General features: G+C 68.9%; 59 protein-coding genes and 2 tRNA genes (2 of these 61 cut by a window edge). 32 read left to right on the plus strand and 29 right to left on the minus strand.

From position 1 onward, the window contains the following. Nucleotides 1-212, minus strand: the 5' portion of a protein-coding gene (locus tag A5773_RS00405; protein ID WP_067262731.1) for an ABC transporter substrate-binding protein. Its footprint begins 1,420 nt before the window's first position; the window shows 212 of its 1,632 coding nt (coding positions 1-212); it begins with the start codon at nt 210-212; the stop codon falls past the left edge of the window. A 75-nt stretch (nt 213-287) separates the two neighbouring features. Here A5773_RS00405 and A5773_RS00410 point away from each other — a divergent pair, with 75 nt between their 5' ends. Beyond that, nucleotides 288-1,115, plus strand: coding sequence for a hypothetical protein (locus A5773_RS00410; RefSeq protein ID WP_067262735.1), 828 nt, complete (start codon nt 288-290; stop codon nt 1,113-1,115). Nucleotides 1,116-1,121: 6 nt separating this feature from the next. Here A5773_RS00410 and A5773_RS00415 read toward each other — a convergent pair whose 3' ends face one another. Next, nucleotides 1,122-1,664, minus strand: coding sequence for a DUF4232 domain-containing protein (locus A5773_RS00415; protein ID WP_197505409.1), 543 nt, complete (start codon nt 1,662-1,664; stop codon nt 1,122-1,124). A gap of 115 nt (nt 1,665-1,779) precedes the next feature. Here A5773_RS00415 and acs point away from each other — a divergent pair, with 115 nt between their 5' ends. Beyond that, the gene (gene acs, locus A5773_RS00420) at nt 1,780-3,738 is read left to right on the plus strand and encodes an acetate--CoA ligase (RefSeq protein WP_067788854.1); all 1,959 of its coding nucleotides are present in this window, start codon (nt 1,780-1,782) and stop codon (nt 3,736-3,738) included. A gap of 12 nt (nt 3,739-3,750) precedes the next feature. Here the strand turns inward: acs and A5773_RS00425 are convergent, their stop codons facing one another. Beyond that, nucleotides 3,751-4,449 carry a peptidase gene (locus A5773_RS00425; RefSeq protein ID WP_066955665.1) on the minus strand — a complete coding sequence of 233 codons (699 nt, stop codon included), beginning with the start codon at nt 4,447-4,449 and terminating at the stop codon, nt 3,751-3,753. Nucleotides 4,450-4,800: 351 nt separating this feature from the next. Between A5773_RS00425 and A5773_RS00430 the strand changes: the two genes are divergently transcribed. Next, on the plus strand, nt 4,801-5,328 hold the full coding sequence (locus A5773_RS00430; protein ID WP_066955668.1) for a phage holin family protein: 528 nt from the start codon (nt 4,801-4,803) through the stop codon (nt 5,326-5,328). After that, nucleotides 5,329-6,282 (plus strand): alpha/beta fold hydrolase, encoded by a 954-nt coding sequence (locus A5773_RS00435; RefSeq protein ID WP_067262739.1) that lies wholly within the window; start codon nt 5,329-5,331, stop codon nt 6,280-6,282. On the opposite strand, the gene marP is transcribed toward A5773_RS00435, so the two are convergent. The 4 genes from marP to nth are packed head-to-tail and all read right to left on the minus strand — an operon-like array spanning nt 6,275 to nt 9,674. Further along, nucleotides 6,275-7,468: an acid resistance serine protease MarP gene (gene marP / locus A5773_RS00440; RefSeq protein ID WP_156664312.1), complete on the minus strand. Its 1,194-nt coding sequence runs from the start codon at nt 7,466-7,468 to the stop codon at nt 6,275-6,277. The genes A5773_RS00435 and marP overlap by 8 nt on opposite strands. An 11-nt stretch (nt 7,469-7,479) precedes the next feature. After that, nucleotides 7,480-8,304 (minus strand): CoA pyrophosphatase, encoded by an 825-nt coding sequence (locus A5773_RS00445; protein WP_066955677.1) that lies wholly within the window; start codon nt 8,302-8,304, stop codon nt 7,480-7,482. A 29-nt stretch (nt 8,305-8,333) separates the two neighbouring features. Beyond that, nucleotides 8,334-8,981, minus strand: a complete 648-nt coding sequence (locus A5773_RS00450; protein WP_066955680.1) for a TlpA disulfide reductase family protein — start codon at nt 8,979-8,981, stop codon at nt 8,334-8,336. Between the two features lie 12 nt (nt 8,982-8,993). Further along, nucleotides 8,994-9,674, minus strand: a complete 681-nt coding sequence (nth, locus tag A5773_RS00455; RefSeq protein ID WP_067262746.1) for an endonuclease III — start codon at nt 9,672-9,674, stop codon at nt 8,994-8,996. A gap of 173 nt (nt 9,675-9,847) precedes the next feature. Between nth and A5773_RS00460 the strand changes: the two genes are divergently transcribed. Together A5773_RS00460 and crp are read left to right on the plus strand one after the other, a co-directional pair. Continuing rightward, a complete protein-coding gene (locus A5773_RS00460) occupies nt 9,848-10,243 on the plus strand; it encodes a hypothetical protein (protein ID WP_066955686.1) in 396 nt (131 codons plus the stop codon). 98 nt (nt 10,244-10,341) lie between these two features. Then, nucleotides 10,342-11,016 (plus strand): cAMP-activated global transcriptional regulator CRP, encoded by a 675-nt coding sequence (gene crp, locus A5773_RS00465; protein ID WP_044508824.1) that lies wholly within the window; start codon nt 10,342-10,344, stop codon nt 11,014-11,016. A gap of 80 nt (nt 11,017-11,096) precedes the next feature. On the opposite strand, the gene A5773_RS00470 is transcribed toward crp, so the two are convergent. From A5773_RS00470 to A5773_RS25870, 3 genes are read right to left on the minus strand one after another with little or no spacing between them, the layout of a single operon-like run. After that, on the minus strand, nt 11,097-11,888 hold the full coding sequence (locus tag A5773_RS00470) for an MBL fold metallo-hydrolase (protein ID WP_067262750.1): 792 nt from the start codon (nt 11,886-11,888) through the stop codon (nt 11,097-11,099). Next, entirely contained in the window at nt 11,885-12,349 is a 465-nt protein-coding gene (locus A5773_RS00475) for a RidA family protein (protein WP_067262753.1), read from the minus strand. Before A5773_RS00475 ends, A5773_RS00470 begins: the two co-directional genes overlap by 4 nt. Further along, nucleotides 12,350-12,511: a DUF4177 domain-containing protein gene (locus tag A5773_RS25870; RefSeq protein ID WP_073871548.1), complete on the minus strand. Its 162-nt coding sequence runs from the start codon at nt 12,509-12,511 to the stop codon at nt 12,350-12,352. It abuts the gene before it with no gap. Nucleotides 12,512-12,588: 77 nt separating this feature from the next. On the opposite strand from A5773_RS25870, the gene A5773_RS00480 reads away from it, so the two are divergent. Then, entirely contained in the window at nt 12,589-13,611 is a 1,023-nt protein-coding gene (locus tag A5773_RS00480) for an ArsA-related P-loop ATPase (RefSeq protein WP_067262756.1), read from the plus strand. Continuing rightward, nucleotides 13,608-14,777: an ArsA family ATPase gene (locus tag A5773_RS00485; RefSeq protein ID WP_067262760.1), complete on the plus strand. Its 1,170-nt coding sequence runs from the start codon at nt 13,608-13,610 to the stop codon at nt 14,775-14,777. Before A5773_RS00480 ends, A5773_RS00485 begins: the two co-directional genes overlap by 4 nt. Before the next feature lie 18 nt (nt 14,778-14,795). Here the strand turns inward: A5773_RS00485 and A5773_RS00490 are convergent, their stop codons facing one another. Then, nucleotides 14,796-15,146, minus strand: a complete 351-nt coding sequence (locus tag A5773_RS00490; RefSeq protein ID WP_067262763.1) for a WhiB family transcriptional regulator — start codon at nt 15,144-15,146, stop codon at nt 14,796-14,798. A gap of 363 nt (nt 15,147-15,509) precedes the next feature. Between A5773_RS00490 and ponA2 the strand changes: the two genes are divergently transcribed. The 5 genes from ponA2 to A5773_RS00515 all read left to right on the plus strand — a co-directional run bounded on the left by ponA2 (nt 15,510) and on the right by A5773_RS00515 (nt 20,872). Continuing rightward, complete coding sequence (gene ponA2, locus A5773_RS00495) at nt 15,510-17,939, plus strand: transglycosylase/D,D-transpeptidase PonA2 (RefSeq protein ID WP_067262766.1); 2,430 nt, start codon at nt 15,510-15,512, stop codon at nt 17,937-17,939. A gap of 68 nt (nt 17,940-18,007) precedes the next feature. Then, nucleotides 18,008-18,967, plus strand: coding sequence for a metallophosphoesterase (locus tag A5773_RS00500; RefSeq protein ID WP_066955708.1), 960 nt, complete (start codon nt 18,008-18,010; stop codon nt 18,965-18,967). After that, nucleotides 18,964-20,079 (plus strand): PLP-dependent cysteine synthase family protein, encoded by a 1,116-nt coding sequence (locus A5773_RS00505; RefSeq protein ID WP_066955712.1) that lies wholly within the window; start codon nt 18,964-18,966, stop codon nt 20,077-20,079. Before A5773_RS00500 ends, A5773_RS00505 begins: the two co-directional genes overlap by 4 nt. A 61-nt stretch (nt 20,080-20,140) precedes the next feature. After that, nucleotides 20,141-20,214: transfer RNA gene (locus A5773_RS00510), tRNA-Pro, on the plus strand. Nucleotides 20,215-20,296: 82 nt separating this feature from the next. Further along, on the plus strand, nt 20,297-20,872 hold the full coding sequence (locus tag A5773_RS00515; RefSeq protein WP_067788856.1) for a hypothetical protein: 576 nt from the start codon (nt 20,297-20,299) through the stop codon (nt 20,870-20,872). A 41-nt stretch (nt 20,873-20,913) separates the two neighbouring features. Here the strand turns inward: A5773_RS00515 and A5773_RS00520 are convergent, their stop codons facing one another. Both A5773_RS00520 and A5773_RS00525 read right to left on the minus strand, forming a co-directional pair. Next, nucleotides 20,914-21,216 carry a DUF4193 domain-containing protein gene (locus A5773_RS00520; protein ID WP_066955718.1) on the minus strand — a complete coding sequence of 101 codons (303 nt, stop codon included), beginning with the start codon at nt 21,214-21,216 and terminating at the stop codon, nt 20,914-20,916. 75 nt (nt 21,217-21,291) lie between these two features. Further along, complete coding sequence (locus A5773_RS00525; RefSeq protein ID WP_067788859.1) at nt 21,292-21,582, minus strand: hypothetical protein; 291 nt, start codon at nt 21,580-21,582, stop codon at nt 21,292-21,294. A 369-nt stretch (nt 21,583-21,951) separates the two neighbouring features. Between A5773_RS00525 and A5773_RS00530 the strand changes: the two genes are divergently transcribed. Next, nucleotides 21,952-22,644 (plus strand): HAD family hydrolase, encoded by a 693-nt coding sequence (locus tag A5773_RS00530; protein ID WP_067788862.1) that lies wholly within the window; start codon nt 21,952-21,954, stop codon nt 22,642-22,644. Here A5773_RS00530 and A5773_RS00535 read toward each other — a convergent pair. Both A5773_RS00535 and A5773_RS00540 read right to left on the minus strand, forming a co-directional pair. Continuing rightward, nucleotides 22,612-23,112 carry a DUF6328 family protein gene (locus tag A5773_RS00535; protein ID WP_066956023.1) on the minus strand — a complete coding sequence of 167 codons (501 nt, stop codon included), beginning with the start codon at nt 23,110-23,112 and terminating at the stop codon, nt 22,612-22,614. The two genes, A5773_RS00530 and A5773_RS00535, sit on opposite strands and share 33 nt — an antisense overlap. 181 nt (nt 23,113-23,293) lie before the next feature. After that, entirely contained in the window at nt 23,294-23,662 is a 369-nt protein-coding gene (locus A5773_RS00540; RefSeq protein ID WP_156659645.1) for an STAS domain-containing protein, read from the minus strand. Nucleotides 23,663-23,824: 162 nt separating this feature from the next. Here A5773_RS00540 and A5773_RS00545 point away from each other — a divergent pair, with 162 nt between their 5' ends. Genes A5773_RS00545 through A5773_RS00570 form a run of 6 tightly spaced genes read left to right on the plus strand, consistent with a single transcriptional unit; the run spans nt 23,825 to nt 29,437 of the window. Next, the gene (locus tag A5773_RS00545; RefSeq protein ID WP_066955729.1) at nt 23,825-24,724 is read left to right on the plus strand and encodes an STAS domain-containing protein; all 900 of its coding nucleotides are present in this window, start codon (nt 23,825-23,827) and stop codon (nt 24,722-24,724) included. A gap of 22 nt (nt 24,725-24,746) precedes the next feature. After that, nucleotides 24,747-25,136, plus strand: coding sequence for an STAS domain-containing protein (locus A5773_RS00550; RefSeq protein ID WP_066955731.1), 390 nt, complete (start codon nt 24,747-24,749; stop codon nt 25,134-25,136). Then, nucleotides 25,126-25,536, plus strand: coding sequence for an anti-sigma regulatory factor (locus A5773_RS00555; protein ID WP_066956026.1), 411 nt, complete (start codon nt 25,126-25,128; stop codon nt 25,534-25,536). Before A5773_RS00550 ends, A5773_RS00555 begins: the two co-directional genes overlap by 11 nt. After that, nucleotides 25,529-26,155, plus strand: coding sequence for a SpoIIE family protein phosphatase (locus tag A5773_RS00560; protein WP_067788865.1), 627 nt, complete (start codon nt 25,529-25,531; stop codon nt 26,153-26,155). The genes A5773_RS00555 and A5773_RS00560 overlap by 8 nt, the downstream gene beginning before the upstream one ends. Further along, the gene (locus A5773_RS00565) at nt 26,152-28,368 is read left to right on the plus strand and encodes a SpoIIE family protein phosphatase (protein ID WP_067788868.1); all 2,217 of its coding nucleotides are present in this window, start codon (nt 26,152-26,154) and stop codon (nt 28,366-28,368) included. The genes A5773_RS00560 and A5773_RS00565 overlap by 4 nt, the downstream gene beginning before the upstream one ends. A 49-nt stretch (nt 28,369-28,417) precedes the next feature. Next, a complete protein-coding gene (locus A5773_RS00570) occupies nt 28,418-29,437 on the plus strand; it encodes an iron-containing redox enzyme family protein (protein WP_067788936.1) in 1,020 nt (339 codons plus the stop codon). Here A5773_RS00570 and A5773_RS25275 read toward each other — a convergent pair. From A5773_RS25275 to selD, 10 genes are all read right to left on the minus strand, one after another. Further along, on the minus strand, nt 29,385-29,633 hold the full coding sequence (locus A5773_RS25275; RefSeq protein ID WP_082939325.1) for a CDGSH iron-sulfur domain-containing protein: 249 nt from the start codon (nt 29,631-29,633) through the stop codon (nt 29,385-29,387). The two genes, A5773_RS00570 and A5773_RS25275, sit on opposite strands and share 53 nt — an antisense overlap. Further along, nucleotides 29,630-30,319, minus strand: a complete 690-nt coding sequence (locus tag A5773_RS00575) for a HemK2/MTQ2 family protein methyltransferase (RefSeq protein ID WP_066955740.1) — start codon at nt 30,317-30,319, stop codon at nt 29,630-29,632. Before A5773_RS00575 ends, A5773_RS25275 begins: the two co-directional genes overlap by 4 nt. A gap of 99 nt (nt 30,320-30,418) precedes the next feature. Continuing rightward, nucleotides 30,419-30,973, minus strand: a complete 555-nt coding sequence (locus A5773_RS00580; protein ID WP_067262784.1) for a type 1 glutamine amidotransferase domain-containing protein — start codon at nt 30,971-30,973, stop codon at nt 30,419-30,421. Between the two features lie 25 nt (nt 30,974-30,998). Continuing rightward, the gene (locus A5773_RS00585; protein ID WP_066955749.1) at nt 30,999-32,171 is read right to left on the minus strand and encodes a zinc-dependent alcohol dehydrogenase; all 1,173 of its coding nucleotides are present in this window, start codon (nt 32,169-32,171) and stop codon (nt 30,999-31,001) included. Beyond that, complete coding sequence (locus tag A5773_RS00590; protein ID WP_067788871.1) at nt 32,168-33,097, minus strand: SRPBCC family protein; 930 nt, start codon at nt 33,095-33,097, stop codon at nt 32,168-32,170. Before A5773_RS00590 ends, A5773_RS00585 begins: the two co-directional genes overlap by 4 nt. A gap of 178 nt (nt 33,098-33,275) precedes the next feature. After that, nucleotides 33,276-34,262, minus strand: a complete 987-nt coding sequence (locus tag A5773_RS00595) for an LLM class F420-dependent oxidoreductase (protein ID WP_067788875.1) — start codon at nt 34,260-34,262, stop codon at nt 33,276-33,278. 46 nt (nt 34,263-34,308) lie between these two features. Next, the gene (nrfD, locus tag A5773_RS00600; RefSeq protein WP_067788878.1) at nt 34,309-35,394 is read right to left on the minus strand and encodes an NrfD/PsrC family molybdoenzyme membrane anchor subunit; all 1,086 of its coding nucleotides are present in this window, start codon (nt 35,392-35,394) and stop codon (nt 34,309-34,311) included. Nucleotides 35,395-35,401: 7 nt separating this feature from the next. Beyond that, nucleotides 35,402-36,373, minus strand: a complete 972-nt coding sequence (locus A5773_RS00605) for a 4Fe-4S dicluster domain-containing protein (RefSeq protein WP_067788880.1) — start codon at nt 36,371-36,373, stop codon at nt 35,402-35,404. Next, complete coding sequence (fdh, locus tag A5773_RS00610) at nt 36,336-39,659, minus strand: formate dehydrogenase (RefSeq protein WP_197507834.1); 3,324 nt, start codon at nt 39,657-39,659, stop codon at nt 36,336-36,338. The genes A5773_RS00605 and fdh overlap by 38 nt, the downstream gene beginning before the upstream one ends. Before the next feature lie 40 nt (nt 39,660-39,699). Then, the gene (gene selD / locus A5773_RS00620) at nt 39,700-40,692 is read right to left on the minus strand and encodes a selenide, water dikinase SelD (protein WP_067788887.1); all 993 of its coding nucleotides are present in this window, start codon (nt 40,690-40,692) and stop codon (nt 39,700-39,702) included. Between the two features lie 27 nt (nt 40,693-40,719). Here selD and A5773_RS00625 point away from each other — a divergent pair. From A5773_RS00625 to A5773_RS00635, 3 genes are all read left to right on the plus strand, one after another. Next, nucleotides 40,720-40,814 (plus strand) — tRNA-Sec (locus A5773_RS00625). A gap of 18 nt (nt 40,815-40,832) precedes the next feature. Next, complete coding sequence (selA, locus tag A5773_RS00630; RefSeq protein WP_067788888.1) at nt 40,833-42,113, plus strand: L-seryl-tRNA(Sec) selenium transferase; 1,281 nt, start codon at nt 40,833-40,835, stop codon at nt 42,111-42,113. Beyond that, nucleotides 42,101-43,810, plus strand: a complete 1,710-nt coding sequence (locus tag A5773_RS00635; RefSeq protein ID WP_067788890.1) for a selenocysteine-specific translation elongation factor — start codon at nt 42,101-42,103, stop codon at nt 43,808-43,810. Before selA ends, A5773_RS00635 begins: the two co-directional genes overlap by 13 nt. Here the strand turns inward: A5773_RS00635 and A5773_RS00640 are convergent. Continuing rightward, entirely contained in the window at nt 43,794-44,258 is a 465-nt protein-coding gene (locus A5773_RS00640; protein WP_066955779.1) for a GatB/YqeY domain-containing protein, read from the minus strand. The two genes, A5773_RS00635 and A5773_RS00640, sit on opposite strands and share 17 nt — an antisense overlap. Here A5773_RS00640 and A5773_RS00645 point away from each other — a divergent pair. From A5773_RS00645 to A5773_RS00665, 5 genes are read left to right on the plus strand one after another with little or no spacing between them, the layout of a single operon-like run. After that, nucleotides 44,257-45,507: a hypothetical protein gene (locus tag A5773_RS00645; RefSeq protein ID WP_067788893.1), complete on the plus strand. Its 1,251-nt coding sequence runs from the start codon at nt 44,257-44,259 to the stop codon at nt 45,505-45,507. The genes A5773_RS00640 and A5773_RS00645 overlap by 2 nt on opposite strands. Nucleotides 45,508-45,521: 14 nt before the next feature. Next, on the plus strand, nt 45,522-46,175 hold the full coding sequence (locus tag A5773_RS00650; RefSeq protein ID WP_066955782.1) for a DUF4129 domain-containing protein: 654 nt from the start codon (nt 45,522-45,524) through the stop codon (nt 46,173-46,175). Then, a complete protein-coding gene (locus tag A5773_RS00655; protein ID WP_067788939.1) occupies nt 46,175-47,320 on the plus strand; it encodes a DUF4350 domain-containing protein in 1,146 nt (381 codons plus the stop codon). Before A5773_RS00650 ends, A5773_RS00655 begins: the two co-directional genes overlap by 1 nt. Continuing rightward, nucleotides 47,215-48,294, plus strand: coding sequence for an AAA family ATPase (locus tag A5773_RS00660; RefSeq protein WP_369817296.1), 1,080 nt, complete (start codon nt 47,215-47,217; stop codon nt 48,292-48,294). Before A5773_RS00655 ends, A5773_RS00660 begins: the two co-directional genes overlap by 106 nt. Then, nucleotides 48,294-49,616: a DUF58 domain-containing protein gene (locus tag A5773_RS00665; RefSeq protein ID WP_067788898.1), complete on the plus strand. Its 1,323-nt coding sequence runs from the start codon at nt 48,294-48,296 to the stop codon at nt 49,614-49,616. Before A5773_RS00660 ends, A5773_RS00665 begins: the two co-directional genes overlap by 1 nt. A 132-nt stretch (nt 49,617-49,748) precedes the next feature. Here A5773_RS00665 and A5773_RS00670 read toward each other — a convergent pair whose 3' ends face one another. After that, nucleotides 49,749-50,741 carry a stage II sporulation protein M gene (locus A5773_RS00670; protein ID WP_067788901.1) on the minus strand — a complete coding sequence of 331 codons (993 nt, stop codon included), beginning with the start codon at nt 50,739-50,741 and terminating at the stop codon, nt 49,749-49,751. Between the two features lie 36 nt (nt 50,742-50,777). Here A5773_RS00670 and A5773_RS00675 point away from each other — a divergent pair, with 36 nt between their 5' ends. After that, a complete protein-coding gene (locus tag A5773_RS00675) occupies nt 50,778-51,656 on the plus strand; it encodes an RDD family protein (RefSeq protein WP_066955793.1) in 879 nt (292 codons plus the stop codon). On the opposite strand, the gene A5773_RS00680 is transcribed toward A5773_RS00675, so the two are convergent. Continuing rightward, nucleotides 51,653-52,045, minus strand: coding sequence for a hypothetical protein (locus A5773_RS00680; RefSeq protein ID WP_067788903.1), 393 nt, complete (start codon nt 52,043-52,045; stop codon nt 51,653-51,655). The genes A5773_RS00675 and A5773_RS00680 overlap by 4 nt on opposite strands. 209 nt (nt 52,046-52,254) lie before the next feature. Here A5773_RS00680 and A5773_RS00685 point away from each other — a divergent pair, with 209 nt between their 5' ends. Beyond that, entirely contained in the window at nt 52,255-52,971 is a 717-nt protein-coding gene (locus A5773_RS00685) for a PadR family transcriptional regulator (RefSeq protein WP_066955799.1), read from the plus strand. 27 nt (nt 52,972-52,998) lie between these two features. On the opposite strand, the gene glpK is transcribed toward A5773_RS00685, so the two are convergent. Further along, nucleotides 52,999-54,519, minus strand: coding sequence for a glycerol kinase GlpK (glpK, locus tag A5773_RS00690; protein WP_082948014.1), 1,521 nt, complete (start codon nt 54,517-54,519; stop codon nt 52,999-53,001). Nucleotides 54,520-54,603: 84 nt separating this feature from the next. Here glpK and A5773_RS00695 point away from each other — a divergent pair, with 84 nt between their 5' ends. Further along, complete coding sequence (locus A5773_RS00695) at nt 54,604-56,076, plus strand: glutamate--cysteine ligase (protein WP_066955802.1); 1,473 nt, start codon at nt 54,604-54,606, stop codon at nt 56,074-56,076. Nucleotides 56,077-56,096: 20 nt separating this feature from the next. Then, nucleotides 56,097-56,217: the 5' portion of a class I SAM-dependent methyltransferase gene (locus A5773_RS00700; protein ID WP_067262829.1), read on the plus strand. Its footprint extends 560 nt past the window's final position; the window shows 121 of its 681 coding nt (coding positions 1-121); the start codon lies at nt 56,097-56,099; its stop codon lies off the right edge, out of view.

The following is a 56,217-nucleotide window of genomic DNA, read 5'->3' on the forward strand; positions in this document are numbered from 1 at the left end:
TCGTAGGACACCAAACCGGCGAACAGCCGATCCAGGATCCGCCCGCCGAGGCTGTCGTTCGTGCCGGTCGGAATCAGCGGGTTCGGCGGTTCACCGCCGTTCACCACCACCGACTCAGGGGTCAACGCGCCGCCGCCGCACGCGGCCAGCGACGCGACCGCCAGGAAGCCGGCGGCCGCCATCCCGGCGGAAAGGGCCCGCATGCGACGCATGACACCCGACCCTAGGGCCTGCCACCCGCGGTCGGTGAAGTGCCCGCGCCCACTTCATCAACCTAGAATCCCGTCGTGACCGTCGCGTATCTGGCCTCGGACGAATCGGCTGAGCTAGCCGGCCGATTGATCTTCGCGGTCGGCCTTCCCGCAGTCGGCTTGGTCTGTCTGATCATTGGCCTTCTAGAGCGCTCGCGCAGGCGTCGGCAGTCCCCGCCGCCGTACCACCCCGGCTACCCGTATCGGCCGCCGCCTCCGGCCATCGAGTATCCGGGCCCGTATCCCGCTCCACCGCCCTATCCCGGTTACCCTCCCGCGGTACCGCCACCGCGGCCGGCGAGCAAGTCGGCCATCGCGCTGATCACCATCGGTATCGTGCTGTTGACGTTGGGCGGGCTGAACGTCCTCGTCCACGTTGCGCGCGCCGTGTCGCGCGACGATCGTGGCTCGCACACGACCGCCCAGCCAACCCCATCGGCCAGAGCCGCGATGCCCGAAATCGGTCAGTGCTTCACCGAATTCGAGGTCCAAATGGGTTCGCTCAACCAACCGACCGACTGCGGTGATCCTGTGGCGACCTATGAGCTCGCCTCCATAGGCGGGCCGACGGCGACGTGCCCCGACAACAAGCGCGGCGGCTCTGTTTACGCGCGCCTCACCAACGAATCCCACACGCTGTGTTTTGTCCCGAACCTCAAACAAGGACTCTGCTACCTGAGGACGGGCCAGCGTGAGACGACGACGTTGACACCGGCCGATTGCGGTGAAGCACGCTACGCAAGATTAAGGGTCGACAAGCGCATCGACGGCAGCGCCGACGAAACGCAGTGTCCGCCGGGGACAAAGGCCAACGCGTATCCCACGCCGCCGCGGGTCTACTGCTTGGTGCAAGCCGAGTCGTGACGTCGATCAGACGGGCGTTACCGGATGCACCTGCAACGCGCAGGCATCGATGGCGGCCGGCACAGTCAGCACCACGGTCGTGTCCGGCGGGTTGACCAGCAGCTCGGTATAGGTGGGGCAGGGCTCGCCGTTGACGTCGATGGCGGTGCCCTCAACGATGGCCTGCGCCTGGGTGGACAGGGACAGGATGACGGTGGGCGGCACCTCGGCGCCCCCCGGCAGGCCCCCCATGTAGCCGCGCAGCGTGGGCTGGGCGTGTATGGGCGGCCCGCCCGCGCCCGAGTCGACCCCGGGGTACCCGGTCAGCGTGCAGGGCTCCGCGCCCCCGGCGAGGCTGAACACCAGGGTCGCCGCGCGGTGGCCGACCGCGGCCTGCGTCGACGAGGCGGTGACCGCGATCTGGTCCGACCAGCATGGGGTGGGCGCGTCGGCGGTGTCGGTCGGCATGGCCCACGCCGGGGATCCCAGCATGGCGGTGGCCGCGTAACCCGTTGCGGCCGCGGCGAAGCTGGGAGCTAGTCGGCGGTTGCGCCGCCCGTGACCGGGCACACCGGTGATTATCCGCTACGGGGCCGGCTTTGACCTTCGATTTGCAGCTTCGCTTTTCACCTTGTGGGGCTAGGCTCTCTGACGATTGACGAGCCTCGACACCAGGAGGAAGCCAGTGACCGCCACAGACGCCGTAGGCCCGTCGTCGTATCCGCCGCCGCCGGCGTTCGCCGAACAGGCCAACGCGGGTGAGGAGCTCTACCGCGAGGCCGACGAGGACCGGCTGGCCTTCTGGGCCAAGCAGGCCAATCGGCTCTCCTGGTCGACGCCGTTCACCGAGGTGCTCGACTGGTCGCAGGCGCCCTTCGCCAAGTGGTTCGCCGACGGCAAGCTCAACGTCGCCTACAACTGCGTGGACCGTCACGTGGAGGCCGGCCACGGCGACCGCGTGGCCATCCACTGGGAGGGCGAGCCCGGCGACAGCCGCAGCCTGACCTACGCCGACCTGCAGGCACAGGTGTGCAAGGCGGCCAACGCGCTGACCGGCCTGGGCCTGGTCGCCGGTGATCGGGTCGCGATCTACATGCCGCTGATTCCCGAGGCGGTGATCGCGATGCTGGCCTGCGCCCGGCTCGGCGTCATGCACAGCGTCGTGTTCGCCGGTTTCACCGCAAAGGCGCTGCGGGCCCGGATCGCCGACGCGCAGGCCAAGGTGCTGATCACCAGCGACGGGCAGTTCCGCCGCGGCAAACCGGCACCGCTGAAGGACGCGGCCGACGAGGCGGTCGCGTCGGGCACAGACGGTGACAGTCCCGTCGAGCGCGTTCTGGTGGTGCGGCGCACCGGGATCGACGTGTCGTGGAACGACGATCGGGACCTGTGGTGGCACGACGCCGTCGACGCCGCGTCGCCCGATCACACGCCGGAGCCCTTCGATGCCGAGCAGCCGTTGTTCCTGCTGTACACCTCCGGCACCACCGGAAAGCCCAAAGGCATCGTGCACACCAGCGGCGGCTACCTGGCCCAGACCTCCTACACGCACTACTACGTCTTCGATCTCAAGCCAGAGACGGACGTGTTCTGGTGCACCGCCGACATCGGCTGGGTAACCGGGCACACCTACGGTGTCTACGGCCCGCTTTCCAACGGCGCCACCGAGGTTCTCTACGAGGGCACGCCCGACTCACCCACCCAGCACCGCCATTTCGAGATCATCGAAAAGTACGGTGTGACAATCTATTACACCGCACCGACGCTGATCCGGACGTTCATGAAGTGGGGTCGCGAGATCCCTGACGCCCATGACCGGTCCAGCCTGCGGCTGCTGGGCACGGTGGGCGAGCCGATCAACCCCGAGGCGTGGCGCTGGTACCGCAAAGTGATCGGCGCCGAGCGCCTTCCGATCGTGGACACCTGGTGGCAGACCGAGACGGGCGCGGCGATGATCTCCCCGCTGCCCGGGGTGGCCGCGGCCAAACCGGGCTCGGCGATGCGGCCGCTGCCGGGCATTTCGGCGAAGATCGTCGACGACCACGGCGTCGAGCTGGTGCCGGGCATCCACAAGGGCGAGCACGTCACCGGCTACCTGGTCCTGGATCAACCGTGGCCGTCCATGCTGCGCGGCATCTGGGGTGATCCCGACCGATACGTCGAGACGTACTGGTCCCGGTTCGCCGAGCAGGGCTGGTACTTCGCGGGCGACAGCGCCTATTACGACCGCGACGGCGCCATCTGGGTGGTGGGCCGCATCGACGACGTGATGAACGTTTCGGGGCATCGGCTCTCGAGCGCCGAACTGGAGTCGGCGCTGGTCGGTCACCACGGGGTGGCCGAGGCCGCGGTGGTCGCGAAGACCGACGAGACCACGGGCCAAGCCGTCTGCGCGTTCGTCGTCTTGTGCGCCGAGTACGAGGTGCACGACGGGGTCGTCGACGAACTGCGCGCCGAGGTGGCCCGGGAGATCTCCCCCATCGCCAAGCCACGTGAGATTCACGTGGTGCCAGAGCTGCCCAAGACCCGCAGCGGCAAGATCATGCGCAGGCTACTGCGCGACATCGCCGAAAACCGCGAGCTGGGTGACACATCGACGCTGCTCGACGCCAGCGTCTTCGACGCGATCCAAGCCGCCAAGTAGCACTCAGGCCGGCTAGGCCGGTAGCGGCGTGAACCCGGCACCGGGCCGGTGCTTGGCATTGATGTCGGCCAGGACCGCGTTGAACGACTGGACGACCGCAGGCGTGTGCAGCGGAATGTACTTGATGACGCAGGTCGGCAGGTTGTCGCTGAACGCCCCGTGGATCATGCCGACCAGCAGGTTGTTCACGGTCACCGGCGCCCCGGAGTCCCCCGGCTGGCCACAGACCTGCATGACGATGGTCCCCGGGTCCTGGCCCGGTCCCCAGGTGACCCCGCACGAGTTTCCGGTGGTTCGGCCCTGCTTGCAGGCGATCTCACCGAAGGCCGGATCCGGGCCGAGGCCATTGATCGCGAAGCCGTTGTAGTTGGCCGTCGGCGTCACCTTGGCGGGATCGAATTTGATGACGGCGTAGTCGAGGTTGTCGTTGCCGGCCACCATGGTGCCCAGCACGCCGGCGTTCTCGGCGCCCTCGGCGGCCACCTGCGCGCCCGGACCACCGCAGTGCGCGGAGGTGAAACCGATCAGCTCACCGGCGGCATCGCCCCCGATGGTCGTCAGGGTGCACATCGTGTCCCCGTTGATCACGATGCCGGCGCCACCGCCCATCGGGATCCGGACATCGGCGGCCGCGGCGCGAGCGGGGCAGCCCACCAGGACCAGGAGCACCGCCGCGATTGCCGCCGCGAAGCACCGGTGCGCCGTCTGCACAGCACCACTCCCATCGACAGGCCGGACCCGGACCGGCGTGACCATTCTAGTCGGCCGGGCGTCCCGTTCGCCGTGCCCAGCGCGGCCGAAGGCCCGCACCGACCGCTCCCGTTGTGCCCGTTGCGCATCTGAGCGGAATGAAACCCCACGGCACGGCGGCTCGCTGACCCCATAGAGGTTTGGAAACTGTCCGCGTGGGCATCTGGTTGAACGCCCTCGCGACGCCGCCGGTCGACCTCCGACAGGCGCCGGGCCGGCCGCCGCCTTCGGCTGGCCTCGTCTGGCATCACGCCGCATGGCAACATGAACCGCGACGACAGCGCCGGGCAGTGACGAAAGAGGGGACCGTCTGTGAGCAAACCCGATGGCAAGAACGGTGTGCCCAGCACCCTGACCACGATCCCCCTGACCGACCCGCACGCCCGGCCCGCCGAGCCCTCGATCGGTGACCTGATCAAGGACGCCACCACGCAGGTCTCCACGCTGGTGCGCGCCGAGGTCGAATTGGCGCGGGCGGAGATCACCCGGGACGTGAAAAAGGGCTTGACCGGCAGCGTCTTCTTCATCGCCGCGCTGGTGGTGCTGTTCTACTCCACGTTCTTTTTCTTCTTCTTCGTCGCCGAACTGCTCGACACCTGGCTCTGGCGCTGGGTGGCGTTCCTGATCGTGTTCGCGGTCCAGGTGGTGGTCGGGGCGCTGCTGGCCCTGCTGGGCTTCCTCAAGGTGCGCCGGATCCGGGGACCGCGGGAGACGATCGAATCGGTCAAGGAGACGCGCACCGCGCTCACCCCGGGCCACGACAAGGCGCAGGGCGCCCCCAAGCAGCTCGCCGACCGTGGCAGGCACGAAAAGCCCGAAACCGATCCATCGGGTTGGTAAATGGCACCGCCGGATCCGTCGGTAACCCGCATCGACGGGCCGTGGCGCCATTTCGACGTGCACGCCAACGGCATCCGGTTCCACGTGGTCGAGGCCCTACCCACCGGCGCTGACACGACCGCACCGCCCACGGCCGGGCCGCTGGTGATGCTGCTGCACGGTTTCGGTTCGTTCTGGTGGTCGTGGCGTCATCAATTGCGGGGACTGACCGGGGCGCGGGTGGTAGCAGTCGACCTGCGCGGCTACGGCGGCAGCGATAAGCCGCCCCGCGGCTACGACGGCTGGACGCTGGCCGGCGACACGGCCGGCCTCATTCGGGCGCTGGGACACTCGTCGGCGATGCTCGTCGGTCACGCCGACGGCGGGCTGGCCTGCTGGGCCACCGCGCTGCTGCACGCGCGATTGGTGTCGGCCATCGCGCTGATCAGCTCGCCGCACCCGGCGGCGCTGCGCCGGTCCACGCTGACCCGGCGCGACCAGGGGTATGCACTGCTGCCGACGTTACTGCGCTATCAAGTGCCGATCTGGCCGGAGCGCCTGCTGACCCGCGACAACGCGGCGGAGATCGAGCGCCTGGTCCGCAGCCGTAGCTGCCCCAAATGGGTTGCCTCCGAGGACTTTTCCGAATCCATCGGTTACCTGCGGATGGCCATCCAGATTCCGTCGGCGGCGCACTGCGCTCTGGAGTACCAGCGCTGGGCGGTGCGCAGTCAGCTGCGTGACGAAGGCCGCCGCTTCATGAAATCGATGGGCCGGCAACTCAGCGTGCCGCTGCTGCACCTGCGCGGCGACGCCGATCCCTACGTGCTGGCCGACCCGGTCAACCGCACGCGGCGCTATGCTCCGCAGGGGCGTTACGTATCCATCGACGGTGCAGGGCATTTCAGCCACGAAGAGGTGCCTGAGGAAATCAACAGACACTTGATGAAATTCATCGACTACGTGGTCAGCTGACGCAGGCCCCGGTGGTCACCTGCTGAGTGTCACCGATTTTGGCGAGCTGACTGGCCACCTCGTCGGCCGTCAACACGAAGCCGGTGTCGGGATCGTCGACGGCCGCGCCGAACACCACGCCGAGCACCTGACCGCTGAGGTCGATCAACGGCCCACCCGAATTGCCTTGTTCCACATTGGCTCTGATGGTGTAGACGTCGCGGGTTACCGGCGCGGGGTCGCGGTAGATGTCGGGTCCGCTGAGCTTGATGACCTCGCGGATGCGGGCCGGGGTCGCGGTGAAGTTACCGCCGCCCGGATACCCCAGCACCACAACGCTTGTGCCCGTTTTCGCCTCGGCCGACGCGAAGGCCAGCGGCTGCGGCGGCAGGTTGGGGACGGCAAGGATAGCGATGTCGACCGACGGATCGTAGGAAACCACGGTGGCGTCCAGGGGACTGCCGCTGGCGTAGATCTGCACGCTGTTGGAACCGGCCACCACGTGCGCGTTGGTCATCACACGGTCGGGAGCGATCACAAATCCGCTGCCCTCCAACACTTTCTGACAGCTCGGCGCCAGGCTGCGAACCTTGACGACGCTGGCCGCGGTGGCCTGCACCACCGGATTGCTGGCCAGCGCGGGATCGGGCGAGGCGACCGGAATCACCGGAGTCCGGCTGAACGGCTCCAGCACCGCCGGCAGGCCGGAGGTGTTCAGCAATGCCGACAACCGCTTGGGCACCGTCTTCAGCCACGGCGGGGCGACCTCGTTGACCTGGGCCAGCACCCGCGAGCCGCGGACCGCGGCGGCCAGCTCGGGCTGGTCCTTGGACTGGGTCAGCGGCGTCGCCAACAACCACGCCGCGGTCAACACCACCACGAGCTGGACGCCCACCCCGATGAACGAGTCGACCGTCCGGATCGTGCGGCTGCGGATCGCGCCGCGAACCGCCCGCCCCAGCACCACTCCCGCGACCTCGCCGACGACGACCAGCGCCAGGATCAGGAAGAGGGCGGCGAACAACTTGGCCCGCGGCGCGGCGATGTGGCTGACGAGGTGGGGCGCCAGCAGCACGCCCGCGATCGCGCCCAGCAACACACCCACGAACGAGAACAGCGACCCCACCGCGCCGGAACGCCAGCCCGATACGGCCGCGATGAAGGCGACCGACAGCACGGCCACGTCAAGCCACTGTGACGGGGTCATCGAGTTCATGTTCATCGGGTGGGGCCGCCCTGCTCGCCGACCAGCGCCATCGCCGCGTCCAGCTCGCGGACGTCGGTGATGTCCCAGGGCTGGGCCCAGCCGGCGACGTCGAGCATCGCACAGATCACCTGGCCAGTGAATCCCCAGACCAGCATCTCGTTCAGCAGAAACGCCGGGCCGGCCCACCGGCGGCCGAGGTCACCCCGGTAGACCATCAGCCGGTTGGCCGGGTTTATGAAGGCGCGCAACGGAACTCGCGCCACGATCGCGGTTTCGGCCTCGTTGACGACGGCCACCGGCCCGGGATCCGGCGAGTAGGCCAGCACCGGGACGACGTGAAACCGCGACGGCGCAATGAACGTGCGCTCCATGGTGACCAAGGGACGCAACCGCGAAACGTCGATCCCGGTTTCCTCCTGGGCTTCGCGCAAGGCGGTGGTGACCGGGCCGTCATCGGTGGGATCGGAGGCGCCGCCGGGAAACGCCGCCTGGCCGGCGTGGTGGCGCAAGGTCGAGGCCCGCACGGTGACCAGGAGGTCGGCGTCGTCGGGGACTCCGCCGTCGGCCGGCGCGGTCTCCGGGCCCGAGAACAGCACCAAGACTGCGGCTTCGCGACCGCTGCCGCGCATCGCCGACAAAGACGACGCGGCCTTGCCGGTGATCATCGCCAGCACGTCGGCCGGCAGCCGGCGCCGGTACGCGTCCGGCATCCGCTCGACGTTGTCGACCAGGGGGCGCAGCCACGGCGGGGAGGCGTCGGGGCTCAGCGCCACCGTCCCGCGCGCGTGGGTGCGGTTACCACCTCCCGCGGGCGGGGGGGTACCCCCAACACTCACGGGGCGCTCCAGTCGGTCCAATTTTCGGCTTATCCCTTGTCATTTCCGACCGCGGCGGCGATCTCGTCGGCGCTGTCGAAGGCCCGCGGCAGCATCTGGGCAACGCTACCGTCCGGCCGCAGAACCACCGTCGCGGGCATCACGTTTACCACGCCCAGCGCCGCCGCGACCCGCCGGCGACCGTCCTGCAGGGTTGGCAGCCGAACGCCCAGTTCGGCCAGCCGCAGCAACGCGGCCGTCTCGTTCTCGTCCTGATGCACCGTCACCACCATCACGTCAGACCCGACTCGCCGTTGATACTCGGCCATCGCGGGCAGTTCGGCCGCACACGGCGCGCACCAATACGCCCATAAGTTGAGGACCACCCGCCGCCCGGCCAGCGCGCGGGCGACGTCGACAACCGAACCGTCGGCGGCACACTCGGCCGTGACACCGCGCAGCGCGGGGGGGCCCGGGCCATCACCGGCGGCGGGACAGGGCGCCAGGTCGGCCCGTTGCCGCGGACCCGCCAGCGCGGCCGCCGTGTCGGCGTCGCGGTGTTCGCGGTCGGGTGGGCTCACGGCCGTGCCGGGCTTCGGGGCCGGCGCGGACTCGTCGCGCAGCTGGGCGACGAGGGCCGCCGCCAGCGCCGCCACCACCGCGAGGATCGCGATGGTCCAGCGCGTGGTCCGCGTCAAGGTGGTAGGCGCCTACAGGCCGGCCAGGGCCAGCAGGTGCTCGGTTTCCGGGCCCCGCACCAGGGGCGCGGCCAGTAGCGGTTCGGTGGGGCCGAGGCCGAAGGAGGGGCAGTCCTTGGCCACCACGCACACACCGCAGGCCGGCTTGCGCGCGTGGCACACCCGGCGGCCGTGGAAGATCACGCGGTGGCTCAACATGGTCCACTCGCTGCGTTCGATCAGTTCGCCGGCCGCGCGCTCGATCTTCACCGGGTCCTTGTCGCTGGTCCAGCGCCACCTGTGCAGCAGCCGCGCGAAGTGGGTGTCGACCGTGATGCCGGGGACGCCAAAGGCGTTGCCCAGGATGACGTTGGCGGTCTTGCGGCCCACCCCGGGCAGCGTGACCAGTTCCTCCATGGTGGAAGGCACCTCGCCGTCAAACCGTTCGACCAGCGCCTGCCCGAGGCCGATGAGGGAGGTCGCCTTATTGCGGAAAAACCCCGTCGGACGGATCAGGGCTTCCAGTTCGTCGCGATCCGCCTGCGCATAGTCCAGCGCCGACGGGTACCGCTTGAACAACGCCGGCGTGGTCAGGTTCACCCGTTTGTCCGTGCTCTGCGCGGAAAGGATCGTGGCGACGGTCAGCTCCAGCGGCGTGGTGAAGTCCAGCTCGCAGTGCGCGTCCGGAAACGCCTGCGCCAGCGCCCGATTCATCCGGCGGGCCCGCCGCACCAAGCCGGCCCGCGTCTCCTCAGACCAGCGCCGTGCACCGTTGCCACCCGGTGGGACCGAGGTGGACTTCGAGCGCCCGGACGACTTTGCCGCTGTCACCTACGACAGAGTACTGATTTCGTGATCTCGCCGAGACCACGTGTTGATTGAAGTCCATGTTTACTCTCCTTGTGTCGTGGTTGCTGGTGGCCTGCGTTCCGGCGTTGCTGATGCTGGCGGCGCTCGGATTGGGGCGGCTCGAACGGGGGCTCGCCCGCGAAGACGTCACCATGCTCGCGGTCACCGAGCTTTTCGAGTACGCCGAACTTGTCGACGTGCGCACCCTGGCCCGGGAGGGCATGCCGGAGGCGGTGGAATTTCTGCACCGGCGCGAGGCCCGGGAACTTTCCGAGGCCGCGCTGGCCGGGCTGACGGCCGGGCCGCGGCATGCGGCGCCGTCGTTTGCCGCCAGCTTCATTGACCCTGCCGAGCTGACATTGCCGACGCGAATACAAGCGCATTCGCAGATCAATCCGCAGTTTAAGGCCACTCGACACGTCAATCGTGTGTAGCGTTGCACGTTGGACAAAATGTCCTACCGCTAGACTCATCACGCGAGCAAGGGATTAACCTGCCCGTACACAAATCATTGGAAAGCTGAAGAGGCAACGTGGACGAGATCCTGGCAAGGGCAGGAATCTTCCAAGGGGTTGAGCCCGGCGCGGTCGCCGCGCTGACCAAGCAACTGCAACCCGTCGACTTTCCCCGTGGGCACACGGTCTTCGCCGAAGGCGAGCCGGGTGATCGGCTGTACATCATCGTCTCGGGGAAGGTCAAGATCGGCCGTCGCTCACCCGATGGCCGGGAGAACCTGCTGACGATCATGGGCCCGTCGGACATGTTCGGCGAGTTGTCTATTTTCGACCCCGGCCCACGGACTTCCAGCGCCACCACCATCACCGAAGTGCGCGCCGTGTCGATGGACCGCGACGCGTTGCGGGCGTGGATCGCCGACCGTCCCGAGATCGCCGAGCAGCTGCTGCGGGTGCTGGCCCGCCGGCTGCGCCGCACCAACAACAATCTGGCCGACCTCATCTTCACCGATGTGCCCGGCCGGGTGGCCAAGCAGCTGCTGCAGCTCGCCCAGCGGTTCGGCACCCAGGAGGGTGGCGCCATGCGCGTCACCCACGACCTGACCCAGGAGGAGATCGCCCAGCTGGTGGGGGCGTCCCGGGAGACGGTGAACAAGGCGCTGGCCGATTTCGCCCACCGCGGCTGGATCCGTCTGGAAGGCAAGAGTGTGCTGATTTCGGACTCCGAAAGGCTCGCGAGGCGCGCGAGGTAAGCGCGCGAATTGCGTCGAGATCGACGTTTTCGACACGTTCACTCGAACTTTTCCGCGATAGCGGCGATTTCGGCGCGAGTTCAGCGCTGCAAATAGTCCAGCTGCGCCTGAACGGACCATTCGGCCGCGTCCCAGAGTTTCTCGTCGACGTCTACATAGACGTGTTCGACGACTTGGCGCGCGGTGGCGTCGTCGCCGATGTCCCGCAACGCGGCGCGCACCTGTTCCAGCCGTTCCTGCCGGTGCACCAGGTAGCCGGACGCGACGGCCTGCAGGTCGGGCAGGTCGGGCCCGTGGCCCGGCAGCACCGTACGTCGCCCCAGACCACGCAAGCGCCGCAACGATTCCAGGTAGTCGGCCAGGCTGCCGTCTTCGGAATCAATGACGGCGGTGCCGCGGCCCAGCACGCTGTCGGCGGTGAGGACGGCGTCGTCGAGCACGAACGAGAACGAGTCGGCGGTGTGGCCGGGGGTGGCCATCACCCGGATCTTGAGGCCGGCCGCGTCGATCACCTCACCATCGGTGAGGTGACCGCCGAGGCCGCGCAGAAACCCGCTGCCCGCCGACCGCACGGTCGCGCCGGTCCGCTCGACCAGCTTGTCGATGCCGTCGGTGTGATCGCCGTGCCGGTGGCTGATGAGCACCAGCGTGATACGGCCCAACTCGGCGACCCGGGCGATGTGGTCGTCGTCGTCGGGCCCGGGGTCCACCACGACCAACTCGTCGCTGCCCTTGCCGCGCAGCACCCACGTGTTGGTGCCCTCGAGCGTCATCAACCCGGGGTTGTCGGCCAACAGAACCGAGGCAGTGTCGGTGACCGCCCGCAGGGTGCCGTATGCGGGATGACTCGGCGACTCCGGCGCATCGGTCACGATCGCGAGCCGACCTCCACGATCAGCTCCACTTCGACCGGCGCATCCAGCGGCAGCTCGGAAACGCCGACGGCCGACCGTGCGTGTGCGCCGTCCTCGCCGAACACCTCGGCGAGCAGCTCCGAAGCGCCGTTGATGACGCTCGGCTGGCCGTTGAAACCCGGAGCGGAGGCGACGAAGCCGACGACCTTGACCACTCGGGTCACCGCGTCGATGCCCACCAGCGAATCGACGGCCGCGAGGGCGTTGAGCGCGCAGATCCGCGCCATCGCCTTGCCTTCTTCCAAGCTGACCTGCGCCCCGACCTTGCCGGTCCCGGCCAGCTGTCCCGCCTGCAGCGGCAGCTGACCGGCGGTGTACACCAGGTTGCCCGTCCGCACGGCGGGCACATAGGCGGCCAGCGGCGCCACCACCTCCGGAAGCGCGACCCCGAGTTCGGCGAGCCGGGCGGAAGCAGTCATCTACTTGGGGCGCTTCAAATACGCGACGTGTTGCTCACCGGTTGGCCCGGGCAGTACGGACACCAACTCCCAGCCGTCGGCACCCCACTGGTCGAGAATCTGTTTGGTGGCGTGCGTGAGCAGCGGGACGGTGACGTATTCCCATGCGATCGGTTGGCTCATGGCGCGAGCTTATCGGTCGGATGTGAACGGCTCTGGCCTGCCCGGGGGCCGGACGCCGGTCGGGCTAGCATGCGAAGGTGGCAAACACATCGAGCGGCGGTAGCGCCGTCGGCTGGCCGGCGCGGCTCTCAAAGGCCCGCCTGCATTTCGTCACCGGTAAAGGCGGCACGGGCAAGTCGACGATAGCGGCCGCACTGGCACTGACCCTGGCAGCCGGGGGCCGCAAGGTCCTTCTGGTGGAAGTCGAAGGGCGGCAAGGCATTGCGCAACTCTTCGACGTCCCGCCGCTGCCCTACCAGGAGGTCAAGATCGCGACCGCCGAACGCGGCGGTCAGGTCAACGCGCTGGCAATCGACATCGAGGCCGCGTTCCTGGAATACCTGGACATGTTCTACAACCTCGGCATCGCCGGGCGGGCGATGCGGCGCATCGGCGCCATCGAGTTCGCGACGACGATCGCGCCCGGCCTGCGCGACGTGCTGCTCACCGGAAAGATCAAGGAATCGGTGGTGCGGCTGAACAAGGGGACCAAGAACCCCGTCTACGACGCGGTCGTCGTAGACGCACCACCGACGGGACGGATCGCCCGCTTCCTGGATGTCACCAAGGCTGTGTCGGATCTGGCCAAGGGCGGCCCGGTGCACTCGCAGAGCGAGGGGGTGGTGAAGCTGTTGCACTCCGAGCAGACGGTCATCCACCTGGTCACCCTGCTGGAGGCGTTGCCGGTGCAGGAAACCCTGGAAGCCATCGAGGAACTCGCCGAGATGGAGCTCCCGATCGGTAGCGTGATCGTGAATCGCAACATCGCGTCTTATCTGCAGCCCGCCGACCTGGCGAAGGCCGCCGAGGGGCACGTCGACGCAGACTCGGTGCGGGCGGGGCTGGAAATGGCGGGAATCAAGCTGAACGACACCGAGTTCGCGGGACTGCTGACCGAGACCATCGAGCACGCGACCGTCATCGCCGCGCGGGCCGAGATCGCACAGCAACTCGACGCGCTGCAGGTGCCGCGGCTGGAACTGCCGGCGATCTCCGACGGCGTCGACCTCGGAAGCCTCTATGAGCTTTCGGAATCGCTTGCACAGCAGGGGGTTCGATGAGCACCACGCCGAATAGGCTTGACATGGCCTCGATCTTGGCCGACACGACCAACCGGGTCGTGGTGTGCTGCGGCGCCGGCGGGGTGGGCAAGACCACCACCGCCGCCGCGATGGCGTTGCGCGCGGCCGAATACGGACGCAACGTATGCGTTTTGACGATCGACCCGGCCAAGCGGCTGGCTCAAGCGCTGGGGGTCAACGACCTCGGCAACACCCCGCAGCGGGTGCCGCTGGCGTCCGAGGTTCCCGGCGAGTTGCACGCGATGATGCTCGACATGCGCCGCACGTTCGACGAGATGGTGGTCCAGTACTCCGGAAACGGCCGGGCGCAAGCGATTCTGGACAATCAGTTCTATCAGACGGTCGCCAGCTCGCTCGCCGGCACGCAGGAATACATGGCGATGGAGAAGCTGGGCCAGCTACTGGCCGAGGATCGTTGGGACCTGGTGGTGGTGGACACCCCGCCGTCGCGCAACGCGCTGGACTTCCTGGACGCGCCCAAGCGGTTGGGCAGCTTCATGGACAGCCGGCTGTGGCGGCTGCTGCTCGCGCCCGGCCGCGGCATCGGCCGATTGGTCACCGGGGCAATGGGTTTGGCGATGAAGGCGATGTCCACCGTGCTCGGCTCACAGATGCTGAGCGACGCGGCGGCTTTCGTGCAATCGCTGGACGCCACCTTCGGCGGTTTCCGGGAGAAGGCGGATCGGACGTACTCGCTGCTGAAGAGGCGCGGCACGCAGTTCGTGGTGGTGTCGGCGGCCGAACCCGACGCGCTGCGCGAGGCCTCCTTCTTCGTCGACCGGCTGTCCACCGAAGGCATGCCCCTGGCCGGGCTGGTCTTGAACCGCACCCACCCGACGTTGTGCTCGTTGCCCGCCGAGCGGGCGATCGACGGAATCGAAACGCTGGCGGCCGAGCCGGGTTCCGAGGCGGCCTCGCTGGCCGGGGCCGTGCTGAGGATTCACGCAGACCGCGCGCAGACCGCCAAGCGGGAGATCAGGTTGCTGTCGCGGTTCACCGGTGCCAATCCGCACGTGCCGATGATCGGCGTTCCCTCGCTGCCGTTCGACGTCTCGGACCTGGAGGCATTGCGCGCGCTCGCCGATCAGATCACGTCGACGGGTGACGACGCGGCCCGCGCCACGGCCCAAGGGCCCCTGCGCTAGGGGCCCGGCCGAACTCGGTCAGCCGACGTTGCGGGTTCTGCTCTTGTCGAAGAAGTCCGACCAGGACACCACTTCCGGGTGTTGCTTGAGCAGGGCCCTGCGCTGACGCTCGGTCATGCCGCCCCAGACGCCGAACTCGACTTTGTTGTCCAGCGCGTCCGCCCCGCACTCCTGCATGACCGGGCAGTGCCGGCAGATGACGGCGGCCTTGCGTTGGGCGGCCCCTCGAACGAAGAGTTCGTCCGGGTCCGTGGTCCGGCACAGTGCTTGGGAGACCCAGGCGATCCGTTCCTCGGCATCAACGCTGCGGAGTACCCCTTGTGCGGCCGCAATGTTTGTCCTACGCGCCGCAGGCCGTGTTCCTGACACGAACTGTTCCCTTCCCTACCGGCCGCTCTCACGACCGCCCTCCTGGGGTGCAGATCCACACCTGCGATCTACGCCACACTGTGTACATCGGTGTTACCTGAATCTCACCGTGTGTCTAAGTTAGGTGGTCAGCAGGCAATTGCGCAACAGTCCGATAACGCTTTTTTTGGGACGGGCGTGCCGTCTCGTCTCAGAAGGGCCGGCGATCGAAGTGATCTTGCACACGTGCGCGGGGGCGCAAACACTGACGCACGCGCAAATTTTATCGCACTCACGGCAGTAAAGCGCAGGTCAATGACGGGGGTAAAAAGGGGGTGAACTCGCAGCGTGGCGGCGTGACTGGGGGCCGCTACTGTAGTAGCCATGTCAGACCGCCCCCCGGCCCTTCTCACGATTTTGAAGCTTGCCGGGTATTGCTTGCTGGCCGGCGTCGTCGCCACGGCGCTGATGTTTCCGTTCGCGGGCGGATTGGGACTGGTGTCCAACCGGGCCTCCGAAGTCGTCGCCAACGGCTCGGCCCAACTCCTCGAGGGCGAGGTGCCCGCGGTGTCGACGATGGTCGACGCGAAGGGCAACACCATCGCCTGGCTGTACTCCCAGCGCCGCTTCGAGGTGCCCAGCGACAAGATCGCCAACACGATGAAGCTGGCGATCGTGTCCATCGAGGACAAGCGGTTCGCCGACCACAACGGGGTGGACTGGAAGGGGACGCTGACCGGGCTGGCGGGCTACGCGCGCGGCGACGTCGACACCCGTGGCGGTTCGACCATCGAGCAGCAGTACATCAAGAACTACCAGTTGCTGGTGACGGCGAAGACCGACGCCGAGAAGCGCGCCGCCGTGGAAACCACCCCGGCCCGCAAGCTGCGCGAGATCCGGATGGCGCTCACGCTGGACAAGACCTTCACGAAGCCCGAGATCCTGACCCGCTACCTGAATCTGGTGTCGTTCGGCAACGGTTCGTTCGGCGTGCAGGACGCGGCCCAGACCTACTTCGGCATCAACGCCTCGGACTTGAACTGGCAACAGGCGGCGCTGCTGGCGGGCATGGTGCAGTCGACCAGCGCGCTGAACCCTTATACCAACCCCGAGGGTGCGCTGGCGCGGCGAAACCTGGTGCTGGACACCATGATCGAGAACATCCCCCAGGAAGCCGACGCCCTGCGCGCCGCCAAGGCCACCCCCCTGGGTGTGCTGCCGCAGCCCAACGAGTTGCCGCGGGGCTGCATCGCGGCCGGCGATCGCGCATTCTTCTGCGACTACGTCCAGGAGTACCTGTCCCGCGCCGGCATCAGCAAAGAACAGGTGGCCCGCGGCGGCTACCTGATCCGCACCACGCTGGACCCGGACGTGCAGATCCCGGTGAAGGCGGCCATCGACCAGTTCGCCAGCCCGACCCTGCCCGGCATCTCCAGCGTGATGAGCGTGATTCAGCCCGGCAAGACGTCGCACAAGGTGATGGCGATGGCCAGCAACCGCACCTACGGCCTGAACCTCGACGCCGGTGAAACCATGCGGCCGCAGCCGTTCTCGCTGGTCGGCGACGGCGCGGGGTCCGTTTTCAAGATCTTCACGACGGCCGCCGCCCTGGACATGGGCATGGGCACCAACGCCACGCTCGAGGTACCGAGCCGATTCCAGGCCAAGGGCATGGGGAGCGGCGGGGCCAAGGGCTGCCCCAAGGACACCTGGTGCGTGGTCAACGCCGGCAACTACCGCGGCTCGATGAACGTCACCGAGGCGCTGGCCACCTCGCCGAACACCGCGTTCGCCAAGCTGATTCAGCAGGTCGGGGTCACCCGCACGGTGGACATGGCGATCAAGCTGGGCCTGCGCTCCTACGCCGATCCCGGCACCGCCCGCGACTACAACCCCGACAGCAACGAGAGCCTGGCCGACTTCGTCAAACGGCAGAACATCGGCTCGTTCACCCTGGGCCCCATCGAGGTGAACGCGCTGGAGCTGTCCAACGTCGCCGCCACGCTCGCCTCCGGCGGCACGTGGTGCCCGCCGAACCCCATCGACAAGCTGATCGACCGGCACGGCAACGAGGTCGCTGTGACCACCGAGACCTGCGACCAGGTGGTGCCCGAAGGCCTGGCGAACACCATGGCCAACGCGATGAGCAAGGACGCGGTGGGCGGCGGCACGGCCTCCGGCTCCGCCGGTGCGGCGGGCTGGACGCTGCCGGTGTCCGGTAAGACGGGCACCACCGAGGCGCACCGTTCCTCCGGCTTCGTGGGATTCACCAACCACTATGCGGCGGCCAACTACATCTACGACGACTCCACGACGCCGACGGACCTGTGTTCGTCGCCGCTGCGCCATTGCGGCGAGGGCGACCTGTACGGCGGCAACGAGCCGGCCCGCACCTGGTTCACGGCGATGAAGCCGATCGCCACCAATTTCGGGCCGGTGCAGTTGCCGCCCACCGATCCCCGGTACGTCGACGGGTCGCCCGGGTCGCGGGTGCCGAGCGTCGCCGGCCTGGACATCGACGCGGCCCGCTCGCGCCTCAAGGAGGCGGGCTTCCAGGTCGCCGACCAGAACAACTTCGTCAACAGCACCGCGAAGCAGGGCGAGGTGGTCGGAACCACGCCGAGCGGCGCAACGATCCCGGGGTCGATCATCACCATCCAGGTCAGCAACGGCATCCCGCCGGCTCCTCCGCCGCCGCCCGAGGGCGGGCCGCCGCCGGTCGGGTCACAGGTGGTGGAGATCCCGGGTCTGCCCCCGATCACCATTCCGCTGTTGGCGCCGCCGCCGCCCGCGCCGGGGCAGCCGCCTCCGTAGGCCGCCATCTTTGGTGCTGTGGCGCAAGGTATGCGTTGCCAAAGCGCAACCGGCAGTAGGCTGCCAGCATGGCTGATGTTTTGCCCACGCTGATTCGCACCGGTGCCGCCGCACTCGGTTCGGCCGTCGCCGGCATCGGTTACGCCGCCGTCGTCGAGCGCAACGCCTTCGTCCTGCGCGAGATAACCATGCCCGTCTTGGCGCCCGGTTCGACGCCGCTCCGGGTGCTGCATATCAGCGATCTCCACATGCTCCCCAATCAGCGCCGCAAACAGGCATGGCTGCGCGAGCTGAGCAACTGGGAGCCGGACCTGGTGGTCAACACCGGCGACAACCTGGCCCACCCCAAGGCGGTGCCCGCGGTGGTGCAGGCCCTCGGGGATCTGCTGTCGCGGCCGGGTGTCTTCGTTTTCGGCAGCAACGACTACTTCGGTCCGCGCCTGAAGAACCCGCTGAACTATCTGACCAACCCGTCGCACCGGGTTCGCGGTGAGCCGCTGCCCTGGCAGGACCTGCGCGCGGCCTTCACCGAGCGCGGCTGGCTCGACCTCACCCACACGCGGCGCGAGTTCGAGGTGGCCGGCCTGCACGTCGCGGCCGCCGGCGTCGACGACCCGCACATCGACCGGGACCGCTACGAGACGATCGCGGGCCCGGCCAGCCCGGCCGCGAACCTGCGACTCGGGCTGACCCATTCCCCGGAGCCGCGGGTGCTGGACCGCTTCGCCGCCGACGGCTACCAACTGGTGATGGCCGGCCACACCCACGGCGGCCAGGTCTGCCTGCCGCTCTACGGCGCCCTGGTGACCAACTGTGGCCTGGACCGGACCCGGGCGAAGGGCCCGTCCCGGTGGGGCGCGAACATGCAGCTGCACGTCTCCGCCGGCATCGGCACCTCACCGTTCGCGCCGGTGCGCTTCTGCTGCCGGCCCGAGGCCACCCTGCTGACGTTGATCGCCACCCCGATGGGCGGCCGCGATTCGGCCAGCGACCTAAGCCGTTCGCAGCCAACAGTTTCGGTGCGTTGACCGAGCGGACCCGGATCGCGGTCCGCAGCCGCTCGCGGTGCTGGACGGACAGCGCGGTCCGGCTGATCCACGCCGACGCGCGCCGCAGCGCCGACACGCACCTGTTGCGCTACCCGCTGCCGTCGGCGTGGGGCTCGGATGGCCCCGGCGCTCAGGTGGCGCTGTACCTCAAAGACGAGACCACGCACATCACCGGCAGCCTCAAGCACCGGCTGGCCCGCTCCTTGTTCCTGTACGCGCTCTGCAACGGGTGGATCGACGAGGGCACCACGGTGGTCGAGGCCTCGTCGGGTTCGACGGCGGTGTCGGAGGCGTATTTCGCGGCCCTGCTGCGCCTGCCCTTCGTCGCCGTGATGCCGGCGTCCACCAGCTCGGCCAAGGTGGCGCTAATCGAAGCCCAGGGCGGCCGTTGCCATTTCGTGCAGAACTCTTCGGAGGTGTACGCCGAGGCCGAGCGCGTCGCCCGCGACACCGGTGGGCATTACCTGGACCAGTTCACCAACGCCGAACGCGCCACCGACTGGCGGGGCAACAACAACATCGCCGAGTCGATCTTCGAGCAGATGGGCGAAGAGACGCATCCCATCCCGGAATGGATCGTGGTGGGCGCGGGCACCGGCGGCACCAGCGCGACGATCGGCCGCTACATCCGCTACCGCGGGCACACGACCCGGCTGTGCGTCGTCGACCCGGAAAACTCCGCGTTCTTTCCGGCCTACGCCGACGACCGCTACGACGTCACGATGCCCGTGTCGTCTCGGATCGAGGGCATCGGCCGGCCGCGGGTCGAGCCGTCGTTCCTGCCCGGTGTGGTCGACCGCATGGTGTCGGTGCCCGACGCGGCGTCCATCGCCGCCGCCCGGCACGTGAGCGCCGTTCTCGGGCGCCGCGTGGGGCCGTCGACGGGTACCAACCTCTGGGGCGCCTTCGGCTTGCTCGCCGAGCTGGTCGCCCAGCGGCGCAGCGGTTCGGTGGTCACGCTGCTCGCCGACAGCGGCGACCGATACCACGACACCTACTTCAGCGACGAGTGGGTCAGCGCGCAGGGACTCGATCCGAGCGGTCCCGCCGAGGCCCTGGCGCAGTTCGAGCGCTCCTGCCTCTGGCAATGAGCCGCCACGCCGCGGTTTGGCCAGCCGATGGGCCGGTGCGATAGGCTGTCGAAGCTTCAAGCGGGGTGTGGCGCAGCTTGGTAGCGCGCTTCGTTCGGGACGAAGAGGCCGTGGGTTCGAATCCCGCCACCCCGACCCAGTTGTATTAGCTGGCGTGACAGCCGAACGCCGAGTTTGACACTGCGGCGTCGCGGCTTTGCCGTTAAGCTCTGCCCGCATGGCGCTGGTAAGCCCGCCGCCCGAGCAGGGCGAGCCACGCGGGGTCGGCCCCAAGGTCACCGGATTTGCTGATTCGCCGGCGCCGGTCCGTAGTCCCGGTCACCCCACCCTGGCGGAGATCGCCCGGCGACAGCAGGAGATCCAGGCGTGGGAAGCGCTGAACGTCGGCGGCTACCGATTCGCTAAACCCGGCACCGTCATCGGCGCGCTGATCTCCGCGGTGCTGGTTGTTCTCGTGGTGACGCCCCTCCCGCCGAACTGGCCGTGGGACATCCCGACGATGATCCTGGCCGTCTTCACGGCGGTGGCGACCGTGACCTGCGGCCTGTTGTGGTTCGACAATCCGCACCCCACTCCCCGCCCCGAGTCGTTGGCGATCGTGCCGTTCTCGCGGGCGGAAAACCTGCGGCTGATGCAAGACCAGCCGGTCGAGCCCTACCGCGCCGTCTGTCCCTGCCCCGGCTGTGGCGACTTATCCACGCACCTGATCCGCGAGCCCGTCAAGGACGAACCCGACTGGGCGATGGTCACCCGGCGTTGCGCCGTGTGTCAACGCGAGTGGGCACAGGCCTGAATCGGTTTTGCGCCAACGATTCCGCCCCCGCCATTGCGGCGCTAGGCGCAGTCGGCGCAGATAGAGATGCCCCCGCTCGAGCTGTGCAACCGGCTGCGGTGCTGGACCAGAAAACAGCTCGAGCACATGAACTCGTCGGACCGCTGGGGAATCACCGTCACCGACAGTTCCTCGCCGGACAGGTCGGCGCCGGGAAGCTCGAAGAAGTGCACATCGTTGGGATCCTCGTCGACCACCGTGGTGGCGGACCCCTGCAGCGTCGGGGCTAGCTCGCGTATCGGGGATTTGTCCTGGGTTTCGGAGTCGGAGACCCGGCGTGCGTCATAGTCGCTTGCGGTCGCCATGGCAGTTCCTTCCTGCTGATGAGCCCGGGTTGACGCACTTTGCTGTACTCACCCGTGGCGCAGGCAGTACCCCATTCAGGCGCGAGTTACACCGACCGGCCCGAAAAAGTCACGCCGCCGGCCAGTGAGCCGCCTCAGCCGCCTGGCGATCGCGGCGTAATGCGCGAGGGCCAGGCCCAGCCACGGCGCGACGACCGACACGGTCAGCGCGACGATCGCGACCCCTTCGTGCCCAAACAGGAGCTCGAACAGCCCGACTGCCAGACTGAGGGCCCAGACCACCACGGCCGCGAGGCCGAGCAGGGGGAAATCACGCTCGTACTCGACCGAGTAGTTTGCTGCTCGTAACGAAACGGGCGCGACCATGATCGGCTTTTACCCGGTCATCGCCGCGATTAAACGTCTCGGCGGGCGAATTCGCGCTGGTCGGTGTTGGTTAGCTCACAGCGGTCAACTAGTCGGCGGCGGGGCGGGCTCATCGGAATTCGCGGCGTGCCAAGCAAGTTCGGCGTCGCGCACCCGTCGGTGCATGCGCAGCAGCCACTCTCGTGAGAAAGTCTGTGTATCAGGGTGATTCATGCGACATGCGGTTCGCCGATCGGGCCGCCGCCCGACCCGGCGGCTAGGGAGCCGCAGCCGATTCGCGGACAACGCTTCGCGGTTACCCCCCGTCCCCGAACCCAAACGACGCGGCATGCCGGTGTCAGCCGGCCCCGGCCTGGGTATGCCGCGCAGATGAAACCCGCCGTTCTGTTCGACGTCGACGGAAGCCTGGTCGACTCCAACTATCTTCACGTCCACGCGTGGCTACGCGCCTTCGACGCCGAGGGCCTGCCCGTCAGCGCCTGGCAGATCCACCGGTGCATCGGCATGGACGGCTCCACGCTGGTGCGAACGCTCTCCAACGACGCCCCGGACGAGGTCCAGGAGCGGCTGAGCGACGGGCACAGCCGCTACTACCGGGAGAGCACCCCGCTGCTCGCGCCGCTACCGGGTGCCCGCGCGCTGCTGCGCCGCGTCGCGGAGCTGGGGCTGCAGGTCGTGCTGGCCACCTCGGCACCCGACGACGAGCTGGAGATCCTGCGCAAGGTCCTCGACTGCGACGACGTCATCTCCGAAACGACGTCCTCGCGTGACGTCGACACCGCCAAGCCCGAACCCGGCATCGTGCAGGTCGCGCTGGACCGGGCCGGGGTGGATGCCGACCATGCCGTGTTCGTCGGGGACGCGGTGTGGGACGCCCATGCCGCGGCGGGCGCCGGATTGTCCTGCATCGGGCTGCTCAGCGGTGGCATCGCGCGCGAGGAGCTGCAGGCGGCGGGCTCGGCACCGATCTTCGCCGATCCACAAGACCTGCTCGAGCATCTGGACTCGACCCGCATCGCCGAACTCGCGCTACATGCCGCGGGTGCGGAGCAGAATCGGTAGCAACCACCAGAAGAACGTAAAGAGCGTCAGCGCACACGCTCCCGCGATCAGGGCCGGCCCGCGGCCGGCCACCGCCGCGAACACGATGATCGTCACCCCGGTCAGGGCGAGGCCGAGCAGCGCCAGGCCCGCATACGCGCAGCGATGCGCGGCGGACACCAGCACCTGGAGACGATGGCGCCGGAAGAGCATCCGGTGCATGCCCACCGGGGCGATCAGCAGCACTGTCGCGCCGACCGAGCACCCCACCGTCGCGAGATAGGCGTCGCGCAGGAGCGGGGCCAGGACGTCGAAACGTTGCTGGAACGGCAGGGTCAGCAGGAAACCGGTGAGCAGCTGCACGCCCGTCTGCACGACGCGCAGCTCCTGCAGCAGGCTGTTCCAATTGCGGTCCAGCCGTTGGATTTCGGTTTCGCCACGCTCGTGGCTGTCCCACCGCTGGTCGTCTTGCGGATTATCGACGTCCATAGGCGTGATCATCGCACCTGTCGCATGCGCCAGCGCCGTTTCACGCCGAAGGGTCGCGGAATTCGTTATCCGCTTTCGCAATGTGAATTGATTTCGGCGCCCGCCAATTTGGAAACCATATATCGCAACGGGACCCCGGCTATTGTCAAAAACCTTGTCGCGCAACCACGCGCAGCGGCGACTACCGGCTGATGTTGTCGTCCCGCACCGCGGTCAACGCGTCGTCCAGCGTCGGGTACAGCGGGAACGTCTTGTCCAGCCCGGTCAGGTGAATCGGCCGCCTGGTCGCCGGGCCGCGCGCAACCACCCCGAATCCGGTCGCGTTGCCCAGCTTCTCGTACGTCGCAGCCAGGATCTTCAGACCCACCGAACCGAGGAATTCCACCGCGGAGAGATCGATGACCAGTGCCGTTGGGCTCTCCGCGACAACCGCGCCGATGGCCTGTTCCAGGGCCGGCGCCGTGACCAGATCGATTTCGCCGCTCACACTGACCACGGACACCCCATCGTGGTCCTCGACCAAGGTGGTAATCGAATCAGGAGCTGACAATGGCGATCCTTTGTCCTGGGCTTCAGGTGTGGTGCAAGCCTAGCCTGCGTTGCGAACTGCGAGAAGAATATGCCCTCAACACCTGCCCCGCGACAACCCAGGCTAGTCTCGCAAAATCGAGCCTGCACACAGCGGGGTGCGGACCGGCACTCGGGAGGCAACATGTCAGATTCGCCGGCGGAGTTCAGCGGCGCGGCCACCGCGCAGGCGGTCAGCATTTCCAGCGAGGGCCTGCTGCCACAGCTCGTCCAGCACCTGCGGCAGAACCGCACCGTGCTGCGCGAGGAGTGGGCGCGCAGAATCACCGAGGCCGAACTGCTCACCGCGATGACGCCGGAGGAGCTGTTCTCCGAGGCGACTGCCGTCTACGACAACTACGTGGAGGTGCTCGAGACCGGTAGCGTCGAGGCGCTGCAGGCCTACGCCCGCGACCTGTCCGAGCGCATCATTCCGCGGGGCGTGGAAACGGACGAGGTCGTCGGCATCGTGTTGTTGCTGCGCGACGTGCTGGCGCGCTCGTTGTTCGAGAAGTACCAGACCGAATTCGAGATGCTCAATCGGGTTCTGGACGCCTACGAACCGGCGGCCAACCGCATCGCCAACACCGTGGCGGTCAGCTTCGTGCAGGAACGCGAGCGCATCATCCGCCAGCAGCAGGAGGCCATCCGCGAGCTGTCGACGCCGGTGCTGCAGGTGCGCGAACAGCTGCTTATTCTGCCGATCATCGGTGTGCTCGATTCTCAGCGCGCCCGCCAGGTCACCGAGCAACTGCTGAGGGCCATCCGCGCGAACCGCGCGAAAGTGGTGGTCATCGACATCACCGGTGTGCCGACCATCGACTCCACGGTGGCCAACCACCTGGTGCAGACGGTCGACGCGTCGGGGCTGATGGGCGCCAGCGTCATCATCACCGGCCTGTCCTCCGAAATCGCCCTGACGCTGGTGACCATCGGGCTGGACCTGTCGAAGATGAACGCCGTCGGCGACCTGCAGGGCGGCATCGAGGAAGCCGAACGCCTGCTGGGCTACGAGGTCACTCGCACCGGCGAGCAGCCAGGATAGCTACGAGGAACACGAGCGCGCCATGCCCGTACCGATCCTGAAACAGGGTGCGATCCTCATCGCCTCAGTCCAGGCCGCGCTCAGCGACTCCGACGCCGAGCGGCTCCGCTATGACCTGATGGAGCGGGTCAGCCGGTTCCGCGCGCAGGGCATCATCGTCGACGTCACCGCCATCGACGTGATGGACTCGTTCGCGGCCCGGTCGCTGCGGACCATTGCGCACATGACGCGGCTGCGTGGCGCGGACACGGTGATCGTCGGCCTGCAGCCGGAAGTGGCCTTCGCGATGGTCCAGCTGGGTTTGGCGTTCGACGACATGAATACGGCGCTGGACCTCGAAGAAGGCCTCGCCCTGCTGAATCGTCAACTGACGCAGCGGAAACCGATGATCGGGCGCGATGGTGGCGACTGATATCGTCGTCGCCATCGACAATTCCGACGACATCGTCGAAGCTCGCAAAGCCGGACACCAACTCGCACTCGACCTGGGATTCTCCCTCACCGACGTCACGATGATCGCGACGGCGATCTCCGAGATCGCGCGAAACATCACCAGCTACGCCGGCCGCGGCAGCGTCCGGGTCTTCGTGGCCGACCGGGAGGGCCACAAGGCCCTGGTGGTGCGGGCCGAGGATCAGGGACCGGGCATCGCGGACATCGAGCGGGCAATGGAAGACGGGTATTCGACCGGGCGTGGGCTGGGGATGGGCCTACCGGGCTCCCGCCGGCTGATGGACAGGTTGCTCGTGGAGTCCGCGCTCGGCCGGGGGACGGTCGTCGAGATGTGGAAATGGGTCCCTCCCCATGCGTGACAACGGCCGGTTCGGTCCGATCGAGTGGGCAAGGGCGGGCCGCCCCTTGCCCAGCGAGTATGTCTCGGGTGATCGGGGTCTCGCCGTCGACATCGGCCGCGAAGCCGCGCTGTTCGGCGTGGTGGACGGTCTCGGCCACGGTCCGGATGCCGCGGCCGCTGCGCTGTGCGCCATCGAAGCGGTCAAACGCTCCAGTTCGGAGCGGCTCGAAGTATTGATCCAGCTTTGCCATCGTTTGCTGGAGGGCACCAGAGGGGCGGCGATGACGTTGGCACGGGTGGACTTCGCCGCCAACACGCTGACCTGGACCGGCGTCGGCAACGTCACCGCCGACCTGGTGGCCAAGTCCCCGACCGGCGTCCAAATCCGATCCAGCGCACGGCTTACCGCGGGAATCGTCGGCTACCGCATACCGGAAATCAGGCCGGCGCAAGTTATCTCGATCCGGCCGGGAGACCTGCTCGTGATAAGCACAGACGGGATCGCCGAAAACTACCTTGACCACATCGACTTCTCGGCCACCGCCGTCGTCATCGCCGAAGAATTACTCGGTAAGGACGCCAAAGAAACCGACGACGCCATGGTGCTCACCGCTCGTCATCGGGGTGTCTCGACATGAGTGACAGCGACGAGTTCCACGCCCAGTACGCCGCGGCGCTGCGCACCTACATGGAGGCGCGTGACGAAGACAGCCTGGCGACCGCGTATGAGCTCGGCCGCCGAGCCCTGCAGGAGGAAGTCAGCCTGCTCGCGATCATCGAGCGGCACGTCCAGCTGATCCTCGATCTGGCCAAGGACATCCAGATAGACGCGCCGATCGCGCTGGAATTCCTGTTGCAGCTGCTGGTCCCGCTCGACATCGCCACCCGCGGCTTCCTGGACGGCACCAGGCGCTTCGCGCGCGAGCGCGCCCGCGCCGAGGGGCTGGCCGACCGCGACAAATTCCGTACCGCAGTTGTCAATTCGTTGCAGGAGGGGTTTTTCGTCGCCGATCACGAGGGCTCCGTGATCGAGATGAACAACGCCCTGATCGAGATCCTCGGTTATCCCGCGGAGGGCCTGCCCTACCGGTGGCCCCACCCGTGGTTGGTCGACCAAAAGGGCGCCACCCAACAGCAGGCGCTGGTCCAGAGCATCGGCACCACCGCCTACGAGACGCCGATTCGGCACCGCGACGGGCACCTGGTCTGGGTGACGGTCAGCATCAACGCCGTTCAGGGCAGCGGCAGCGACCAAAACGTCTTCGTGGGGACTATCCGTGACATCACCGCCGAACGGGCCTTCGCCGCAAGGGAAAGCGCGGTCCTGCGCCTGGCGACGGCGGTGGCGGTGGCCAAAAGCGTGGACGAGCTGCTGTCCATCACCCTCGACGAGTGCAGCACGGCGATCGACGTAAAACGGGTGGTCGCGATCTTCTGGCCGAACGGCGACGGTGAACCGACCGTCCAGGTGGCGGGCGAGACGTCCAAAACCTCCTGGCGCAGCCTGGATCCGTGGTTGCGCCATACCTTCGAGGACGCGCGTCACCAGCTGCCGCTCACCGCCAAAACGGTCGAGCGACCCGACAATCCCGGCAAGGCACACGGATTGGTGGCCGTGCTCTCCGGCGCGGGCGACCTGGCGTTGTGGTTGGAGCTGCGCACGCCGCGCTGGATCAGCGCCGAAGACCGGCTGCTGGTTACCGTGCTCATCGGCCACCTCAGCCTGGCGATGCAGCACGTCCGCCAATTCGAAAGCGCCCGTGAGACATCGCTGACCCTGCAGCGTGCCCTGTTGCCGACGATGCAGCCGCCGCCGGGCTTCGCCGTGCGCTACGAGCCCGCGGTCCCGCCCCTGGAAATCGGCGGCGACTGGTATGACGTGCTGCCGATCGGCGACCATCGCATCGGCATCGTCGTCGGTGACTGCGTGGGTCGCGGGCTGCCGGCCGCGGCGGTCATGGGCCAGCTACGCAGCTCGGCGCGGGCCCTGTTGATCAACGGGGCCGAGCCCGCGCTGCTGCTCGAGCAACTCGACTCGGCGGCATCGCTCATTCCGAACGCGTACTGCACCACCGTTTTCCTGGCGATCCTCGACACCGAATCCGGTGTCCTGCAATACAGCAACGCCGGCCACATGCCCGCCGTGCTCGTCGGGTCCGAGCCGCGGACGACGTCGATGTTGACCGATGCCTCGTCGGTGCCGCTCGCGGTCCGCCGCCCCGAACCCCGCCCGCAGACCAGCCGCGTGTTGCCGCCCGGCTCTACCCTGATTCTGTTCACCGACGGGCTGGTCGAGCGCAAACACGAGTCCATCGATGACGGGATAGATCGCGCCGCAGCGGTTCTGGCGAAGACGACGACGTTGCCGTTGGACTCCGTCGCCGATGCGGTCCTGAGGGAGCTGGCCCCCGCGGCGGGGTATGACGACGATGTGGCGATGGTGATCTACCGGCACCAGCAGTCCCCGCTTCGGATCGAAAACGAGGCCAGCGCAGCGCGGTTGGTCGGCATCCGGCATCGGTTGGCCGAATGGCTGCGCACCGCCGACGTGCCGGACGAATTGGCCGCCGACATCGTGCTGGCGGTCAACGAGGCCTGCACGAACTGCGTCGAGCACGCGTACACCGGACAACCGCTGGGCACGATGCTGCTCGACGTCGAACTTGCCGATGGCGAAATCCGCGCCCGGATCACCGACGAGGGCTCGTGGAAGCCACCGGAGGTCAACCCCGGCAATGGTGGGCGGGGCCTGGTGCTGATGCGGGCGCTCAGCACCGCGGTCGAACTCGACTGCACCCCCACCGGGACGACGGCCGACATCACCTTCCGGCTGCCGGCCGAGGGTGGGTAGGGGTGGTGCCGCACCGTTTGTGGCCCCTGGATTGCGGGTAGTCGTGGGCGTGACCCGCGCATCGATCATCACCGAACCCGCCCTGCCGGCGGCACACGGGCCGCTGTCGACCGCAGTCCGTCGCGCCCTGACCGGACCGCCGTCGCATGACCACCTGACCCGCATCGGCGCGTCGGTGCGCGATTCGGATCCCTACGGCCTGGATCTGCAGCTGGCGCTGTGCATGTGCTACGAGCTGCACTACCGCGGCTTCGCGGGCGTCGACCCCGGCTGGGAATGGAATCCGGCACTGCTGGCACTGCGCGGCGAGCTCGAACGCGTTTTCCTGGCCGGCGTGCGCCGCGACGTCGGACCCATCGCATCGAATCAGACCGCCGCCGCCGAAATGGACGCCATCTCCGTCGAACCGGCCGACGGCACGGGTCCGTCGTATTACCTGCGCGACACCGGAACGTGGCAGCAGATGCGTGAGTACTTCGTTCACCGGTCCGTGTATCACCTCAAAGAGGGCGATCCGCACGCGTGGGCGATCCCGCGGCTGACGGGTGTCGCGAAAGCCGCTTTCGTGGCAATCGAATTCGACGAGTATGGGGCGGGGCAGGGCCCCCGTCTGCACCAGCAGCTCTTCGCCGATCTGATGGCGGCCGCGAATCTGGACACGACGTATCTGGCGTACGTGGACGCGGTTCACGCCGAAGCTTTGGCGGCGGTGAACCTGATGTCGCTCTTCGGGCTGCACCGCGAGTTGCGTGGCGCGGCGATCGGGCACTTCGCTTCGACGGAGATCACCTCCCCGCCGGGGTCCCGGCGGATGGTGCAGGCGCTGCAGCGGATGGGGGCACCTTCGCCGTGCGTCGAGTTCTACGCCGAGCACGTCGAGGCCGACGCCGTGCACGAGCACGTGGTGCGCATAGACGTGGTCGGGGATCTCGTCGAACGGGAGCCGCACCTCGACTGCGACATCGTGTTCGGGATCCGCTCGCACGCGGTGGTCGAAAACCGTTTGGCCGACGCGGTTATGGCGTCGTGGCAGCAGGGTCGGTCGTCGTTGCGGAGGGCGCTGGACTAGACGTCCGGCGGGCCAGGTTCCGGCATCTGCGATGGCTGGTGTCGCATAAGGGATACTTCTCGCTGCGCCGGCAGGTGCAGATCGCCACCATGAACCGGTCGGACTCGACGACCTCACCGTTCGGCATCTCGATGCGCACCGGGCCGGACACCAGCACCGGCCCGCCGGCAACGACCTGGACGCGGGTGGTGGTCACCGCTTGTCCGCCCGGATCACGATCAACTCCTCTTCCCGGCGTCCGCGGGGTATCAGGCCGACGCTCTCGAGCCAGTTCGCCCGCGCCGTCATCACGGGGCCGAACGGTATCCATTTCGACGCAATGACTTTGGCGTCCATGCCGGCCCACTTCAGGGAATCCAGCGATTGCCGGACACCGGCCAGCGCCGAGTGCACGAGCAGCAGGGACCCACCGTCGCACAACAACTTCGGCGCCGCTTCGCACAGCGGATCCAACACCATCCGGCCATCAGGGCCGGCGTTCCAGGCCCACGACGGGCCCGCGCTGGGGCTGATGTACTCCGTGTCGCCGTTCGGCGGTGTCGGCACGTACGGCGGGTTCGACACGACAACGTCGAACGGCGCGCAGTCGAGCGCATCGCTCCAGGTGCCCTTTCGCACATCGACATTCACACCGACGGCGGCCGCGTTGCCGCGAGAGCAACCCACGGCGTGGGGGCAGATGTCGAAGGCTGTCACGTCGGCGCCACCCATCTCGGCGGCGGCGATCGCCACGAATCCGCTGCCCGTACACAAGTCGAGAACGCGCCGGCCCGGAATGAGCGCGCTTTCTTGCATCACATTTACCAGTAATCGGGAATCGTCCTGGGGCTGATACACGTTCGAAACAGCCGAGACAGCGGGTCCTGGATATGTTGTGGTCAACTCTGGCCTTTCGACAGATCGCCGGGGCGATCACTGCTTGGCCTGTGTAATGCCCGCAAACCGATGGGTTCAAACGGAGTGGGCAAAGGCCATTTTCGGCTAACTCGCAGGCGCATGGGCGAATTGCTTGACAATGGTCGCGCAAAACGCCGGCAGGTCCTTGGGTGAGCGGCTGGAGATCAAATTGCCGTCGACGACGACCTCCTCGTCCACCACGTTTGCGCCGGCATTGCGCAGATCGGTGCGAATGGACGGGTAAGACGTCAGCGTGCGGCCCTCTGCTACACCGGCTTCCAGCAGCGTCCAGGGGCCGTGGCAGATCGCTGCGACCGGCTTTCCGGAGCCGACGAAGTCGCGCACGAAGGAGACTGCGGTGGCGTCCATCCGCAGCTTGTCCGGATTCACGGTGCCACCCGGAAGTACCAGGCCGTCGAATTCGGCGACCGACGCGTCCGATACAGCGCGGTCGACCTTGAAGGTTCCGGCCGGTTCGAGGTCGTGATTGCGAGCCTGGATTTCTCCGGTCTTCAGCGAAAGCAGCTCGACCTGTGCGCCGGCCTCTTCGAGCGCCGCACGAGGTTGCTCGAATTCCACCTTCTCCACGCCGTCCGCAGCGAGAATCGCGACTTTCTTGCCTTCCAATTCATTTGCCATGGCTATTCCCCTTCGCCCCTTTCGATTACGTCGGATTGAGGATGACTTTGGTGCAGCGGTCCTCTTTGTTCTTGAAGATCTCGTAGCCGTGGGGTGCCTGATCGAGGCTCAGGTGGTGGCTCACCACAATGGTCGGGTCGATGTCGCCGTTGCGAATCCGGTCCAGCAGCGGGCGCATATAGCGATGCACGTGGCACTGACCGGTCTTGATGGTCAACGACCGGTTCATCACCGCCCCGATGGGAAACTTGTCCATCAGGCCGCCGTACACCCCGATGATCGAAAGGGTGCCGCCGTTGCGGCAACTCATCGCCGCTTCCCGGATGGCATGCGGGCGTTCGGTTTCCAGGCGTGCCGCCTGTTTGACGCGGTCGTAGGCATCAACCGGGACGGACCCGCTGCGCGCCTCCATGCCGGCGGCGTCGATGCAATGGTCGGGTCCCCGACCGGCGGTGAGGTCACGCAGTTCCTCGAGCACCGACGTCTCGGCGAAGTTGACCGGCACGGCGCCGATCTTCTGGGCAAGCTCAAGGCGATACGGAACCCGGTCGACGACAATGACTTTGGACGCCCCAAGCAGATACGCACTCATGATCGCGAACAGGCCGACCGGTCCGGCGCCCCACACCGCCACGATGTCACCGGGGGAGATGTCACACATCTCCGCGCCCATGTAGCCCGTCGGCAAGATGTCCGACAGGAACAGCACCTGCTCGTCGGTCAGGTCGTCTTCGATCTTCAGCGGCCCGACATCGGCGAACGGTACCCGCGCGTATTCGGCTTGGCCGCCGGCGAAACCGCCCAGCATGTGCGAATAGCCGAACAGCCCCGCCGGCGAGTGGCCCATGAATTTCTCGGCGATGCCGGCGTTGGGGTTGGAGTTCTCGCACAGCGAGTACAGGTCACGTTGGCAGGCCGAGCACGCCCCGCACGCGATCGGGAACGGCACCACCACCCGGTCGCCGACCGCCAGGTTGTTGACCCCCTTACCGACTTCGACCACTTCGCCCATGAATTCGTGCCCGAGCACGTCGCCGTGCTTCACGGTGGGGATGTAACCGTCGTAGAGGTGCAGGTCCGAACCGCAGATCGCCGTCGAGGTGATGCGCACGATGGCGTCCCGATCGTTGAGGATCTTCGGGTCCGGGACCGACTCCACTTGGACGCTGTTGCGGCCCGCCCAGACGGTGGCCTTCATACGCTGGCTCCTTTGTTCGGTTGCGCGGGCTGCTGGTGCATCTGCCGGACCGCCGCCGTGCCCTCGGGAGAGCCGTCCGAACGCAGCACCTGCCCGGTCTCGAGGATTTGCTTGAAGCGACGGAGGTCGTCGTTGACTTGCTGCTCGGGGGACTCCCCGAAGAGGCTCGCCGCCGCCTTGCCGAACAGGCCACCCGGAATGTGGTAGCCGATCCTGACGCGAATTTCGGTGCCGTCGCCGGTGGCGGTGGGCGTGAACTCGACGCTGCCGCCGTTCTCGATCACCGAGCCGGGCAGCGACTGCCACGCGAGCCGCCTGTTGGTGTCGTCCTCGGTGATCTGCGCGTCCCACTCCACCGACCGGCCGGCCGGGGCGTTGGCGACCCAATGCGACTGCCCGTCGGTGGTCGGCGTGACCGACTTCAGGTGGTGCATGAAGCTGGGCAGGTTTTCCAGGTCGCGCCAGAAGCGGTACACCTCCTCGGGGGGGCGACGCACGGTGACCGCGGCCCGCAAGGTGCGATGCCGGGAGCCGCTCACGTGCCGGCCGCCGCCGTCGACCGTGCGCAGCGCCGTGTAGAGGTCCAGCCCGCCGATGCCGGCGAGCACGACGGCCGAGATGGTGCCCCGCATCCGCCGGCCCGGGCCGCGGGCGGTCACCCCGGCCACCAGCAGCGCCACATCCAGGACGTCACCGGCCACCCGGGTCCAGACCAGCTTGTCGGGACCGCCCAGCAGCGCCGCGCCATGGCCGCATTCCCGCGCGCCCAGCGCGCGGATGACCTTTCGTGACCGGGGGGTGTCGTCGACTCCCGCAACGGCAGCAACTTTTCCCGGGGCGATCAGCTCGCTCAAACCCAGCCCGAAGCTGGCGCCGCTGAGTGCCTTGACCAGAGCGGAGGTGGTGGTGGCGGATCGATCGCCCATGGTCAACTCTCCTTGCCTAACGGCGAACGTGAATCGGGGCGAGTTGCTGCAAGACAGCCCCTTTGCGGGTCTTCGGGTAGTCGGCGCTGCCAACCGGATTCGCGCGGCCCATCGCCCGTACTCACCTGGTGCGCACGATTGAAGCCGGATACCCGGGCAGCTGCCGCCCAAACGTGGATTAGCTCGCCGCGTCACGCAGTGCCGCAAGCAAAGGTTCGGCGGCTTCGGAGAGGAACAGGTCCTGCGATTGGCCGCCGACCTGGACGAGCGCCACGTCGGTGAAGCCAGCTTCCCAATAGGGCTTGACGGCCTCGACGATCGCGTCCAGGTCGGGGCCGCAGGGGATGGACTCGGCGACGTCTTCGGGGCGGACGAACTGGGTCGCGCCGGCGAAGCCGGCCGGCGTCGGCAGGTCGGCGTTCACCTTCCAGCCGCCGGCGAACCAGCGGAACTGGTCGTGAGCGCGTTTGATCGCGGTGTCGCGGTCGGGGTCCCAGCACACCGGGATCTGGCCGACGACGCGACCCCCGCCGGCGAGGTTGGCGGCCTGCCGCGCGGCGTGCCAGGCGTCGACGAGTTCGCCGTCTGGCTCGACCGCGACGAAGTGGTCGGCCAGCCGGCCGAACTTGTCGATGCCCTTGGCGCCGGCCATCGCCACCGCGATGCCGACCGGAACCTCGGGCACGTCCCACAGGCGAGCGGAGTCCACCCGGAAGTAGTCGCCGGTGAAGTTCACCAGCTGGCCACCGAACAGCTCGCGGATGATCTTGATGGCTTCGCGCAGCATGTCCTGGCGACGTTCCACGGTCGGCCAGCCCTTGCCGATGACGTGCTCGTTGAGGTTCTCGCCGGTGCCCAGGCCCAGGGTGAACCGGCCATCGGACAGGATCTGCACGGTCGCGGCCTGCTGAGCGACGATCGCCGGGTGATAGCGCATCGTGGGGCACGTCACGTACGTGTACAGGTCGACCCGCTCGGTGGCGTGCGCCACCGCGCCCAGCACGGCCCAGGCGTTGGGCGCGTGCCCCTGCGTGGTCAGCCAGGGCGAGAAGTGGTCGCTGCACACCTCGAAGTCAAAACCCCGCTCTTCGGCTGAAAGAGCTTGTCGTACAAGGTCTTTGGGTCCACTCTGCTCGGTCATCAGAGTGTAGCCAAAATTCGTCATGTTCCTATACTTACCCCGGTCCGCCTGGCGCAAACCGCACCAGCGCTCAGCCCGCGGTGGTGATCGAATCTCCGGCGGTCCCGGCGGCCCTGCGCGCCGCCAGCCTGCGTTTCTGCGGCTCGATCGTGTACCGGGGATCGCGGGCCGACTCCAACCCCGCCTCGAAGAAGCCGAACCGCAGCATTGCCGACGCCGCCAGCAGCGCCAGGCCGGACAGGGCGGCGATACCGCGGTGCCGCCCGCCGAGCAATGCGCCCAGACCACCCGCGGCGGCCAGCCGTTCGCTCCAGGCCAGCAGCCGGCCGGGCCTGCCCTCGTGCAGCGGTTCCCTGGTCACCGGATCCATCCGATACTCGGTGAATTTGGCGGAGACCAGGTCGCCGATCGCACCGATGACGGCCAGCCTGCGGGCGGGCCCGGCCTCCGAGACCGGGGTGGTGATCATCGCCAATCCCGATGCGGCCAGGCTCGCCGAGCTGACGAACACGAACGGCAGGTCTCGGTACGCGGCGTTCCACGTCGGGGTGGCGGTGTCGGTGAGCAGCACCGCCGTGTAGACCGCGAGTGGCGGCGCGAAGACCGCCGCTTCCAATCCGGCGGGTCCCTCCACGGCGCGCAGAACGGCGCGCAACGGCCCCAACGGGATTCGCTCACCGGTCATCCGGTCGACCTCGGACACCGCGGCCACCCCGATGCCGGCACTGAAGAAGCTGAGGATCCACGAGCCGATGCTCATCGGCGAGGTCAGCTTGACGGTGCGCAGCATGTTGACGAATCGCTCGGGCCGACCGAGGTCCTTGACCAGGGCGACCGCGCCCAGCATCACCGAGATCAACGCGGACAGCCTGGCGTTGCGGCGCAATGTGTCTCGCCCGGTGAGCTGGGCCCCGGCCGCGAGCAGGCCGGACCCGCCCGCGACGCCGCCCAGGAACAGGTACGCCGCGACCTCATGTCCCCAGGGGGCGGGCTTGACCACCGGGCGCCCGTAGTACGAGCCGAACTCGACCTCCGGGACCATCGGCATCTCGCGCGCACCGTCGCCGCCCGCCCGGCGGCCCGCCCGCCTGCCCCGGCGCCGCTTGCCGCCCGCCGGCTCCGGCGGACGCAGGCTGTCGTATTCCGAAGTGCTCATGGCGTTTTCACCGACCCTTCCAGAAGGCCAGCGCCGCGGCGGCGAACATCCCCGCCGCGGCCATGCCCGCTCGTTTGAACATCTGGGGCAGGTCGGCCGTGCAGACGCGCGGGTCCGGCGGCAGGCCGTAGACCTCCGGCTCGTCGAGCAGCAGAAATATCGAGCCGGTGCCGCCGACGCCGTCGTGTTCGTTGGCGCCGTAGAGGCGGGCCTCCGTCAAACCCTGGGCGTGCAGCGCGGTGACCCGCTCGCGGGCCTTGACCACCAGGTCGTCGTGGTCGCCGAACTTGATCGACGTGGTCGGGCAGGTCTGGGCGCACGCCGGGATCTGGTCGTCGACGAGGCGGTCGTAGCACAGCGTGCACTTCTGGGCGACCCCGGTGACGAACTTCTCGGCGGGACGATCGGGGCTTTTGGTGGGCGTCGCGTACGTGCCGTCGCTGCGACGCTCCACCACGCCGAACGGGCACCCGGCCACGCAGGTGCCGCACCCGTTGCAGACGTCGTCCTGCACGACGACGGTGCCGAATTCGGTGCGGAACAACGCCCCCGTCGGGCAGACGTCCAGGCAGCCGGCGTGGGTGCAGTGCTTGCACACGTCCGACGACATCAGCCAACGGAATTCGGGGGTGTCCGGTGGCGTGATGTCTGGGCGTGGCGCGTTGCCGGGAAGGGAGGGCATGCCCAATTCGGTTAGGGCGCGCCCGGATTCGCGCGCCTGGTCGATCCGGTCGCGCCCCTGCTCGATGAACGCCACGTGCCGCCAGGTGCTGGCGCCCAGCGCGCCGGTGTTGTCGTAGGACGAACCCAGCAGCTCCAGGTCGCCGTCACGGGGATTGCGGTTCCACTCCTTGCAGGCCACCTCGCAGGCCTTGCAGCCGATGCAAATCGAGGTGTCGGTGAAGAATCCCTTGCGCGGCTTGGGTTCGACCCAGCCGGCGTCACTCGTCGGGTCGGTCGGTCCGCTCAGCTGACCCATCGGCTCCCCCTTCCCATACGCCGTCGCTGATCCGCACATTGCCGGTCTCGGTGGTGGCCCCCGACCGGGACTGATATTCGGCGATCAGGCGCAGCAGGTCCTCGCCCTGCGGGCGGCGGCCCGGGCGGATGTCGCACGAGCCGGCCTTGGATTCCTGGATCTGCACGTTGGGATCCAGCGTCACGCCGAGCAGGTCGTTGGCCGCGTCCCCGCTCACCACGGCGTCGCTGCCCACACCCCAGTGGTACGGCAGGCCGATCTGGTGCACCGTGTGCCCATTGATCACCAGCGGGGCAACACGTTTGGTGACCAGCACCCGGGCTTCGATCGCCGCGCGCGGCGAGACGATGGTGGCCCACCCGTACGGCTCGAGTCCGCGTTCGGCGGCCAACTCCGGGGACACCTCGCAGAACATCTCCGGTTGCAGCTCCGACAGGTAGGGCAGCCAGCGGCTCATCCCGCCGGCGGTGTGATGCTCGGTGAGCCGGTAGGTGGTGAACACGTACGGGTACACGTCGGCCCCGGGCTCTCCGGCGCTCGGCGCGCTCAGATTGTCCTTGCGCGGGAAGGTAATTCGTCCGGGGTTTCGCTGCTGGGGATACAGCGCGTTGGCGACCGGCGATTCCTGCGGTTCGTAGTGCGTGGGCAACGGCCCGTCGACCAGACCCTTGGGCGCGAACAGCCAGCCCTTGCCGTCGGCCTGCATGATGAACGGGTCGTCGCCGGCGAGCGCGTCGGGACCGCCGACGTCCGGGTCGGGCCTGCTGCCTGGCGCCCGGTCGGCGACGAAGTCCGGCACGTCGTAGCCGACCCACCGTTGTTGGTCGACGTCCCACCACACGTACCGCTTGCGTTCGCTCCACGGCTTGCCGTCGGGGTCGGCCGACGCGCGGTTGTAGAGAATTCTCCGGTCGGCCGGCCATGCCCAGCCCCACTCCTGCTGGCTCGGCGACGAGCCGCCGTGCGGGACGCGGCGCGCCGCCTGGTTGGTGGCGTTCGCGTACACGCCGGTGTAGATCCAGCAGCCGGCCGCGGTCGACCCGTCGGCGCGCAACTCGGTGTACGACGACAAGGGAGCGCGGTCGGCGGCGTGATACCCGTTGATCTCGGCCAGTACGGCTTCGCCGTCGGGCTCGCCGTGCTCGTCGGTCGGGTAGTCCCACGTCAGGTCCAGGAGGGGCCGGTCGCGCTCATCGGTCGACCCGGCCAACCGCTGCCTGATCCGCTTGCCGAGTTCGAAGAAGAACTGCAACTCGCTCTGGCACTGGCCCGGCGGCTCGACGGCCTTGTGCCGCCACTGCACCAGGCGTTGGGTCTGGGTGAACGATCCCGCCTTCTCCACGTGCGTGGCGGCGGGCAAGAAGAACACCTCAGTCTCGATGTCCTCCGTTTTCAGTTCGCCCGAAGCGATTTCGGGCCCGTCCTTCCACCAGGTGGCCGACTCGATGAGGTTGAGGTCGCGCACCACCAGCCACTTGAGGTGGGACATGCCCATGCGCTGCATCCGGCCGTGCGCCGACCCGACCGCCGGGTTCTGGCCCAGCAGGAAGTAGCCCTCGACCTCGTCGGCCAGCATGCCCATGACGGTCTGATAGGTGCCGTGCGGGCCGGACAGCCGCGGCAGGTAGTCGTAGGCCCAGTCGTTGTCCTCGGTGGCCGCCTCCCCCCACCACGCCTTGAGCAGGCTGATCGCATAGCCGTCGGAGTTGGCCCAAAAACCCTTCTGCTTCTTCGATCCCACCGCGTCGAGATAGTCGGCCAGGGTGTCGTGCGTGCCCGCCTTGGGCATCGCCAGGTAGCCGGGCAGCAGGTTGAACAGTGTCGGGATGTCGGTGGAGCCCTGGATGGTGGCGTGGCCGCGCAGCGCCATGATGCCGCTGCCGGGGCGGCCGACGTTGCCCAGCAGGAGCTGCAAGATGGTTGCGGTGCGGATGAATTGGGCGCCCAGGGTGTGCTGCGTCCACCCGACGGCGTACGCGAAGCACGTGGTGCGCTCGCGCCCGGAGTTTTCGACGATGGAGCGGGCCAGGTAGTCGAAGTCGGCGCGGCTGATGCCGCAGACGTCCGTGACCATCTCCGGGGTGTAGCGGCTGTAGTGGCGCTTGAGGATCTGGAACACCGTGCGCGGGTGCTGCAGGGTCTCGTCGCGTTTGACGCGGGCATGGGCGAGCGGCGGTCCGCCGCTGCCGTGCTCCTGACCCGCCCCGCTCTGCGCGGCCGACGCCCCGTGTGTGTGGCCGCCGCCGGCGGACTCGATCTGGCCGTTCCCCTCTTCGTCGTACGCCCACGTCGACGTGTCGTACTGCCCCGTCTCTGGGTCGAAGCCGGAGAACAGGCCATTCAGATCCTCGGTGTCCCTAAACTTTTCGTTGATCAGGGTGGCGGCGTTGGTGTACGCGATGACGTACTCGGAGAACCACAGGTCATTGCTCAGCACGTGGTTGATGAGCGCGCCCAGCAGCACCACGTCCGAACCGGCCCGAATCGGGATGTGTTTGTCCGACACCGCCGAGGTGCGGGTGAAGCGCGGGTCGACGTGGATCACCCGCGCGCCGCGGGCCCGGGCCTCCTCGACCCACTGGAATCCGACCGGGTGGCACTCGGCCATGTTGGAGCCCTGGATGACGATGCAATCCGCGTTGGCCATGTCCTGCAGTGTTTGGGTGGCGCCGCCGCGCCCGAAGGAGGCTCCCAGACCGGGAACCGTGGCGGAGTGTCAAATGCGGGCTTGGTTCTCGATCTGAACGGCGCCCGCGGCGGTGAAGAGCTTCTTGATGAGGTAGTTCTCTTCGTTGTCCAGCGTCGCCCCGCCGAGCGCGGCGATGCCCATGGTGCGGCGCAGCAGGTTGCCGTTCTTGTCGATGTCCTGCCAGGTGTGGCGGCGGGATTCGATGAACCGGTCGGCGATCATGTCGATCGCGGTGTCCAGCTCGAGGGGCTGCCATTCGGTCGCTCGCGGCGCACGGTAGAGCACCTGCAGCTGCCGGCCCGGTGAGTTCACCAGCTGCTCGCTGGCAGCGCCCTTGGGGCACAAGCGGCCTCGCGAGATCGGCGAGTCGGGGTCGCCCTCGATCTGCACCACCCGCTCGTCCTTCACGTACACCTTTTGCCCGCAACCCACCGCGCAGTACGGGCAGATGCTCTGCACCACGCGGTCGGCCGTCGTCGTGCGCGGCGTGACGGCGCGGGTCTGCCTCGACGTCACGGCCGAGCCCCGGCCGAGCTTGTCGCCCGAACGCAACTGACGCACGACGGGCCACTCCAGGAAAAGTTTGCGCATAGCCATGGCCTTTACCCTAGTGCGCGCGGCCGAAACCCCGCCGGGTTCAGCGCACCACGATCGTGTGCTCGCCGCGCGGCACCAGCTCCCCGATCACCGGGGCGCCCGGGATCTCACCGGCGATCAGCAGCCCACCCGAGGTCTGCGCGTCGGCGAGCAAAAGCGCCTCCTGGTCACTGACGGCGGACAGGTCGACGTGCGGTGCCACCCAGTCGAGGTTGCGCCGCGTGCCCCCGCTGACGTAACCGGCCGCCAGCGCCTCCCGCGCGCCTTCCAGGTAGGGCACGGCCGCGGCGTCGATCATCGCCGTCACGCCGCTGGCCCGCGCCAGCTTGTGCAGGTGCCCGAGCAGTCCGAAACCCGTTACGTCCGTGGCGCATTCGATACCGGCGGCCAGCGCCGCCGCGGCCGCGTCGGCATTCAACGTGGTCATCGCCTCGATCGCCTGCTCGAAGCGCTCACCGGTGGCCTTGTGCCTGCTGTTGAGCACGCCGACGCCGAGCGGCTTGGTCAGCGACAGCGGCGTGCCGGGCTTGCCGGAGTCGTTGCGCAGCAACCGGTTCGGGTCCGCGATCCCGGTGACGGCCAGGCCGTATTTGGGCTCCGGGTCGTCGACGCTGTGCCCGCCGGCGAGGTGGCAGCCGGCCAGCCCGCAGACGTCGAGCCCGCCGCGCAGCGTCTCTGCTGCCAGCTCGAACGGCAGCACGTCGCGCGGCCAGCCGAGCAGATTGACCGCCACCACCGGACGCCCGCCCATCGCGTAGACGTCGGACAGCGCGTTGGTGGCCGCGATGCGACCCCAGTCGTAGGCGTCGTCGACCACCGGGGTGAAAAAGTCCGTCGTCGCGATCAGCGCCACGCCCCCCTCGATGCGGACCGCCGCCGCGTCGTCGCCGTGCTCCAGCCCGACCAGCAGCTCGCCGACCGGGTCGCGCGGCGCGCTCACCCCCAGCCCGCGGACCACATCCTCCAGCTCGCCGGGCGGGATCTTGCAGGCGCAGCCGCCGCCGTGGGCGTACTGGGTCAGTCGATAGGTCACGCGTCCATACTTGTCCCTATGGTTCGAGGAGGCGTGTCCGGTCTGGTGACCGGCGCGGTCTTCAAAACCGTCGAACGGCAGACGCTGCCGCTGGCGGGTTCGATTCCCGTCCGCCTCCGCCATACTTCTTCGAGCCTGACATGACCGACCCGCGCCGGCGGGTGCCGCGCACCGACACGCTGCTCGCCGATCCGCGCCTGGCCGAAGCCCAGCGGGTGCTGGGCCGCGATCTGGTGAAGTCCGTGATCGCCGACGCGCAGCAGCGGGCGCGCGCGGGGGAGATCGAACCCGAGCGCGTCGCCGAGCACGCCGTCGCCGCACTTCCGGCCACCGCGTCGAGCCTGCGGCCGGTCATCAACGCCACCGGCGTCGTGGTGCACACCAATCTGGGCCGGGCGCCGCTGTCGCGGGCGGCCGTCGACGCGGTGGTCGCCGCGGCGGGGACCACGGACGTGGAGCTGGACCTGGCGACGGGCCGCCGCGGCCGCCGGGGCCGGGGGGCGCTGGCCGCGCTGGCGCGGGCGGTGCCCACCGCGGGCGGCGTGCACGTGGTCAACAACAACGCCGCCGCGCTGCTGCTGACGGCCCTGACGCTCGCCCCGGGCAAGGAGATCGTGCTCAGCCGCGGCGAGCTCGTCGAGATCGGGGACGGGTTCCGCATCCCCGAGCTGCTGGCCTCCACCGGATCCCGGCTGCGCGAGGTCGGCACCACCAACCGCACCAGCCTGCGCGACTACGCCGGGGCGATCGGGCCGCAGACCGGTTTCATCCTGAAGGTCCATCCGTCCAACTTCCATGTCACCGGGTTCACCTCGGCGGTCGGCGTGGCGGAGTTGGCGAAACTCGGTGTGCCCCTGGTGGTCGACATCGGCTCCGGCCTGCTCTCCCCGCACCCCCTGCTGCCGGACGAGCCCGACGCCACGTCGACCCTGCGCGACGGCGCCGACCTGGTCACCGCGAGCGGCGACAAGCTGCTCGGCGGCCCCCAGGCCGGCCTGCTGCTGGGCGACGCCGAGCTGATCGAGCGGCTGCGCCGGCACCCGGCGGCGCGCGCGCTGCGGGTGGACAAACTCACCCTCGCCGCCCTCGAAGCGACCCTGACGGGCCCGCCAACCCCGGTGGCCGAGGCGCTGATCGCCGACGTGGCGGAGCTGCGGTCGCGCGCCGAGTCGCTGGCCGCGAGGCTGCCGGACGCCGAGGTGGTGGATTGCATCGCGGCCGTCGGCGGCGGCGGGGCGCCGGACGTCAAGCTGCCCAGCGCCGCGGTGAGCCTGCCCGAGTCCTACGCCGCCGCGCTGCGCGCCGCCAGCCCGCCGGTCGTCGGCCGGCTCGAGGCCGGCCGGTGCCTGCTCGACTTGCGCACGGTCGCTCCCGAGGACGACGCGCGGCTGGCGGCGGCGGTGCTCGCATGTTCGTCATAGCCACCGCCGGGCACGTCGACCACGGCAAGTCCACCCTGCTGCAGCGGCTCACCGGCATGTGGCCGGACCGGCTGGCCGAGGAGCGGCGCCGGGGTCTGACCATCGACCTCGGCTTCGCGTGGACCGAGCTCGGCGGGCGACGGCTGGCGTTCGTCGACGTGCCGGGCCACGAACGGTTCGTGGCCAACATGCTCGCCGGGGTGGGCCCGGTCCCGGCCGTCATGTTCGTCGTCGCCGCGACCGAGGGCTGGATGCCGCAGTCCGATGAACACCTCGCGGCGCTGAACGCCCTCGGTGTGCGCCACGGGCTGCTGGTGATCAGCAAGGCCGACCTCACCGATCCCGGCCCGGCGATCGAGCAGGCACGCGAACGGTTCGCCGCAACCTCGCTGGCCGGGGCCGCCGCCGCGATCGGCACCGACCCCGAGCGGGTGCGCGCGGAACTGCTGGCGCTGACCGACCGGCTGCCGGTTCCGGACGCGGCTGCCGACGTGCGGCTATGGGTGGACCGGAGCTTCACCGTCCGGGGCGCGGGCACGGTGGTGACCGGCACCCTGGCGGCCGGCACGATCCGGGTGGGCGACGAGCTGGAGCACGCCGGCCGGCGCGTCACGGTCCGCGGGCTGCAATCGCTGGGCCGCGACGAGTCGGCGGTGCGCGCGGTGGCGCGCGTCGCGCTGAACCTGCGGGGCGTGGACCGCCGGGACATCGGGCGCGGCGACACCGTTCGGACGCCGGGCGTGTGGCTAGACACCGCGGAGATCGACGTCGCCCTGCGCTCGGCGGACGCGCTGCACCGCCAGCTGGTGCTGCACGTCGGGTCCGCGGCGGTGCCCGTGCAGGTGCGGCGGCTGGGGGAAGCGGCGGCCCGGCTGCGGCTGGCGAAGCCCCTGCCGCTGCGGGTTTCGGACATCGGGCTGCTGCGCGATCCCGGGGAGCACCGGATCGCGGCGGGGATCGAGGTGCTCGACGTCCGGCCGCCGGCGCTGCGCCGCCGCGGCGCGGCCAGGGATCGTGCCGCGGAGCTGGCAACCGGCCGCGTCCGTCCGCCCGATTACGCCCGGGCCGACGAACTGCGCGCGATGGGCCTACCGCTTGCGGGGCAACGGGTGGGTGACTGGGTGGTGCAGCCGCGGTGGTGGGCCGCGCGGCGCGAGTGCGCGACCGCCGCGGTGCGGGCCTGGGCCGAGGACCACGACATCGCGGCGGGAATGCCGCTCGAGACGTTGCGGCAGCGCGCCGGCCTGCCCGCCGCCGAACTACTGCCGACGCTGCTGGCGGGCACCGGACTTGCGGTGGTCGACGGGTTGGTCCGCTCGCCGGGGGCGGCCCTGCCGGCCCGCGTCGACAAGGCGGTGCGCACCGTCGAGGAGTGGCTGACCGCCGAGCCCTTTCGGGCACCGGAGGCCGACGAACTCGCCGAGCTCAAGCTCGGGCCCCGGGAGCTGGCCGCCGCGGTGCGCGCCGGGCGGCTGACCCGGATCGCCGACGGCGTCGTGCTCGGGTCCGGCGCGCTGGACCGGGCGGCGGGCGTCCTCGCGACGCTGCCCCAGCCGTTCACGGTCAGCGAGGCGCGCCGCGCGCTCGGCACCACCCGCCGGGTCGCCGTGCCGTTGCTGGAGCAGCTCGACGCCCGGCGCGTCACCAGGCGGGCCCCGGACGGCACCCGGGTGGTGGTTCCTACAGCCGCTCCTTGACCGCCGCCGACAACCGGGCGCCGTCGGCCTTGCCCGCCGCGATCGCGGTGGCTGCCTTCATCACCAGCCCCATCTGCTTCATGCTCGGCCGCTCGCCGATCTCCTCGGCGACCTGGGCGATGGCGGTGTCCGCGACGTCGGCCACCTCGGCCTCGGTGAGCGGCGTCGGCAGGTATTCGTCGATGATCCGCGCCTCGGCGTGCTCATTGGCGGCGAGCTCCCCGCGGCCGTTCTGGGTGTAGATCTCCGCCGATTCGGCACGCTTGCGCGACTCCCTCGCCAGCACCTTGATTACTTCGTCGTCGGAGAGGTCTTTGGCCTGTTTGCCGGAGACTTCCTCGGTTTGGATCGCGGCGAGCAGTAGGCGCAGGGTCGCCGTGCGCAGCTTGTCCTTGCTCTTCATCGCATCGGTAAGGTCGGCCCGCAGCCGGGATTTGAGTTCGGCCATGCCAGAGACGCTACGCGCCGACCGCCTGGCCATGATTGAGAAATGCCCGGACCACCGACAGGATGGAGCCCATGACGAACGACGGGCCCGTCCGCATACACCGCGGAACACGTTGAGCGCGCCGCCGCCTGGCTATCCGGGCTACGGCCCACCACCGGGATACGGCCCCCCACCCGGATACGGCCCGCCACCCGGATACGGGCCACCGCCGGGATACGGGCCGCCGCCGGGGTACGGGCCGCCGCCCCCTTGGCAATACGGTCCGCCGCAACTGGTGCCGGGGGCGGTCAAACCCGGCATCATCCCGCTGCGCCCGCTGACCCTGGGCGACATCTTCAATGGCGCGGTCGCCTACGTCCGCGCAAATCCGAAGGCGGCTCTGGGCTTGACCGCCATCGTGGTGGTGGTCATCCAGATCGTCACCAAGGCCGCCGTTTTCGGACCGTTGGCGGCCTACGGCAGGTTGACGACCGACCACGCCAAGGAGCTGACCACCGGGATCGTCGGCGCGTGGTTGACGTCGATGGGCGCCGGCGTGCTGGTCGCCTGGCTGGGCGGCATGCTGCTGTCCGGGATGCTCACCGTCATAGTCGGGCGGGCGGTGTTCGGGTCACCGATCACCATCGGCGAGACGTGGGCCAAGATCCGTGGACGCCTGGTGCCGTTGTTCGGTCTCGCGGTGATCGAGGGCGCGGTGATGGCGGTTGTCGCGGGACTGGCGGCGGTGATAGTCGCGGTCCTGGCGGCTATCGGCAACCCCGCGGCGGCGGTCATCCTGGGCTTGCCGCTCGCGCTTGCCGTGATCGCGTTGCTGGTGTTCCTGTACACGGTGGTGTTGTTCGCACCCGTGCTGATCGTGCTGGAACGGCTACCCGTCCTCGACGCCATCACCCGATCGTTCGCGCTGGTGCGCGGCGGCTTCTGGAGGGTGCTGGGCATCCGGCTGCTGACGTTCGTCGTGACATCCGTCGTCGGGGGCGCGGTCGCCGTGCCGTTCAACATCGTCAGCCAGTTCTTTTCGATCACCTCGTCTACCGCGGCTTTCCTCCTCGGCACCGTGGTCGCGTCGGTGGGCGCGGCGATCGGCGAGATCATTACCGCCCCGTTCAACGCGGGCGTCATCGCGCTGCTGTACACCGATCGCCGGATGCGCGCCGAGGCCTTCGATCTGGTCCTGCAGACCGGTGCCGCCGGCGGACCGTACGCGGCCGGCTCCACCGATAACCTCTGGCTGACGCGGCCGGCCTGAGGACGAGTGAGACAGTGCCCTCCATCGACATCGACCGCGATGCCGCGCACCAGGCCGCCCAGGACGAGCTGAACAAACCGATCTACTCCAAAGGCTCGGCCGAGCAGCAAATAGCCGAATGGCTCAACGAGACGATCTACCGACTACTGCAGAAGACGGCCTCGCTGCCAGGCGGATGGCTCACGGCGACGGTACTTTTCATCATGCTGGGGATCGCGCTGGCGGTCGCCGTCCACATCGCGCGGCGCACCATGCGCACCAGGCGGGGTGCCGACTACCAGTTGTTCGAAGCCGCACAGCTCACCGCGGCCCAGCATCGCGCGACCGCCGAAAACTACGCGGCGCAAGGTGAGTGGGCCGCCGCGATTCGTCATCGACTACGGGCCGTCGCCCGTCAGCTCGAGGAGACCGGCGTGCTGAACCCGGCACCCGGCCGTACCGCCAACGAGCTGGCCTCCGACGCCGGCGCCGCATTGCCCCATCTGGCCGGTGAATTATCCCAAGCCGCAACAGCTTTCAACGACGTCACCTACGGCGAACAACCCGGAACCCAGGGCGCATATCGGATGATCGCCGACCTCGACGACCACCTGCGGTCCCGCTCGGCGGCCGTGCCCGCCGGGCCGGCGCAGTCCGCCGCCACCGACTCGTGGGCGCAGGTGCGGTGATGGCGACCATCGGGCGTCCCGAAGCCGCCGGCCCGACGCCGATGGAGCGTTGGCGGTCCTGGCGCTGGGTCATCCTCACCCTGGTCGTGCTCGCCGCCATCGCCGGCGTCGATGCCTATCTGACCGCGCCGCGCCCCGGCGCCCGCATGGATCCGGCATCGACGGCTCCCGACGGCGCGCACGCGCTGGTGGCACTCCTGCGCGGCGGCGGCGTCGACGTGGTGGTCGCCGACGGCATCGCCGAGGTGGAACGGGCGGCGCGGCCCGACGCGCTGATCCTGGTGGCGCAGAGCCAATACCTGACCGCCCCGCTGCTGGACCGGCTGGCGAAGGCGCCCGGCGATCTGCTGCTGGTGGAGCCGACGGCGCGGACCCGCGAAGCATTGCTGCCCGGCCTGCGCGTCTCGGCGGCCGGCACCTTCGATACCGATCCAGACTGCACGCTGCGCGAGGCCACCCGGGCCGGTCCGGTGCGATTCGGGCCCAGCGACACCTACCGCGCCAGCGACGGTCGGGCGATCACCCGTTGCTACGACGGTGCGTTGATTCGCTTCCGCGACGGCGGGCGGACGACCACGGCGGTGGGCAGCACCGACTTCCTGACCAACGGCGCCCTGCTGCAAGCAGGCAACGCCGCCCTGGCGATGAACCTGGCGGGCGCCCGGCCGCGGCTGATCTGGTACGCGCCCCACCGCGTCGAGGGCGAACCACCGCCGCCCGGCTCGGTTGGCGACCTGATCCCGCAGAACGTGACATGGATCGTCTGGCAACTCTGCCTGGTTGTGCTGCTGGTCGCCCTGTGGCGGGGCCGTCGACCCGGCCCGCTGATCGCCGAGGAGCTGCCCGTAGTGGTGCGCGCTTCGGAAACCGTGGAGGGCCGCGGCCGCCTGTACCGTTCCCGCCGGGCGGGCGACCGCGCCGCCGCGGCACTGCGCACCGCCACGCTGCAGCGGCTGGTGCCCCGGCTGGGTCTGAGCATCGGGGCGTCACCATCGGCGGTGGCGGCCGCGGTGGCCGGGCGAAGCGGGGCCGACCCGGCATTCGTCTCCTACCAGCTGTTCGGCCCGCCCCCGGCGACCGACCACGACTTGCTACAACTTGCCCGTGCGCTCGACGACATCGAAAGGCAGGTCACACGGACGTGACGCAACCATCTACCGCCTCGACCCCCACCGCTGAATCGGCGCGAGAGGCGCTGCTGGCGTTGCGTACCGAGCTCGGCAAGGCCGTCGTCGGTCAGGAGGGGGTGGTCAGCGGCCTGGTGATCGCGCTGCTGTGCCGTGGCCACGTGCTGCTGGAAGGCGTTCCGGGAGTGGCGAAGACGCTGCTGGTGCGCGCGCTGGCGGCCGCGCTGCAACTGGAGTTCAAGCGGGTGCAGTTCACCCCCGACCTGATGCCCGGCGACGTGACGGGATCGCTGGTATACGACGCGCGCACAGCCGCTTTCGAGTTCCGGCCCGGCCCGGTGTTCACCAACCTGCTGCTGGCCGACGAAATCAACCGGACCCCGCCGAAAACCCAGGCCGCGCTGCTCGAGGCGATGGAGGAGCGCCAAGTCAGCGTGGAAGGCGTCGCCCAGCCGCTGCCCGATCCGTTCATCGTCGCCGCGACCCAGAACCCCGTCGAATACGAGGGCACTTACCAGCTGCCCGAAGCGCAGCTGGATCGGTTCCTGCTCAAGCTGAATGTGACTCTGCCGCCGCGGGATTCGGAGATCGCCATCCTCGCCCGGCACGCGCACGGCTTCGATCCCCGCGATCTGTCGGCGATCAAACCGGTGGCCGGGGCCGCCGAACTGGCGGCCGGGCGCGACGCCGTGCGCCACGTGCTGGTCGCCGACGAGATCCTGGGATACATCGTCGACACCGTCGGGGCCACCCGCTCCTCGCCCGCGTTGCAGCTGGGCGTCTCGCCGCGCGGGGCCACCGCGCTGCTGGCCACGGCGCGTTCCTGGGCCTGGCTTTCCGGCCGCAACTACGTCACCCCCGACGACGTGAAGGCCATGGCCCGCCCGACGCTGCGGCACCGGGTGATGCTGCGCCCCGAGGCCGAGCTCGAAGGGGCCACACCCGACGGTGTGCTCGACGGGATCTTGGCCTCGGTTCCGGTGCCCCGCTAGTGGTCCTGACCGGACGCGCCGGGCTGGTCGCGCTGATGTGCGTCCTGCCCATTGCGTTGTCACCCTGGCCGGCAAGGACTTTCGCCGTGCTGGCGGTCACGCTGGCGGCCGTGGTGGCCGTGGACATCGGGTTGGCGGCCAGCACCCGCAGGTTGCGTTACATCCGCTCGCCGGATCGCTCCGCCCGGCTCGCACAGCAGGTGGACGTCGGGCTGCTGATCCACAACGACGGCCGGTGGCGGTTTCGCGGCCAGGTTCGCGACGCCTGGCCGCCCAGCGCCGGCGCGCGACCGCGCATCCATCCCGTGAACATCCCCGCCGGGCAGCATCAGCACATCCAGTCCCAGCTGCGGCCGGTCCGCCGCGGCGAGCAGCGCGCCGCAGTGGTCACCGCCCGGTCCATCGGGCCGCTGGGGCTGGCGGGGCGGCAAGGGTCGCAGGCGGTGCCGGGCCTGCTGCGGGTGCTGCCGCCGTTCCTGTCCCGCAAGCACCTGCCGGCGCGGCTGGCCAAGCTCCGCGAGATCGACGGGCTGCTGCCGACGCTGATCCGCGGCCAGGGAACCGAATTCGACTCGCTGCGCGAGTATGTCGTCGGTGACGACGTGCGGTCGATCGACTGGCGCGCCACCGCGCGTCGCGCCGACGTCGTCGTCCGCACCTGGCGCCCCGAACGCGACCGGCGGGTGGTGATCGTGCTCGACACCGGGCGCACCTCGGCGGGCCGGGTGGGTGTCGATCCGACGGCCGCCGATCCCGCGGGGTGGCCCCGGCTGGACTGGTCGATGGATGCCGCGCTGCTGCTGGCGGCGCTCGCGTCGCGGGCCGGCGATCACGTCGACTTCCTCGCGCACGACCGGGTCAGCCGGGCCGGCGTCTTCGGCGCGTCGCGCACCGAGCTGCTCGCCCACCTGGTCGAGGCGATGGCCCCCCTGCAACCCGCGCTGCTCGAACCGGATTGGACCGCAATGGTTTCCGCCATTGCGCGGCGGGCCCGCCGACGATCGCTGGTGGTGCTGCTGACCGACCTCAACGCGACCGCGCTCGACGAGGGCTTGCTGCCGGTGCTGCCCCAGTTGTCGGCCCGACACCACCTGATGGTGGCCGCAGTCGCCGACCCTCGAGTCGACCAACTGGCCGCCGGGCGTTCCGACCCGGCCGCCGTCTACGACGCGGCGGCCGCCGAACGATCACGCAACGACCGCCGCGCGATCGCCACTCGCCTGCGCCGCAGCGGGGTGGAGGTCGTCGATGCCCCGCCCACCGAACTGGCCCCCGCCCTGGCCGACCACTACCTGGCGATGAAGGCCACCGGTCGGCTGTAGCCCGGCGACGATGCACGCCGCGCAGCGGCGTGAGAAGAAGCCGGGCCAATCGGCTGTAGCCCGGCGACGATGCACGCCCCGCAGCGGCGTGAGAAGAAGCCGGGCAATCGGATAGAGCCCGGCGACGAGCGCTCAGCTCGTCGGAACCACGTCGGGCGCGTCTTCGATGTCGCCGGTCTCCCCGGCCTTTGCCGCGCGGCGACCGAAATACACGATGTAGGTCAGGAACGCCGCCTCGGCGATGATCCCGATGCCGACCCGTACGACGGTCGGCAGCGGCGATGGTGTCACCAGCGCCTCGATCAACCCCGAGACCAGCAGCACACCCACCAGACCGATCGCGACCGACACGACGGCGCGACCCTGTTCGGCGAGCACTTGCCCGCGTGGCCGGTCGCCGGGCGAAATCACCGACCACCCCAGCCGCATCCCCGCCGCCCCCGCCAGGAACACCGCCGTCAGCTCCAGCAGCCCGTGCGGAATCAGCAGCCCGAGCAGCACACCGCCCTTGCCCGCCTGGAACATCAGCCCGGAGATCAGTCCCAGGTTGGCCGCGTTCTGGAACAGCACGATGGGGATCGGCAGCCCCAGCAGTACGGACAACGCGATGCACTGCGCGGCGACCCAGGAGTTGTTCACCCAGATCTGCAGGGCGAACGCGGCGGCGGGATGTTCGCTGTAGTAGGAGGCGACGTCGTGGTTCACCAATTGTTCGATGTCGCTTGGTGTTCCGGCGGCAGATTGCACCTCGGGATTGCCGGCCACCCAGAACGCCATCATGAACACCACGGCGAAGAACGCCACCGCGGTGCCCAGCCACCACCGCCACGACCGGTACGCGACCACCGGGAAAGACACCGTCCAGAACCGGGCGAACGTACCGCTCAACGGCGCGTGGGCGCCGGTCACCACGGAACGGGCGCGCGCGACGAGGCTCGAGAGCCGACCGATCAACAGCGAGTCCGACGAGGCCGAGCGCAGCATCGACAGGTGGGTGGACACCCGTTGGTAGAGCTCGACGAGCTCGTCGACCTCGGCGCCGGTCAGTGAGCGACGCCTTGCGACCAGCCGGTCGAGGCGGTCCCACGTACCGCGATGGGCCAGCACGAATGCGTCGACGTCCACCCTGCGCAGCCTAATCGCCCTGTACCGTTCGGTGTTATGTCGGAGGTGGTGACCGGCGACGCCGTCGTGCTCGACGTGCAGATCGCCCAGTTGCCGGTGCGGGCCGTGGGCGCACTGATCGATATCGCCGTGATCGTCGTCTGCTATCTCCTGGGGCTGATGTTGTGGGCCGCCACACTGACCCAGTTCGACACCGCGCTGAGCACCGCCATCCTGCTCATCTTCACCGTGGTGGTGATCGTCGGCTATCCGGTGGTGCTCGAAACGGCGACGCGCGGACGCTCGGTGGGCAAGATCGCAATGGGGCTTCGGGTGGTGTCCGACGACGGCGGGCCAGAACGCTTCCGGCAGGCCCTCTTTCGGGCCCTCGCGGCGGTGGTCGAGATTTGGATGCTGTTCGGCAGTCCCGCGGTCATCTGCAGCATCCTGTCGCCGAAGGCCAAGCGAGTCGGCGACATCTTCGCCGGCACCGTCGTCGTGAACGAACGCGGTCCCCGCCTCGGCCCCCCGCCCGTGATGCCGCCTTCACTGGCCTGGTGGGCCTCGTCCCTGCAACTTTCCGGCCTGTCCCCCGGTCAGGCCGAGGTCGCACGCCAATTCCTCTCGCGGGCAACACAACTCGATCGCCAATTACGACTGCAGATGGCCTATCGCATCGCCGGTGATGTGGTGTCCCGCATCGCCCCGCCGCCCCCGCCGGGCGCCCCGCCGGAACTGGTGCTGGCGGCCGTGCTCGCCGAACGGCACCGCCGCGAACTGGCGCGACTTCGACCCGCCATGCCGCCGCCGGGCGCCGCGCCGTGGCCGGCCTGGCCGGCCCCGCCACCACAGCAGACGGTCCCATGGCCGGACCCGGGTGCACCCCAGCAGGGGCCGCCGCATCCCGCGCCGGGCGGTTTCGCGCCGCCCGGTTAACCGGAGACGCTCGCCGCCATCAGGGCGACGTCGGCGATCAACAGCGCCCAGCCGCACAGCGGGACGGCGATGCCGCCGCGGCGTTTCGCGGTGAACAGGGAGATGACGATTACGACCACCGCAACCGCGGGCGCGCCGTAGAACGCGACCCCGAAACTGATGCCGCCGTGGCCGAGGTTGGGGCAACTGCGGTCGCTGCAGCCGTCGGTACTCATCACCGCGCCGAGCGCGAAGAGCATGACGATGGCGGCGGCGGGCACCGTGGCCAGCGCCAGGGCCCAGTTGACCCACGGCCACACGTTGCGCCCACCACCGGTGCCGCCCTGCGCGGGGCTGGCCGCGGTCGAGGTCCCGCTGCCGACCGAAAGGTCGGAGTTGTCGGCGTTCATCCCAAAGTTCCTACCCGCCGCCCGGCGAGTGCAAACGGGCCGGCGCGTCCCAACGAACCGACCCGCCGGCCCAACACCGCAGGTCATGCGTCTTAACGGCTGCGTTGAAGCACAACATAGGGTTCGCCCGTTGCATCGCGATACTTTCCGATATATCGTGATACTTCGAAGCGTACGGTGCGCTTCCCCTTCAGACGTAAGGAACAGACATGTACAACCCCTTCCCCCCCACGGGCGGCCCGTTCGCAGGCGGCCCCGGTTTCGGCTTCGGTCCCGACACACATCGGCGCGCCCCGCACGGCGCCCGCCGGCGCGCTCGCCAAGAGTTCTTCGAACACCTCCGCGAGCACGGCCCCGACCACGACGGCCCGGGCTTCGGGCCCGGATTTGGTCCCGGATTCGGCCCGGGTTTCGGCCCCGGCTTCGGTCCCGGTTTCGGCTTCGGGCCGGGCGGCCGACGCGGCGGATGGCGCCGTGGCGGCCCGGGCCGCGGAAGACGCGGCGACGTCCGCGCGGCCATCCTGGCGCTGCTGGCCGAGCGCCCCATGCACGGCTACGAGATGATCCAGCAGATCGCCGAACGCAGCAACGGGCTCTGGAAGCCCAGCCCCGGTTCGGTCTATCCGACGCTGCAGCTGTTGACCGACGAGGGCCTGATCACCGCCAGCGAAAGCGAGGGCAGCAAGAAGCTCTTCGAGCTGACCGACGAGGGTCGCGCGGCGGCGGAAAAGGTCGAGACACCGCCGTGGGACGAGATCGCCGAAGGCGCCGACCCGGGTCACATGAACCTGCGGGCGGCCATCGGCCAGCTGTTCGGCGCGGTCGCGCAGTCCGCGCACACCGCCACCGCCGAGCAGCAGCAGCGCATCGTCGAAATCCTCAACAACGCGCGGCGCGAGGTCTACGGCATCCTCGGCGAAGACTGAGCCCCGACAGACCCAGCGGACCCTGGATCAGGTGACGTCCACCCAATCCAGGGTCCGCTGCACGGCCTTACGCCAACCCGCGTACCCGGCGGCGCGCTGCTCGTCGGTCCAGGCCGGCGCCCAGCGCTTGTCCTCGTGCCAGTTCGCCCGCAGGTCGGACGGATCGGCCCAGAACCCCAGCGCCAACCCCGCCGCGTAGGCCGCGCCCAGCGCGGTCGTCTCGGCGACCACCGGACGCACCACGTCGACGCCGAGCACATCGGCCTGAATCTGCATGCACAGGTCGTTGCCGGTGACACCGCCGTCGACCTTCAATACCTCAAGGCGCACACCGGAATCCGCCGCCATGGCATCCACCACGTCGCGGCTCTGATAGCAGATCGCCTCCAGCGTCGCGCGGGCCAGGTGCGCGTTGGTGTTGAACCGCGACAGCCCGACAATCGCGCCGCGCGCGTCGGATCGCCAATAGGGCGCGAACAGCCCGGAAAAGGCCGGGACGAAATACACTCCGCCGTTGTCGGCGACCTGGCGCGCCAGCGACTCGCTTTGCGCCGCGCCGCTGATGATGCCCAACTGGTCGCGCAGCCACTGCACCGCAGCGCCGGTGACCGCGATCGAACCCTCAAGGGCGTAAACGGGTTTCGCGTCGCCGAACTGGTAGCACACGGTGGTCAACAGGCCGTTGTTCGACCGCACGATCGTCTCGCCGGTGTTGAGCAGCAGGAAGTTTCCGGTGCCGTAGGTGTTCTTCGCCTCGCCCTCCGACAGGCACACCTGGCCCACCATCGCCGCGTGCTGGTCACCGAGAACCCCCGTCACCGGCACCTCGCCACCGACCGGCCCGGCCTGCGCGGAGACGCCATACGGTTGCGGCGACGACGACGGCGCGATCGCCGGAAGCATCGCACGCGGGATGGCGAAGAACGACAACAGCTCGTCGTCCCAGTCGAGCGTTTCCAGGTCCATCAGCATGGTCCGGCTGGCATTGGTCACGTCGGTGATGTGCACGCCGCCGCGCGTGCCTCCGGTCAGGTTCCACAACACCCAGGTGTCCGGCGTGCCGAACAAGGCGTCACCGCTCTCGGCGGCCTCGCGCACCCCGTCGACGTTCTCTAGGATCCACTGCAGTTTGCCGCCGGAGAAATACGTCGCCGGCGGCAGGCCGGCCTTGCGGCGAATCACGTCGCCGCGGCCGTCTCGTTCCAGCGCCGACGCGATGCGGTCGGTGCGGGTGTCCTGCCAGACGATCGCGTTGTAGTAGGGCCGCCCGGTGCGCCGATTCCACACCAGCGTGGTCTCCCGTTGGTTTGTGATACCAAGCGCGGCAATGTGTTTGGCGGTCAAATTGGCACGATTCAGGACCGACATCAGCACCGACGAAGTACGCTCCCAGATTTCGACCGGGTCGTGCTCGACCCAGCCGGCGCGGGGCAGGATTTGTTCGTGCTCGAGTTGATGGCGGGCCACTTCGGCCCCGTCATGATCGAAGATCATGCAGCGAGTGCTGGTGGTTCCCTGGTCGATGGCGGCGACGAACTCAGCGGACACGTCAGGAGTCCATCACGTCCGGGTGAACTCGACAAGCGGCCGGGTAGCTTGCGTTACCGCCGGTAACCCTGTTCCATCGGCGGTGTGGGCGAAGAGGTCAAGCGCACCACGTACACCAGCGCACATCGGCGGGAATACGGGCGCAAGCTCCAGGTTTGCCTGGACGTGTTGGAGACGATGCTGGAACAGTCGCGCTTTGACTCGGCCAAGCCGCTGACCGGCATGGAGATCGAGTGCAACCTCGTCGACGCCGATTACCAGCCCGCGATGTCGAATCGCGACGTGCTGGATGCCATCGGGGATCCGGCGTTCCAGCCGGAATTGGGCGCCTACAACATCGAATTCAACGTGCCGCCCCACGCCCTGCCCGGACACACCGCGCTCGATCTGGAAGGCGAGGTGCGGGCCAGTCTGAACGATGCGGAGACCAAAGCCGGCGTGGGTGGCGCGCACATCGTGATGATCGGGATCCTGCCCACGCTGATGCCCGAGCATCTGACCACCGGCTGGATGAGCGACTCGAGGCGGTACGCGGCGCTCAATGACTCGATCTTCACCGCCCGCGGCGAGGACATCCCGATCAACATCTCCGGCCCCGAGCCGCTGAGCTGGCAGGCCGTGTCGATTGCGCCCGAATCCGCCTGCACCAGCATCCAATTGCATCTGCAGGTGGCCCCGGAAACGTTCGCCGCCAACTGGAATGCGGCCCAGGTGGTGGCGGGCCCGCAGCTGGCGTTGGGCGCCAACTCGCCGTACTTCTTCGGTCACCAGTTGTGGGCCGAGACCCGCATCGAGCTGTTCACCCAGTCCACCGACACCCGGCCGGAGGAGCTCAAGTCCCAGGGCGTGCGGCCGCGGGTGTGGTTCGGCGAAGGGTGGATCAGCTCGGTGCTCGACTTGTATCAAGAGAACCTCCGCTACTTCCCGTCCCTGCTGCCCGAGGTGTCCGACGAGGATCCGGCCGCCGAGCTGGCCGCCGGGCGCGCACCGCAACTGTCCGAACTGCGGCTGCACAGCGGCACGGTGTACCGGTGGAACCGTCCGGTCTATGACGTGGTCGACGGGCGCCCGCACCTGCGGCTGGAGAACCGGGTACTGCCGGCCGGGCCGACCGTCGTGGACATGCTGGCCAATTCGGCCTTCTTCTACGGCGTGCTGCGCACCCTCTCCGAAGACGACCATCCCCTGTGGTCTCAGATGGATTTCGCTGCGGCACAAGGGAATTTCCTCGAGGCGGCGCGACACGGCATCGATGCCCGGCTGCATTGGCCGGGTCGGGGCCCTGTGACGGCGACCGCGTTGGTGCTGGATACGTTGCTGCCGATCGCCGACGAGGGACTGCGCCGGTGGGGAATGGACGCCGAGGTGCGGGACCGCTTCCTCGGCGTCATCGAGGGCCGCGCCAGATCGGGCCGCAACGGCGCCAGCTGGCAGGTATCCACCGTCCGCGCTCTGGAAGACGGCGGGATGACCCGGCCGGCTGCGCTGGCAGAGATGCTGCGCCGGTACTGCGAGCACATGCACGCCAACGAGCCGGTGCACACCTGGGAGTCCTGACCGCGGGTACGTTGAAAACCATGACGGGCGATCACGTTATGGACTGGGACAGCGCATACCGCGAACGGGCGCACTTCGAGGGTCCGCCGCCGTGGAATATCGGTGAGCCGCAACCCGAACTGGCCGCACTGGGCGCGGCCG

Source organism: Mycobacterium sp. 852014-52450_SCH5900713 (assembly GCF_001667075.1).
In the GTDB taxonomy this organism is placed as follows: domain Bacteria; phylum Actinomycetota; class Actinomycetes; order Mycobacteriales; family Mycobacteriaceae; genus Mycobacterium.

Excerpts from the sequence above, each read along its gene's own strand:
- A5773_RS00435 (WP_067262739.1), top strand. The coding sequence starts at position 5,329 with ATGGCACCGCCGGATCCGTCGGTAACCCGCATCGACGGGCCGTGGCGC.
- marP (WP_156664312.1), bottom strand. The coding sequence starts at position 7,468 with ATGACCCCGTCACAGTGGCTTGACGTGGCCGTGCTGTCGGTCGCCTTC.
- nth (WP_067262746.1), bottom strand. The coding sequence starts at position 9,674 with ATGAATCGGGCGCTGGCGCAGGCGTTTCCGGACGCGCACTGCGAGCTG.
- A5773_RS00460 (WP_066955686.1), top strand. The coding sequence starts at position 9,848 with ATGTTTACTCTCCTTGTGTCGTGGTTGCTGGTGGCCTGCGTTCCGGCG.
- A5773_RS00475 (WP_067262753.1), bottom strand. The coding sequence starts at position 12,349 with ATGACTGCTTCCGCCCGGCTCGCCGAACTCGGGGTCGCGCTTCCGGAG.
- A5773_RS25870 (WP_073871548.1), bottom strand. The coding sequence starts at position 12,511 with ATGAGCCAACCGATCGCATGGGAATACGTCACCGTCCCGCTGCTCACG.
- A5773_RS00485 (WP_067262760.1), top strand. The coding sequence starts at position 13,608 with ATGAGCACCACGCCGAATAGGCTTGACATGGCCTCGATCTTGGCCGAC.
- ponA2 (WP_067262766.1), top strand. The coding sequence starts at position 15,510 with ATGTCAGACCGCCCCCCGGCCCTTCTCACGATTTTGAAGCTTGCCGGG.
- A5773_RS00500 (WP_066955708.1), top strand. The coding sequence starts at position 18,008 with ATGGCTGATGTTTTGCCCACGCTGATTCGCACCGGTGCCGCCGCACTC.
- A5773_RS00515 (WP_067788856.1), top strand. The coding sequence starts at position 20,297 with ATGGCGCTGGTAAGCCCGCCGCCCGAGCAGGGCGAGCCACGCGGGGTC.
- A5773_RS00520 (WP_066955718.1), bottom strand. The coding sequence starts at position 21,216 with ATGGCGACCGCAAGCGACTATGACGCACGCCGGGTCTCCGACTCCGAA.
- A5773_RS00525 (WP_067788859.1), bottom strand. The coding sequence starts at position 21,582 with ATGGTCGCGCCCGTTTCGTTACGAGCAGCAAACTACTCGGTCGAGTAC.
- A5773_RS00530 (WP_067788862.1), top strand. The coding sequence starts at position 21,952 with ATGAAACCCGCCGTTCTGTTCGACGTCGACGGAAGCCTGGTCGACTCC.
- A5773_RS00535 (WP_066956023.1), bottom strand. The coding sequence starts at position 23,112 with ATGGACGTCGATAATCCGCAAGACGACCAGCGGTGGGACAGCCACGAG.
- A5773_RS00545 (WP_066955729.1), top strand. The coding sequence starts at position 23,825 with ATGTCAGATTCGCCGGCGGAGTTCAGCGGCGCGGCCACCGCGCAGGCG.
- A5773_RS00550 (WP_066955731.1), top strand. The coding sequence starts at position 24,747 with ATGCCCGTACCGATCCTGAAACAGGGTGCGATCCTCATCGCCTCAGTC.
- A5773_RS00560 (WP_067788865.1), top strand. The coding sequence starts at position 25,529 with ATGCGTGACAACGGCCGGTTCGGTCCGATCGAGTGGGCAAGGGCGGGC.
- A5773_RS00565 (WP_067788868.1), top strand. The coding sequence starts at position 26,152 with ATGAGTGACAGCGACGAGTTCCACGCCCAGTACGCCGCGGCGCTGCGC.
- A5773_RS00580 (WP_067262784.1), bottom strand. The coding sequence starts at position 30,973 with ATGGCAAATGAATTGGAAGGCAAGAAAGTCGCGATTCTCGCTGCGGAC.
- A5773_RS00585 (WP_066955749.1), bottom strand. The coding sequence starts at position 32,171 with ATGAAGGCCACCGTCTGGGCGGGCCGCAACAGCGTCCAAGTGGAGTCG.
- A5773_RS00590 (WP_067788871.1), bottom strand. The coding sequence starts at position 33,097 with ATGGGCGATCGATCCGCCACCACCACCTCCGCTCTGGTCAAGGCACTC.
- A5773_RS00595 (WP_067788875.1), bottom strand. The coding sequence starts at position 34,262 with ATGACGAATTTTGGCTACACTCTGATGACCGAGCAGAGTGGACCCAAA.
- nrfD (WP_067788878.1), bottom strand. The coding sequence starts at position 35,394 with ATGAGCACTTCGGAATACGACAGCCTGCGTCCGCCGGAGCCGGCGGGC.
- A5773_RS00605 (WP_067788880.1), bottom strand. The coding sequence starts at position 36,373 with ATGGGTCAGCTGAGCGGACCGACCGACCCGACGAGTGACGCCGGCTGG.
- selA (WP_067788888.1), top strand. The coding sequence starts at position 40,833 with ATGACCGACCCGCGCCGGCGGGTGCCGCGCACCGACACGCTGCTCGCC.
- A5773_RS00635 (WP_067788890.1), top strand. The coding sequence starts at position 42,101 with ATGTTCGTCATAGCCACCGCCGGGCACGTCGACCACGGCAAGTCCACC.
- A5773_RS00645 (WP_067788893.1), top strand. The coding sequence starts at position 44,257 with ATGCCAGAGACGCTACGCGCCGACCGCCTGGCCATGATTGAGAAATGC.
- A5773_RS00640 (WP_066955779.1), bottom strand. The coding sequence starts at position 44,258 with ATGGCCGAACTCAAATCCCGGCTGCGGGCCGACCTTACCGATGCGATG.
- A5773_RS00655 (WP_067788939.1), top strand. The coding sequence starts at position 46,175 with ATGGCGACCATCGGGCGTCCCGAAGCCGCCGGCCCGACGCCGATGGAG.
- A5773_RS00675 (WP_066955793.1), top strand. The coding sequence starts at position 50,778 with ATGTCGGAGGTGGTGACCGGCGACGCCGTCGTGCTCGACGTGCAGATC.
- A5773_RS00680 (WP_067788903.1), bottom strand. The coding sequence starts at position 52,045 with ATGAACGCCGACAACTCCGACCTTTCGGTCGGCAGCGGGACCTCGACC.
- A5773_RS00685 (WP_066955799.1), top strand. The coding sequence starts at position 52,255 with ATGTACAACCCCTTCCCCCCCACGGGCGGCCCGTTCGCAGGCGGCCCC.